The sequence below is a fragment of the Corynebacterium sp. KPL1818 genome, from assembly GCF_000478135.1.
Classification (GTDB): Bacteria; Actinomycetota; Actinomycetes; order Mycobacteriales; family Mycobacteriaceae; genus Corynebacterium; species Corynebacterium accolens.
The window spans coordinates 226,450-283,455 of sequence record NZ_KI515760.1; the positions used below are offsets into that span (position 1 = coordinate 226,450).

At 60.3% G+C, this 57,006-nt stretch carries 50 protein-coding genes and 1 pseudogene (1 of these 51 only partly in view); 30 read left to right on the forward strand and 21 right to left on the reverse strand.

All coding sequences use genetic code 11. The annotated features are described in order from the left end of the window. A protein-coding gene (locus tag HMPREF1261_RS10645) for an amino acid permease (RefSeq protein WP_005280106.1) crosses the window boundary here: on the reverse strand, window positions 1-627 show its 5' portion. Its footprint begins 732 nt before the window's first position; the window shows 627 of its 1,359 coding nt (coding positions 1-627); it begins with the start codon at window positions 625-627; the stop codon falls past the left edge of the window. A gap of 88 nt (window positions 628-715) precedes the next feature. Between HMPREF1261_RS10645 and dapE the strand changes: the two genes are divergently transcribed. The 7 genes from dapE to HMPREF1261_RS10675 are packed head-to-tail and all read left to right on the forward strand — an operon-like array spanning window position 716 to window position 5,484. Further along, window positions 716-1,804: a succinyl-diaminopimelate desuccinylase gene (dapE, locus tag HMPREF1261_RS10650; protein ID WP_023030944.1), complete on the forward strand. Its 1,089-nt coding sequence runs from the start codon at window positions 716-718 to the stop codon at window positions 1,802-1,804. A gap of 2 nt (window positions 1,805-1,806) precedes the next feature. Then, entirely contained in the window at window positions 1,807-2,571 is a 765-nt protein-coding gene (locus HMPREF1261_RS10655; RefSeq protein WP_023030945.1) for a TIGR00730 family Rossman fold protein, read from the forward strand. A gap of 14 nt (window positions 2,572-2,585) precedes the next feature. Further along, complete coding sequence (gene folP / locus HMPREF1261_RS10660) at window positions 2,586-3,398, forward strand: dihydropteroate synthase (RefSeq protein WP_023017734.1); 813 nt, start codon at window positions 2,586-2,588, stop codon at window positions 3,396-3,398. Beyond that, entirely contained in the window at window positions 3,395-4,117 is a 723-nt protein-coding gene (locus HMPREF1261_RS10665; protein ID WP_023030946.1) for a glucosyl-3-phosphoglycerate synthase, read from the forward strand. The genes folP and HMPREF1261_RS10665 overlap by 4 nt, the downstream gene beginning before the upstream one ends. Window positions 4,118-4,120: 3 nt before the next feature. After that, entirely contained in the window at window positions 4,121-4,426 is a 306-nt protein-coding gene (locus tag HMPREF1261_RS10670; protein WP_023030947.1) for a DivIVA domain-containing protein, read from the forward strand. 11 nt (window positions 4,427-4,437) lie between these two features. Then, window positions 4,438-4,605, forward strand: a complete 168-nt coding sequence (locus tag HMPREF1261_RS12565; RefSeq protein WP_005280113.1) for a DUF3117 domain-containing protein — start codon at window positions 4,438-4,440, stop codon at window positions 4,603-4,605. Window positions 4,606-4,614: 9 nt separating this feature from the next. Continuing rightward, on the forward strand, window positions 4,615-5,484 hold the full coding sequence (locus HMPREF1261_RS10675) for a methyltransferase domain-containing protein (protein WP_023028629.1): 870 nt from the start codon (window positions 4,615-4,617) through the stop codon (window positions 5,482-5,484). 543 nt (window positions 5,485-6,027) lie between these two features. Here the strand turns inward: HMPREF1261_RS10675 and HMPREF1261_RS10680 are convergent. Further along, the gene (locus HMPREF1261_RS10680) at window positions 6,028-7,470 is read right to left on the reverse strand and encodes a GH32 C-terminal domain-containing protein (RefSeq protein ID WP_023030948.1); all 1,443 of its coding nucleotides are present in this window, start codon (window positions 7,468-7,470) and stop codon (window positions 6,028-6,030) included. Between the two features lie 190 nt (window positions 7,471-7,660). Next, entirely contained in the window at window positions 7,661-8,308 is a 648-nt protein-coding gene (locus HMPREF1261_RS10685) for an O-methyltransferase (protein ID WP_023030949.1), read from the reverse strand. A gap of 151 nt (window positions 8,309-8,459) precedes the next feature. Here HMPREF1261_RS10685 and sigE point away from each other — a divergent pair, with 151 nt between their 5' ends. The 3 genes from sigE (at window position 8,460) to HMPREF1261_RS10700 (ending at window position 10,177) form a co-directional block, all read left to right on the forward strand. After that, window positions 8,460-9,089, forward strand: coding sequence for an RNA polymerase sigma factor SigE (gene sigE, locus HMPREF1261_RS10690; RefSeq protein WP_051142546.1), 630 nt, complete (start codon window positions 8,460-8,462; stop codon window positions 9,087-9,089). A 65-nt stretch (window positions 9,090-9,154) separates the two neighbouring features. After that, window positions 9,155-9,631 carry an anti-sigma factor gene (locus tag HMPREF1261_RS10695; protein ID WP_005282266.1) on the forward strand — a complete coding sequence of 159 codons (477 nt, stop codon included), beginning with the start codon at window positions 9,155-9,157 and terminating at the stop codon, window positions 9,629-9,631. 21 nt (window positions 9,632-9,652) lie between these two features. Beyond that, complete coding sequence (locus HMPREF1261_RS10700) at window positions 9,653-10,177, forward strand: twin-arginine translocase TatA/TatE family subunit (protein ID WP_005282270.1); 525 nt, start codon at window positions 9,653-9,655, stop codon at window positions 10,175-10,177. Between the two features lie 12 nt (window positions 10,178-10,189). Here the strand turns inward: HMPREF1261_RS10700 and HMPREF1261_RS10705 are convergent, their stop codons facing one another. After that, window positions 10,190-11,320 (reverse strand): Mrp/NBP35 family ATP-binding protein, encoded by a 1,131-nt coding sequence (locus HMPREF1261_RS10705; protein ID WP_005282272.1) that lies wholly within the window; start codon window positions 11,318-11,320, stop codon window positions 10,190-10,192. 102 nt (window positions 11,321-11,422) lie between these two features. On the opposite strand from HMPREF1261_RS10705, the gene HMPREF1261_RS10710 reads away from it, so the two are divergent. Continuing rightward, on the forward strand, window positions 11,423-12,163 hold the full coding sequence (locus HMPREF1261_RS10710; RefSeq protein WP_023030953.1) for a hypothetical protein: 741 nt from the start codon (window positions 11,423-11,425) through the stop codon (window positions 12,161-12,163). 544 nt (window positions 12,164-12,707) lie between these two features. On the opposite strand, the gene HMPREF1261_RS10715 is transcribed toward HMPREF1261_RS10710, so the two are convergent. Beyond that, complete coding sequence (locus tag HMPREF1261_RS10715) at window positions 12,708-16,481, reverse strand: multifunctional oxoglutarate decarboxylase/oxoglutarate dehydrogenase thiamine pyrophosphate-binding subunit/dihydrolipoyllysine-residue succinyltransferase subunit (RefSeq protein WP_034658367.1); 3,774 nt, start codon at window positions 16,479-16,481, stop codon at window positions 12,708-12,710. Between the two features lie 145 nt (window positions 16,482-16,626). Then, a complete protein-coding gene (locus HMPREF1261_RS10720) occupies window positions 16,627-17,364 on the reverse strand; it encodes a hypothetical protein (RefSeq protein ID WP_050749146.1) in 738 nt (245 codons plus the stop codon). A 146-nt stretch (window positions 17,365-17,510) separates the two neighbouring features. Between HMPREF1261_RS10720 and HMPREF1261_RS10725 the strand changes: the two genes are divergently transcribed. Both HMPREF1261_RS10725 and HMPREF1261_RS10735 read left to right on the forward strand, forming a co-directional pair. Next, window positions 17,511-19,214, forward strand: coding sequence for a carboxylesterase/lipase family protein (locus HMPREF1261_RS10725; RefSeq protein WP_023030955.1), 1,704 nt, complete (start codon window positions 17,511-17,513; stop codon window positions 19,212-19,214). An 81-nt stretch (window positions 19,215-19,295) separates the two neighbouring features. Next, on the forward strand, window positions 19,296-20,150 hold the full coding sequence (locus tag HMPREF1261_RS10735) for a hypothetical protein (protein WP_023030956.1): 855 nt from the start codon (window positions 19,296-19,298) through the stop codon (window positions 20,148-20,150). Between the two features lie 3 nt (window positions 20,151-20,153). Here HMPREF1261_RS10735 and HMPREF1261_RS10740 read toward each other — a convergent pair whose 3' ends face one another. Next, window positions 20,154-20,666, reverse strand: a complete 513-nt coding sequence (locus HMPREF1261_RS10740; RefSeq protein ID WP_023030957.1) for a hypothetical protein — start codon at window positions 20,664-20,666, stop codon at window positions 20,154-20,156. A 112-nt stretch (window positions 20,667-20,778) separates the two neighbouring features. Between HMPREF1261_RS10740 and HMPREF1261_RS10745 the strand changes: the two genes are divergently transcribed. Further along, window positions 20,779-22,014 carry an MFS transporter gene (locus HMPREF1261_RS10745; RefSeq protein WP_023028641.1) on the forward strand — a complete coding sequence of 412 codons (1,236 nt, stop codon included), beginning with the start codon at window positions 20,779-20,781 and terminating at the stop codon, window positions 22,012-22,014. A gap of 39 nt (window positions 22,015-22,053) precedes the next feature. Then, window positions 22,054-22,281, forward strand: coding sequence for a hypothetical protein (locus tag HMPREF1261_RS10750; protein ID WP_034658371.1), 228 nt, complete (start codon window positions 22,054-22,056; stop codon window positions 22,279-22,281). Here HMPREF1261_RS10750 and HMPREF1261_RS10755 read toward each other — a convergent pair. The 3 genes and pseudogenes from HMPREF1261_RS10755 to HMPREF1261_RS10765 form a co-directional block, all read right to left on the reverse strand. Then, window positions 22,278-23,570, reverse strand: a complete 1,293-nt coding sequence (locus tag HMPREF1261_RS10755; protein WP_023030958.1) for an Nramp family divalent metal transporter — start codon at window positions 23,568-23,570, stop codon at window positions 22,278-22,280. The two genes, HMPREF1261_RS10750 and HMPREF1261_RS10755, sit on opposite strands and share 4 nt — an antisense overlap. A 93-nt stretch (window positions 23,571-23,663) precedes the next feature. After that, window positions 23,664-26,785, reverse strand: a pseudogene (locus HMPREF1261_RS13295) (DUF3427 domain-containing protein). Window positions 26,786-26,797: 12 nt separating this feature from the next. Further along, complete coding sequence (locus tag HMPREF1261_RS10765; RefSeq protein WP_023030961.1) at window positions 26,798-27,184, reverse strand: (deoxy)nucleoside triphosphate pyrophosphohydrolase; 387 nt, start codon at window positions 27,182-27,184, stop codon at window positions 26,798-26,800. Between the two features lie 127 nt (window positions 27,185-27,311). Between HMPREF1261_RS10765 and HMPREF1261_RS10770 the strand changes: the two genes are divergently transcribed. Beyond that, the gene (locus tag HMPREF1261_RS10770) at window positions 27,312-28,658 is read left to right on the forward strand and encodes a YjiH family protein (protein ID WP_023030962.1); all 1,347 of its coding nucleotides are present in this window, start codon (window positions 27,312-27,314) and stop codon (window positions 28,656-28,658) included. Between the two features lie 3 nt (window positions 28,659-28,661). Here the strand turns inward: HMPREF1261_RS10770 and hutG are convergent, their stop codons facing one another. Then, window positions 28,662-29,600, reverse strand: a complete 939-nt coding sequence (gene hutG, locus HMPREF1261_RS10775; RefSeq protein ID WP_023017750.1) for a formimidoylglutamase — start codon at window positions 29,598-29,600, stop codon at window positions 28,662-28,664. 62 nt (window positions 29,601-29,662) lie between these two features. Here hutG and HMPREF1261_RS10780 point away from each other — a divergent pair, with 62 nt between their 5' ends. Together HMPREF1261_RS10780 and hutH are read left to right on the forward strand one after the other, a co-directional pair. Next, window positions 29,663-30,406 (forward strand): IclR family transcriptional regulator, encoded by a 744-nt coding sequence (locus HMPREF1261_RS10780; protein WP_023030963.1) that lies wholly within the window; start codon window positions 29,663-29,665, stop codon window positions 30,404-30,406. Between the two features lie 74 nt (window positions 30,407-30,480). Then, entirely contained in the window at window positions 30,481-32,031 is a 1,551-nt protein-coding gene (gene hutH, locus HMPREF1261_RS10785) for a histidine ammonia-lyase (RefSeq protein ID WP_023030964.1), read from the forward strand. Here the strand turns inward: hutH and HMPREF1261_RS10790 are convergent. Then, window positions 32,012-32,821 (reverse strand): SGNH/GDSL hydrolase family protein, encoded by an 810-nt coding sequence (locus tag HMPREF1261_RS10790; RefSeq protein ID WP_232208013.1) that lies wholly within the window; start codon window positions 32,819-32,821, stop codon window positions 32,012-32,014. The two genes, hutH and HMPREF1261_RS10790, sit on opposite strands and share 20 nt — an antisense overlap. 181 nt (window positions 32,822-33,002) lie before the next feature. Here HMPREF1261_RS10790 and HMPREF1261_RS10795 point away from each other — a divergent pair, with 181 nt between their 5' ends. The 4 genes from HMPREF1261_RS10795 to HMPREF1261_RS10810 all read left to right on the forward strand — a co-directional run bounded on the left by HMPREF1261_RS10795 (window position 33,003) and on the right by HMPREF1261_RS10810 (window position 39,153). Beyond that, window positions 33,003-34,679 carry a urocanate hydratase gene (locus tag HMPREF1261_RS10795; protein ID WP_023026308.1) on the forward strand — a complete coding sequence of 559 codons (1,677 nt, stop codon included), beginning with the start codon at window positions 33,003-33,005 and terminating at the stop codon, window positions 34,677-34,679. Beyond that, entirely contained in the window at window positions 34,680-35,849 is a 1,170-nt protein-coding gene (gene hutI / locus HMPREF1261_RS10800; protein WP_023030965.1) for an imidazolonepropionase, read from the forward strand. Between the two features lie 46 nt (window positions 35,850-35,895). Beyond that, window positions 35,896-37,767 (forward strand): DEAD/DEAH box helicase, encoded by a 1,872-nt coding sequence (locus HMPREF1261_RS10805; RefSeq protein ID WP_023017755.1) that lies wholly within the window; start codon window positions 35,896-35,898, stop codon window positions 37,765-37,767. A gap of 147 nt (window positions 37,768-37,914) precedes the next feature. Beyond that, the gene (locus HMPREF1261_RS10810) at window positions 37,915-39,153 is read left to right on the forward strand and encodes an HNH endonuclease signature motif containing protein (protein WP_023030966.1); all 1,239 of its coding nucleotides are present in this window, start codon (window positions 37,915-37,917) and stop codon (window positions 39,151-39,153) included. Between the two features lie 8 nt (window positions 39,154-39,161). Here the strand turns inward: HMPREF1261_RS10810 and HMPREF1261_RS10815 are convergent, their stop codons facing one another. The 3 genes from HMPREF1261_RS10815 to putP are packed head-to-tail and all read right to left on the reverse strand — an operon-like array spanning window position 39,162 to window position 41,834. Then, the gene (locus HMPREF1261_RS10815; protein ID WP_005280147.1) at window positions 39,162-39,605 is read right to left on the reverse strand and encodes a hypothetical protein; all 444 of its coding nucleotides are present in this window, start codon (window positions 39,603-39,605) and stop codon (window positions 39,162-39,164) included. Window positions 39,606-39,661: 56 nt separating this feature from the next. Beyond that, complete coding sequence (locus HMPREF1261_RS10820) at window positions 39,662-40,228, reverse strand: HNH endonuclease family protein (RefSeq protein ID WP_023026312.1); 567 nt, start codon at window positions 40,226-40,228, stop codon at window positions 39,662-39,664. A 34-nt stretch (window positions 40,229-40,262) separates the two neighbouring features. Then, window positions 40,263-41,834, reverse strand: a complete 1,572-nt coding sequence (gene putP / locus HMPREF1261_RS10825; RefSeq protein WP_023030967.1) for a sodium/proline symporter PutP — start codon at window positions 41,832-41,834, stop codon at window positions 40,263-40,265. A gap of 168 nt (window positions 41,835-42,002) precedes the next feature. On the opposite strand from putP, the gene HMPREF1261_RS10830 reads away from it, so the two are divergent. The 7 genes from HMPREF1261_RS10830 (at window position 42,003) to HMPREF1261_RS10860 (ending at window position 50,665) form a co-directional block, all read left to right on the forward strand. Then, window positions 42,003-45,032, forward strand: a complete 3,030-nt coding sequence (locus HMPREF1261_RS10830) for a DEAD/DEAH box helicase (RefSeq protein ID WP_023030968.1) — start codon at window positions 42,003-42,005, stop codon at window positions 45,030-45,032. Window positions 45,033-45,036: 4 nt separating this feature from the next. Next, a complete protein-coding gene (locus tag HMPREF1261_RS10835; protein WP_023030969.1) occupies window positions 45,037-45,858 on the forward strand; it encodes an SWIM zinc finger family protein in 822 nt (273 codons plus the stop codon). A gap of 2 nt (window positions 45,859-45,860) precedes the next feature. Then, on the forward strand, window positions 45,861-46,976 hold the full coding sequence (locus tag HMPREF1261_RS10840) for an exonuclease SbcCD subunit D (RefSeq protein WP_023030970.1): 1,116 nt from the start codon (window positions 45,861-45,863) through the stop codon (window positions 46,974-46,976). 5 nt (window positions 46,977-46,981) lie between these two features. After that, a complete protein-coding gene (locus HMPREF1261_RS10845) occupies window positions 46,982-49,570 on the forward strand; it encodes an AAA family ATPase (RefSeq protein ID WP_023030971.1) in 2,589 nt (862 codons plus the stop codon). Window positions 49,571-49,575: 5 nt separating this feature from the next. Then, window positions 49,576-50,082 carry a MarR family winged helix-turn-helix transcriptional regulator gene (locus HMPREF1261_RS10850; protein ID WP_023030972.1) on the forward strand — a complete coding sequence of 169 codons (507 nt, stop codon included), beginning with the start codon at window positions 49,576-49,578 and terminating at the stop codon, window positions 50,080-50,082. After that, a complete protein-coding gene (locus HMPREF1261_RS10855) occupies window positions 50,069-50,389 on the forward strand; it encodes a hypothetical protein (RefSeq protein WP_023030973.1) in 321 nt (106 codons plus the stop codon). Before HMPREF1261_RS10850 ends, HMPREF1261_RS10855 begins: the two co-directional genes overlap by 14 nt. A 72-nt stretch (window positions 50,390-50,461) precedes the next feature. After that, complete coding sequence (locus HMPREF1261_RS10860) at window positions 50,462-50,665, forward strand: hypothetical protein (protein ID WP_023030974.1); 204 nt, start codon at window positions 50,462-50,464, stop codon at window positions 50,663-50,665. Window positions 50,666-50,721: 56 nt separating this feature from the next. On the opposite strand, the gene HMPREF1261_RS10865 is transcribed toward HMPREF1261_RS10860, so the two are convergent. Both HMPREF1261_RS10865 and HMPREF1261_RS10870 read right to left on the reverse strand, forming a co-directional pair. Further along, window positions 50,722-51,891, reverse strand: coding sequence for an ABC transporter permease (locus HMPREF1261_RS10865; protein ID WP_023030975.1), 1,170 nt, complete (start codon window positions 51,889-51,891; stop codon window positions 50,722-50,724). Between the two features lie 3 nt (window positions 51,892-51,894). Beyond that, complete coding sequence (locus tag HMPREF1261_RS10870; protein ID WP_005282349.1) at window positions 51,895-52,794, reverse strand: ABC transporter ATP-binding protein; 900 nt, start codon at window positions 52,792-52,794, stop codon at window positions 51,895-51,897. Window positions 52,795-52,991: 197 nt separating this feature from the next. On the opposite strand from HMPREF1261_RS10870, the gene HMPREF1261_RS10875 reads away from it, so the two are divergent. Further along, window positions 52,992-53,441: a Panacea domain-containing protein gene (locus HMPREF1261_RS10875; RefSeq protein ID WP_023030976.1), complete on the forward strand. Its 450-nt coding sequence runs from the start codon at window positions 52,992-52,994 to the stop codon at window positions 53,439-53,441. A 516-nt stretch (window positions 53,442-53,957) separates the two neighbouring features. On the opposite strand, the gene HMPREF1261_RS12910 is transcribed toward HMPREF1261_RS10875, so the two are convergent. The 4 genes from HMPREF1261_RS12910 to HMPREF1261_RS10890 form a co-directional block, all read right to left on the reverse strand. Further along, complete coding sequence (locus HMPREF1261_RS12910; protein ID WP_023030978.1) at window positions 53,958-54,116, reverse strand: hypothetical protein; 159 nt, start codon at window positions 54,114-54,116, stop codon at window positions 53,958-53,960. A 209-nt stretch (window positions 54,117-54,325) separates the two neighbouring features. Beyond that, on the reverse strand, window positions 54,326-55,426 hold the full coding sequence (locus HMPREF1261_RS10885; protein ID WP_023030979.1) for a site-specific integrase: 1,101 nt from the start codon (window positions 55,424-55,426) through the stop codon (window positions 54,326-54,328). 104 nt (window positions 55,427-55,530) lie between these two features. Further along, window positions 55,531-55,662: a hypothetical protein gene (locus HMPREF1261_RS12780; protein ID WP_023030980.1), complete on the reverse strand. Its 132-nt coding sequence runs from the start codon at window positions 55,660-55,662 to the stop codon at window positions 55,531-55,533. Between the two features lie 82 nt (window positions 55,663-55,744). Next, window positions 55,745-56,937, reverse strand: a protein-coding gene (locus HMPREF1261_RS10890) for an IS3 family transposase (RefSeq protein WP_100067808.1) whose coding sequence is annotated in 2 segments (ribosomal slippage) — window positions 55,745-56,658 and window positions 56,658-56,937 — 1,194 coding nt in all. Because the reading frame shifts where the segments join, the coding sequence is not laid out codon by codon here. Window positions 56,938-57,006 lie beyond the last annotated feature (69 nt).

Below are 57,006 nucleotides of genomic sequence, written 5' to 3' on the forward strand. Positions count from 1 at the left end.
CTCGATTCCACCGAAGGCGAAGGCCACGGCCAGCAGGCCCGCGGCGAAGCCGGGCATGCCATTGGGTAGGAAGTTATCGGTGAAGTTGGTGCCGGCACGGGAGAGATCCATGCCGGGCAGGATGCCCAGTGCCATGAGGATGCCGATGACGAGGAAGGCGATGATGACGGCGACCTTGATGATGGCGAACCAGAACTCGAATTCACCAAAGCCGCGCACGGCGGCGAAATTCACCACGGCGAAAAACGCCACCGCGATAAGTGCGGGAATCCACGGGGCGATATCGAACCAACTGCCGATGATCGCGGCGGCGCCCGTGATTTCGGCACCCATGACCATGATGAGCATGAACCAGTAGATCCAGCCCATCGTAAAGCGCGCCCAGTGGCCGAAGGCCTGGCCGGCGTAGGTGGAAAAGGAACCCAGGGAGGGGCGGGCCGCGGCGATTTCCCCGAGCATCCACATGATGAGCGCGATGAGGACGCCGGCGACGGCATAAGAGATGAGCACCGAGGTGCCGGATATTTGGATTCCCAATCCGACGCCCAAGAAGAGACCGGCACCCACCGCGGAGCCAAGGCCCATCATGGTGAGGTGTCGCGATTTCAATTGTGTGGCTTCGGCCATAATTACCACCTTGTGAGAGGTTATTTTTTGCAGTGAAGTGAACATTACACAATGCAACGGACCCAGCGGGGCGCTACCATGGCGGCTTGTGACTTTAGATCTATATGCCGACCCCATTGAAGTGACCAAGGCGCTCGTCGATATCCCGAGCCCCTCCCACCACGAGGAGGCCATCGCGGATGCGGTGGAAGAAGCCCTGCGTGGTCTAGACGTGGAGGTCGCCCGCTTTGGCAATACCGTGTGTGCGCGCACGAACCGCGGGTTGGATTCCCGCGTGGTTCTTGCAGGCCACATCGATACCGTTCCATTGGCAGATAACGTACCGCATCGCATGGACACCGCCGAAGATGGCGCCGAGATCATGTTCGGCTGCGGCACCGTGGACATGAAATCCGGCATGGCGGTCTACCTCAACGCCTTTGCTCACCTGCATGAATCGGAAGAGCTCCAGCATGACCTGACCATCATTGCTTATGAGGGCGAAGAGGTATCCACTGAATTTAATGGGCTGGGCCATTTGCAAAAGGACCACCCCGAGTGGTTGCAGGGCGATTTCGCGCTCCTCGGCGAGCCCTCCGGCGCCATGGTCGAGGCCGGCTGCCAGGGCACGATTCGCCTGCGCGTGACGGCACATGGCACCCGCGCGCACTCGGCCCGCGCTTGGCTCGGCTCCAACGCCGCGCACAAGCTCGCCCCCGTCATGACGCGCATTGCGGACTACGAGCCGCGCGAGGTCACCATCGATGGCTGTACTTACCGCGAGGGCCTGAACATCGTCCACATGGAGGCTGGCGTGGCCACCAATACCCTGCCGGACGAGGCATGGATGTTCGTCAACTTCCGCTTCGCCCCGGATCGCAGCACGGAGGAGGCGCTGGAGTACATGAAGGGGGTCATCGGCAAGCATGAGGACGTCACCATAGAGATCGATGACATCGCCGGTGCCGCCCTGCCTGGCTTGGGGCAGCCTGCGGCACGCGCGCTTGTCGATGCCGTCGGTGGCAACGTCCGCGCCAAGTTCGGCTGGACCGATGTCTCGCGCTTTGCTGAGATGGGCATTCCGGCCGTGAATTTTGGCGCCGGCGATCCGGGCTTTGCGCATAAGAAGGACGAGCAGGTGCCCACGGCGCAAATCACCGAAGTTTCTACCGCTCTGTTTAATTACTTGAAGGGATAAAAATGACCCCTGACCACATGCGTACCCTGCGCGGCCCGCTCTTGCTGCGCAGCGAGGGAGAACAAGGCTCCACCTTTGACCAACGCCTGCTGGAATCCGGCGCGGACCACGAATGGCAGCATGCCGATCCGTGGCGCGTGCTGCGCATCCAAGGTGAATTCGTCGCCGGCTTCGATGCGCTGGCTAAGCTGCCTAAGGCAGTGACGGTTTTTGGTTCCGCGCGCACCAAGCCTGAGGATGCGAGCTATCAGATGGCCGAAGAACTCGGCCGCAAGCTCGCCGAGTGCGCCTACGCCGTCATCACTGGCGGCGGCCCCGGCATCATGGAGGCGGCGAATAAGGGCGCGCACGAGGGCGATGGTCTCTCGGTGGGACTCGGCATCGAATTGCCGCACGAGCAAGGCCTCAATAAGTACGTGGACCTCGGCCTGAACTTCCGCTACTTCTTCGCCCGCAAGACCATGTTCTTGAAGTACTCCCAGGCCTTCGTCTGCCTGCCCGGCGGCATGGGCACCATGGATGAATTCTTCGAGGTTCTCTGCATGGTTCAGACTGGCAAGGTCACCAACTATCCCATCGTACTCCTGGGCACCGAATACTGGTCTGGCCTGCTGGAATGGATGAAAAATACCCTTGCCGCCGGCGGGTACATCAACGAAGATGACCAAGAGCTTTTCCTGCTTACCGATGACCCCGATGAGGCCGTCGCCCACATCATCGAGCGCCACAAGGTGATGAGCGATAAGCGCATTAGGGAGCCGCGTTGAGCCTCGCGCGCGTGATGGCGATAGTCAATCGCACTCCGGATTCCTTTTATGACAAGGGGGCCACCTTTGACATGGACCCCGCCCTCAAGCGCTGCGATGAAGCCATTGCGGCGGGAGCCTCCATCATCGATATTGGCGGGGTCAAGGCCGGGCCGGGTGAGGAGGTGGATAGCGCGGAGGAAATCGACCGCGTCGTGCCCACCATCGCCCGCGTGCACGAGCGCCACCCAGAGGTACTCATTTCCGTCGACACTTGGCGCAGCGAGGTGGCCGAGGCCGCCATCGCCGCCGGGGCCGGGCTGGTCAATGACACGTGGGCCGGCTGGGATCCGCAGCTTATCGAGGTCGCCGGCCACCACCGCGTGGGCTACGTGTGCTCGCATACCGGCGGGATTACCCCGCGCACCCGCCCGCACCGCGTCCACTTTGATGACGTCGTCGCCGATGTCATTGCTGAGACCACCGCCCTGGCGGAAAAGGCCGCGGGGCTCGGCTGCCCGGAAGAGCTCACCTTCATCGATCCCACGCACGACTTTGGTAAAAACACCTATCACGGACTCGAACTCCTGCGACGCATCGACGAGATCGTCGCTACCGGCTGGCCCGTGCTCATGGCGCTTTCCAATAAGGACTTCGTGGGCGAGACCCTCGCGCGCGGGGTAGGAGACCGCGTTGCCGGAACGCTCGCCGCCACCGCTTGGGCCGCAGCGCACGGGGTGGCCGCCTTCCGCGTCCACGAGGTTGCTGAGACGGTCGACGTCATCCGCATGACCGCCGCCATCCAGGGCACGGCCGCACCCCTTGACACCACGCGCGGGCTCGCATGAGCGTTTCCGTCATCATCCCGGCGCTCAATGAGGAATCCACCGTGGCCGGCGTTATCCGCGCCTGCCTTGCCGATGACCCACTCGAAGTGCTCGTCATCGACGCCGACTCCACCGACGAGACCGCCGCAGTCGCGCGCGCCGCCGGCGCCGATGTGCGCAATTGGCTCGATATCCTGCCCGAACCGCCGCGCCCTGGCAAGGGCGAATCACTCTGGCGCGGGGTCGCCGCCGCGCGCGGTGACATCGTCGTCTTCATCGACGCCGACCTAGAATCCGCCGCGCCCGGCATGGTCACGGCGCTCGCGGCGCCCTTTGAGGATCCTGGAGTGAATATGGTCAAGGCCCGCTATCGCCGCAGCCTCAACGGCCAACCCACCGGCGGCGGACGCGTGACCGAATTGACCGCAAAGCCGCTCATCCGGCAATTCTTCCCGGAGCTAGCCCATATCGACCAACCCCTGGGCGGCGAGTACGCTCTTCGCCGCTCTGCCGCGCTAGAGGTGCCCTTCGTGGAGGGCTATGGGGTGGAAGCGGGGCTACTGGTGGACATCGGCAAGCGCGGCGGGCTGACAGAAGTCGACCTAGGCACCCGAGTCCACCGCAACCGGCCGCTTCATGAGCTCGCGCCGATGGCGGATATCGTGGCACGCACGCTGCTTTCGCGCGCTGGGGTGGGAGCGCCGATTGCTCAGCGCCCGCCACTGCTAGGTAGGATTTAAGCCATGCTGTCCTGGATTGTGCTCATCGTGGTGCTCATTGCGTTCATTGTGATCGGAACGTGGCTGTGGGGTTCGATTTTTGGGCCCGGGACCGTGATGGACCCGCCCGATGAGCCGCAGAAGGTGCTGGAAAATAACCGTGTCGCCGCAGCTCAAGGCCGTTTTGAGGATGTGCAATTCGAGGTCGTCCCGCGCGGGTACCGCCAGGATCAGGTTGATGATCTGCTCGCGCAGCTGGAGCAGGAATTGGAGGCCGCGCGGAAAAGCGGGCAAAAAGAGACTAAGCTGGAAAGAAACGAAGAAAGTTAAGGAGCCCTACTATGGCAGCAATGAAGCCACGTACCACTGGCGGCGAAATGGAAGCGGTGGTGGAATCCCGCAAGATCGTCATGCGCATCCCATCCGACGGCGGCGGGCGCATCGTTATCGAGCTGAACAAAGAAGAGGCCGCGGAGCTCGGTTCTTTGTTAACCGAGGTTTCTAGCTAGTCTGGATACATGCTTTCTCATATCGTCGACATTCTGGCCGATCCATCCGACGGCACGGCGCTTTCCGGCGCCGATGATTTTTCCCGCCTCGTTTCGGAGTCCGGCCATTCCTTTGATGTGGCCAAGCAAGGGTATGTGACCTTAGCGGCCGGTGCCGGCCTCAAGCACAAAGGCGATGACATGGACATGGTCAACGCCCGCGAAGCGTACCTAGCCACCGGCCATTTCGCGCCCTTCGTCGAGTCTGTGACCGGCGCGGTGCAAGACGCGCTCGATGCCAGCTCGCTGTCTGCCTCTACGCCCGCCTCGCTCCTCGAGGTCGGCGCCGGAACCGGCTACTATCTGGCCCACACGCTTGACTCCATCGACGGCGCGCGCGGCGTCGGCCTCGATATTTCTCCGCACGCGGCCAAGCACCTGGCCAAGTGCCACCCACGCGTGGGTGCCGTGGTTGCCGATGTCTGGCAGCAACTTCCCATCCGCGATGAATCCATCGATGCCATTTCCGTGGTCTTCGCCCCGCGCAACCCATCCGAATTCCAGCGCGTCCTCGCCCCCGGCGGCCAGGTCATCGTCCTGACCCCGGGTGCGGGGCACCTCGATGAGCTGCGCGAACCCCTCGGCATCCTCGGCGTAGAAGAGGGCAAGGTCGAGCGCATGTATGAGCAGGCGGAAGGCTACCTCGAGCAAGCGGCCGACCCCGTCGATATTTCCTTTCCCATTCACCTGGATAAAGCGGCCATCGCCGCACAGGTAGGAATGAGCCCGTCCGCCCGCCACATCAGCGCCGATGAGCTTGCCGAGCGCATGGCCGCCCTTCCTCCCACGCTGACGGTCACCGCCCGCGCCCGCCTAGACCGCCTCCGTGCCGTTTCTTAATCGCACACCTGCCTCGCGGCAACCTGTACCGCCCTTCGCGCTCACCAGCAGCGCGCGGGCGGTTCTTTTTCGCTTCCGGTGAGCGCGAAGGACGGGTGTGGAATCGGCCAGTCACCGTTGCCTCCCTTGGCGCTCACGGGGAGCTGCTTGCCGATGTCTCGACGCCTCACCCGTGAGCGCGAAGGGCTGGTGGCATCGGCAGGGCGGTGGCTGACGGAAAACGAGGATGCAGAATGCGGCTAAAGACGGCATCATTTGACCCGTGCGGTCGGTCCTGGGGTCAGATGGAAGGAATACCCGCCTTTCGCGCTCACGGCAAGCACATTCTGATGGCCGGAGTCGCTCGCCGGTGAGCGCGAAGGGCGGGGGTGGAATAGGCCAATCACCGTTGCCTCCCTTGGCGCTCACGGGGCGCTGCTTGCCGATGTTGCGACGCCTCGCCGGTGAGCGCGAAGGGCGGGGTGGCGACAGGCTGGGGCCGAAGGGCGGGTGGCGAGGGTCGGGGGGCAGAAAGGCGGGTGGCCGGGTAGGAGGGCTGCAGTATTAGAGCTTGGAGCCGGAGCGCTGCCAGTCTTGTTCGATGACTGCTTCGCCGGTGGTTTCGACATCCATGCCGGAGCAGCCGCCGTCGAAGTACACGCGGGAGGCCATGGCGATGAGGCCGCCGTCGACGAAGACCTCCACCGTGGAGCCGTCTTGGATGATGGTGAGGGTGTCGGAGTCGCCATCGGCAAGCGTGGCGGTGGCGGGAGCGGAATCGGCGAAGAAGTGATCGAAGGCCTTGTTCATGGAACGATCGAGGCTGATTTCCTCGCCGGAGTGGCAGATGGAGGCGGCGAGGTCGCCGTTGCCATCGCGAAGGGTGATGGTGACGCTGGAGCCGGTGGGAACCTCCATGACGCCGGTCCAGGAGCGCGCGTAATCCGAAAGCTTGACCGCTTCGGGCAGGCCGGTGGCCGGTGCCTGGTACAGGACGCCGCCCTCGAGCGTGACCTGGCGCGGCAGGGAGAGGGCATTCGACCAGCCCTCGGCATCCCAGGAGGCGTGCTGGGTGGCGTCGTCGCCGCGGCCGTTGCCGTTGAGCAGGCCGAGGATGACGGCGCGCTCGTAGCGGCTTTCTTCAGGAATCGTGCCTGCGGTGGCATTGGTATTGCGCGGGCGGGAGAAATCGTGGCCGAAGTCCACGCGGCGGAAACCGGAGACCACCGTGAAGGTGGTGTCTTCCAGCTGGCCCACGAGGTAGCCGGAGACATCGCGGCCGTCGCGCTCGAGGGTGACAAAGAGTACGTCGTAGATCTCTTCGTCGACTTCATCGCGCAGGCGCACGATGCGCGGGGAAACCACCGGAGGAATAGGGGAATTGGCAGGCACTTCGCCGTCGAGGAAGCCCGGGTCACCTTCGAAGGTAAGGCCGCCGCGCAGGGACCACGAGATGCCGTCGTGGCTTTCTAGAATGACTGGCTGCGGGGTGTCGGTGCGGCCAGAAAGTGCCAGCATGAGCCAGCCCTTGTGGCCGTCCTCGCGGTCATCGGTGGCCCAATCGGGAACAACGGAAGGCGAGCGGAACCGGGTGTGGTCGGTGGTATTGCCAGCCACCTCGCCAAAGCGCACGACGTTGGGGTCGAGGGCCGAGGAGTCATCGGAGACCTCGCAGACATCGTCGATGCCGGAATAGCGCGCGAGGCGAATGGAGGTGCCGGTCGCGGTCACGGAGGTGAAATAGAGGTTGATAGCGTCCTCACCTTGGGCCACGGAACCCGCGCGGAGGGCGAGCTCGCCGCCGACGGGCGCGAGGACGTCATCGCAGTCCAGCCAGTTAAACGGAGCTTCCTCCGAGTACGTGTGCCCCCAGCGAGCCGGGGCATCGGGAGTGGGGCGGTACTGGTAGAACATGTGCCACGTATCGCCATCGCGAAGGACGCCGGCGGGCGCGTCTAGGATGCCGGCATCGGGGATGAAGTGGAGTTCGGGGCGGTGAGTCGTCACGGCATTCCTCTCTTAAATCAGGTGCGGGTTACAAGCTTGGGTTGGGGTGGCAGCCACGCCGGGGAGGAAACTCGTTGACCTGCCACGCGGTGCTTTCGCGAACTTTTTGGGGCAGTGTCCGGCTGTCATGTACACCCAGAATACGGATATCTTTTAGCGCGTGCAGGGGCCCTTGCTTGCCGATGCCCCCTTAAAGCTTCGTCACCAATGTCAGCCCCGAACCCAGTGGGAGCCGGGTCACGGTGGCGCCCTCGAGCTCGCGGAGGTATTCATCGGCCTCGCGCGCGGCGGCGGTATCGCGGTCGGTGCGGGAGGTGTCGGCGACGGTGCCATCGAGAAGCGCATTGGCAAGCACCAGCGTGCCGTGTTGGTGCAGCAGGGGCCAGGCCGCCTTGATGAGGGCGGGGAGGTCGAGGGCGGCGACGTCCGCGTAAATGACCTGGTAGGCCTCAGTAGCCAGGCGCCCGAGCACGTCGAGGGGGCGCGAGGGAAGGAAGCGGCCGCGGGTGGGGGCGTAGCCGGCCTCGCGGAAGGCGGCCTTGGCGCTGCGCTGGTGCTCGGCTTCTGGGTCGATGCACGTGAGGATGCCGTTATCCGGCATGCCCGCGAACAGGTAGAGACCCACGACGGAGGCGGCGGGGGTAATCGCCACGGCCTGGGGGCGGTCTACCACACCGGAAGACGTCGCCGTCAGCGTGGTGAGAAGCTGGCCGGTGGATTCATCCGGGACGGGCAGGCCGTATTCCTCGGCGTGGTTGCGGGCGCCGCGGAGAGCCGCCGAAGGCTCACTGGTGGAATCGATATAGGAGCGCAGTGCGTCATATGCGGTAGTAGTCACGAATAAAACAATAGGTAAAGTTGCGCGCAAGGGTGGCAAAAACGCGCCTAGCCAGCGAAATTGTGGTCTGTGGGAAGTATGTGACGGACTCACAGGATATTATCAGCGCAGTGGCTGGAGTTTCCGCGCCGAGTATAGAAAAATGACACCCATGACAGAAACGAAGCGCGATGCCGAGTCCGTTGCCTCCACCGATCCGAACGTGGGGTTGACCGGTACCGCGGCGTTCGATGCTGGGGAAGCCACGATGCCTTCGTGGGCCGAATTGGTGGCAGAGCACGCCGATGGCGTGTACCGCTTGGCCTACCGTTTATCCGGTGACCAGCAGGATGCCGAGGATCTCACCCAAGAGACCTTCATGCGTGTCTTCCGCTCCTTGGATAAGTACCAACCGGGTACCTTTGGCGGCTGGCTGCACCGCATCACCACGAACCTCTTTTTGGATATGGTGCGTCACCGTTCCAAGATCCGTATGGAGTCCCTGCCTGAGGATTACGAGCGGGTGCCGGGGACGGATATGACCCCGGAGCAGGCCTATACCGTGGCCAACTTGGACCCCGTGCTGCAGTCCGCGCTGGATAGCTTGGCGCCGGATTTCCGCGTTGCCGTGGTTCTGTGTGATATCGAAGGCATGAGCTATGACGAAATCGCCGAAACCCTTGGCGTGAAAATGGGCACGGTGCGCTCGCGCATCCACCGCGGCCGCTCCCAACTGCGCGCGGCGCTGGAAAAAGAGGCACAGACCAATGCGGAAGCGCGCATCTTGCTGCGCACGCGCTAGAATCGAATCATTACCTCCCCTGCCACGCGGCAGGGGGACTTCAGTGTGAGTAATCCGTCTGTGGAATGAACGTGAGGAGGGTGTCGATGGACTCAGTGCGAGGACGCCGCACCCTCTCCGGGCTCAGCGTGCGGGGAGAGTTCACCCCCGCGCAGGCGAAGGCTCGGGATAAGGCAAAGGCGCGGGCGCGGCGCAGCGATTCCATCGGCCACCTTGGCCCAGAGGCCGTCGTCGCCTTCGTAGACGGGGAGATGGAGCCCAAAGCCATGCACCGCGTGCGCATCCATCTAGTCCACTGCGCGGAGTGCCGCGCCGACGTGCACCACCAGCGTCACGCCTCCGAGTGGGTGCGTCACTGCAGCGATGATTCCGCGGTGAAGGCCCCGCAGTCCTTATTGGCCAAGCTGGCGGGAATGGCTACGGAGGGTGTGGCCCCGGGCCCCGATGCGTCGACCCCGGCGCACCGGCCGGAGCAGGATTTCCTGGATAAAGTCGAGACGGTGGTACGCGCGATTAAACACAATCAGCGCGGGCAGAACTAAACGGAGGGCGAGGATTTAACCGTGTTTTCTTCCATTGGCTGGCCCGAGATTATTGTCATTGTCCTCCTCGGCATCGTCATCATCGGCCCGGAGCGCATGCCGGAGGTCATCAAGGACGTGCGCGCGGCCATCTACGCCGCCCGCAAGGCCATCAATAACGCGAAGGCTGAGCTCAACGGTGAGATGGGGTCCATCTCCGCGGAATTCGACGATATCCGCGGCCCGCTCAACCAAGCAGCGCAGTGGACGCGGCTAGGCCCCAAGGGTGCTATTACCAAGGCGCTTTTCGATGGCGATGATTCCGCCTGGGACGACTTCAACCCCAAGAAGATGGCCGAAGACATCAAATCCGGCACCGCGCCGAAAGAGCCCGAACAGCGCGCGCAGGACAACAATGGCCCCGCCCGGCCCAGCTTTAACTACGCCGAGGTATACGGCGACACCACCCAGCAGCCGGCGCAGCGGCCGCCCCAGCAACAACAAAAGCCGCAGCGCGGTGGGGAAGATTCCACCGGCGGCGGCTCTGAGTGGAGCGACGTTACCTAATACAACGCGCTCTTAGTTCACGCCCAGGTTGAGGCTCTTGCCCACGAGGGAATCGGAGCGAATGGCGAGCTTATCAGCAACCGCCCTGATTTCCTTGGCGGCAGGGGAGTCGGGTGCCTCGAGCACGATGGGCGTGCCGGCATCGCTATTCGAGCGCAGGGCCGGATCCAGCGGCACGGAGGCCAGCAGCGGAACCTCGTGGCCCAGGATGACGCCGAGGCGGTCTGCGACGATTTGGCCGCCGCCTTCACCAAAGACGTCCATGGTGGAGCCATCCGGCATGACCATGGCGCTCATGTTCTCAATCACGCCGGCCACGCGTTGGCGCGTTTGTTGGGAGATGGATCCGGCGCGCTCGGCCACCTCGGCTGCGGCGGCCTGCGGCGTGGTGACGATGAGCAGCTCCGCATTCGGGATGAGCTGCGCAACGGACAGCGCCACATCGCCGGTACCCGGAGGCAGGTCGAGGAGGAGGACATCGAGATCGCCCCAGAAGACGTCCGCCAAGAACTGCTGCAGCGCGCGGTGGAGCATGGGCCCGCGCCAGACGACGGGCGCGTTACCCTCCACAAACTGCCCAATCGAGATGTGCTTAATGCCGTGAGAGATGGGCGGCAGCAGCATTTCATCATCAAGCACGGTGGGGCCATCGGTCGAGCCGAGCAGGCTGGGCACGGAGTGGCCGTAAATATCGGCATCGACAATGCCCACCTTCAGGCCCTTATCCGCCAGCGCTGCGGCCAGGTTGACGGTCATCGAGGACTTGCCGACGCCACCCTTTCCCGACGCCACCGCAAAGACACGGGTCGTCGAATCGGGCTTCGCAAAAGGAATCTCGGGCTCGGCCTGGCCGCCGCGCAGCTTCTGTTTCAGCTCGCGGCGCTGCTCATCGCTCATCGCGTCCATGGTCACGGTAACCTTGCCAACGCCGTCGATATCCTCGACCGCGGCGCGGGTATTGGTCTCGATGGTGGACTTCATGGGGCAGCCCGCGATGGTCAGGTAGATGCCAACGGTGACATCGTTTCCTTCGATATCGACCGATTTCACCATATTCAGTTCGGTGATGGGGCGGCCGATTTCTGGATCCTGTACGTGGGAAAGAGCCTCGCGTACGGCTGATTCGGTAATAGAGCTAGACATAACTCTTGCCATCTTAGTCACGGCGCTACCTCAGGTAAACACGCCCGCGCGGTAGACTCAGCGAGAAGCCACTGCATTTAGTGAAGGAGAACGTCTAACACCATGCGCATGTTCGCCCGTCCTGCCCTTGCCTGTGCAGGCGCTGTACTCAGCGCCACGTTGCTGGCAGGGTGCGCTGACCACGTTGTTACCGAGCCCTCCGCAGAGGCTAGTGACCGCAAGTCCGTAGACATCGTGGTCGACCCAGATGACACCGACCAAGTGGTGCTGGGCGAGATTTACCGCCAAACGCTCGCGCGGGCAGGGCGCGAGGCCACCGTGCTCAAAGAGGACAAATACCAGTCCCACGGAGACAAAGGCCGCAGCCTCAATCCAGAAGGCAACTTCTATGTTGGCTGTACGGGCGATTTCCTTAACTTTCTAAACCCCAGCGAGGCCCGCGACATCTCGCAAGATTATAAGAAGGCCGAAGAAGACACTCAGCCTGGCGGGGAAGACTTCCTCGCCCGCACCCATATTGCGTTGATGTCCTCTCTGCCCACGGATCTTGCCACCGTAGAGCCCTCCGGAGCCTACGGTTGCGAGGACGCGGAGCCGGAACTGCCCGAAAACTTCGTGGTGGTTTATCAGAAGGGGCTTTTCGACCGTGAGGAAGAAATCGCCTTTGCTTCCCTCACCAAGTTCATCACGCAAAAAGACCTCTCCGACTTAGCCGAAGACGCCGAGGAAAAGGGCAGCGTGGAAAAGGCCGTCCGCGAATGGATGCAATCCTCAGGCGGCGACATCGTAGACGGCGAGGGCGATTCCGCGTCCACCGGCGGTTCCGACCTGACGAGCTCCTAGCCCGCGCTTCAATCACGCCTCACCCCGGCGCGCCCCTTGGCACCTACACTCGCCCTTCGCGCTCACCGGCAGCCGGCCTTCGGCGTGCGATCGCCTCTCCCCGTGACCGCGAGGGGTGGGTGAATTCGAGGCTGAGTACGGTACCCTCCCTTCGCGCTCACGGGCGTTGCTCGCCGACGCCCCAACTCTTTCCCGGTGAGCGCGAGGGGCAGGTAGTGCGGCGAGCGGACGTCGTGGCCTGGCCGAACCTGGGCTGCGATACCTGCACCGCGCCCTTCGCGCTCACCGGCAGCTGACCTTCAGCGTGCGATTGCCCTCCCCGTGAGCGGCAAGGGCGGGTGGCTTCGCGCCTAGCTGCCGTATTCTCCCTTGGCACTCACGGGCGTTGCTCGCCGACGCCCCAACTCTTTCCCGGTGAGCGCGAAGGGCGGGTAGGCGTCTGGCGGAAGGCGAAGACGCATGAAAATGCCCCAGTGAGGAAATAACCTCACTGGGGCATTTAGCGCCGCAGCGCGCTAGGTGCCTTTTCGGCGGTTACACGTGGTTAAACGTCGAAGGCCTCTTCAAGCAGGTTCTTCTGCTCAATCTGGTGTACCTTGGCGTTACCCGTAGCCGTAGAGGACTGGGCGCGGCGGGAGACGCGGACCATTTCCGGCATATCCGGAATGAGGTCGCGCAGGTGCTCGTTGTAGAACGGCCATGGGCCCTGGTTGGCGGGCTCGTCCTGTACGAACCGGACCTGGGTGGCGTTCGGGTACATCTCGAATGCCTCGCTCAGGCGGTTGAACGGAATCGGGTGGAGCATTTCCACGCGGACGATGGCGATGTCATCGCGGCCGTCGGCCTCGCGCTTCTTCTCCAGGTCCCAGTAGAGCTTGCCGGAGACCAGCATGATGGTCTTGACCTTGTCCGTGTCGCCGACCTTCTTGTTGTTGACGTCCACGAAGTGGGGGTCATTGATAACGGAGCGGAACTTCTTGACCTCGGTGAACTCCTCAACGGAGGAGGTGGCGGCCTTGTTACGCAGCATGGACTTCGGGGTGAAGACGACCAGCGGGCGCTTCATCTCGCCCAAAGCCTGACGGCGCAGCAGGTGGAAGTGGTTAGCCGGGGTGGACGGCTGAGCCACGGTCATGGAACCTTCCGCACACAGCTGCAGGTAGCGCTCGATGCGGGCGGAGGAGTGGTCCGGGCCCTGGCCTTCGTAGCCGTGCGGCAGGAGGAGAACCAGGCTGGACAACTGGCCCCACTTGGCCTCACCGGAAGAGAGGTACTCATCGATGATGGTCTGGGCACCGTTGGCGAAGTCACCGAACTGAGCCTCCCATGCCACAAGGGCGTCGGGGTTACCCACGGTGTAGCCGTATTCGAAGCCCATGCCGGCGAACTCGGTCAGCGCGGAGTTATAGACCATGAACTTGCCGCCATTGTCCTTGGACACTGCCAGGGAGTTGAGCGGGTTGTATTCGTTGCTATTGCGGGGGTCGAAGGTCACGGCGTGGCGCTGGGTAAAGGTACCGCGGCGGGAATCCTCGCCGGCCAGGCGCACGACTTTGCCCTGGTTAGCCAGGGAACCGAAGGCGAGCAGCTCGCCCCAGCCCCAGTCGATGCCGCCTTCGCGGACAGACTTCGCACGGTCCTTGGCCACCTTGGCCACGCGCTTGTGGTACTCGAAGTCCTCGGGTGGGTTGCCGTAGGCATCGCCAAGCTCGGCCATCTCTTCTGCGGTGATGGAGGTATCCAGGCCGCGGGTGAGCTCCTGCGAGGAGGTAATACCGGTCTGTTCCTTGGGGCCAGCCTTCTCGGCTTCCTTGTGCTCGGTGAACACGGACTCCATCTGGTCGTGGAAGTCGCGTGCGGCTGCCTCGGCGTCCTCGGCAGACAGGTCGCCACGGCCGATGAGCTCGTTGGTGTAGTGCTCGCGCACCGGCTCGTGGTTCTCGATGACCGAGTACAGCTGCGGCTGGGTCATGGATGGGTCATCGGCCTCGTTGTGGCCGCGCAGGCGGTAGACCACGAGGTCAATGAAGACGTCCTTGCCAAACTGGCGGCGGTATTCGGCGGCCATCTGGCCTACCCAGACAACGGCCTCTGGGTCATCACCATTGACGTGGAAGACCGGGCAGTCAAAGCCCTTGGCCAGGTCGGTGACGTAGTGGGTGGAACGGCCGGAATCCGGGGTGGTGGTAAAGCCCACCTGGTTGTTGACCACGATGTGGACGGTACCGCCGTTGGTAAAGCCGCGCAGCTGGGACAGGTTGATGGTCTCCTGCACAACGCCGAGGCCGGTGAAGGATGCATCGCCGTGGAGCATGACGGGGACCACGGAGTAGCCGTCCTTGCCCTTGTCCAAGATGTCTTGCTTGGCGCGGGCGATGCCCTCCATGACTGGGTCGACGGCCTCGAGGTGCGACGGGTTGGCGGCAAGGGTGACCTTGATTTCGCCATCGCCGAACATCTGCAGGTGCTCGCCCTCGGAACCCAAGTGGTACTTCACGTCACCGGAGCCGCCGAGCTGGCCGCCCTTGTAGTTGCCGTCGAACTCGCCGAAGATATCTGCCAGCGGCTTGCCGACGATATTGAACAGCACGTTCAAGCGGCCGCGGTGCGGCATGCCCATGACGACCTCGTCGAGGCCCTGGCCCGCAGCGGTGTCGATGATGGAATCCAGCAGCGGGATGAGGGTCTCAGCACCCTCGAGGGAGAAGCGCTTTTGGCCCACGTACTTGGTTTGCAGGAAGTTCTCGAATGCCTCGGCGGCGTTGACCTTCTGCAGGATGTACTTCTGCTCGGCGTTGGTCGGCTTTGGCATGCCGGCCTCGAGGCGGTCCTGCATCCAGCTGCGCTCGTCGCGGTCCAGGATGTGGGTGTATTCGGAACCGACCTTCAGGGTATAAGCAGCGCGCAGGCGGGAGAGTACCTCGCGCAAGGTCATCTGTTCCTTGCCGCCAAAGCCACCGACGTTGAAGACGCGGTCTAGATCCCAGATGGTCAGGCCGTGCGTAGCGATGTCGAGGTCGCGGTGATCCGGGCTAGGCAGGCCAGGCTGGGACCAGCCGAGGGGGTTGACATCGGCAAGCAAGTGCCCGCGGGAGCGGTAGGACTCGATGAGCTGCATGACGCGGGTGTTCTTGTCCACGCCGGAGTTGGGGATGTCCTGTGCCCAACGGAAGGGCTCATAAGGAACGCCCATGGACTCGAAGAGCTCGTCCCAGAAGGCATCATCAACAATGAGCTGGCCGATGGTGCGCAGGAACTCGCCAGACTCTGCACCCTGGATAACGCGGTGGTCATAGGTGGAGGTCAGCGTAACCAGACGGCCGACGCCCAAGTCAGCCAGGCGGTCAGCGGAGGCGCCAGCGAATTCTGCCGGGTAATCCATGGAACCAACGCCGATAATGGAGCCTGCGCCCTTGGTCAGGCGGGCAATGGAGTGGCGGGTGCCGATGCCGCCCGGGTTGGTCAGGTTAATGGTGACCCCGGAGAAGTCATCCATAGTGAGCTTGTTCTTACGGGAACGGGTAACGATGTCCTCGTAAGCCTCAATGAACTCAGCGAAGGACTTGGTCTCGCACTCCTTGATGGCGGCGACCACGAGGGCGCGGGAGCCGTCCTTCTGCGGGAGGTCAATGGCCAGGCCCAAGTTGATGTGCTCAGGCTGGACGACGAAGGGCTTGCCGTCCTTTTCCTCGTAGCGCACGTTCATACCAGGGTGCAGCTGCACGGCCTTGACCATGGCGTAGCCAATAATATGGGTAAAGGAGATCTTGCCACCGCGGGTGCGCTTCAGGTGGTCATTGATCATGGAACGGTTTTCCCACATGAGCTTGACCGGCATATCGCGCACGGTGGTAGCGGTAGGAATCTCGAGGGATTCTTCCATGTTCTTAGCAATCGCCTTGAACATGCCCTTGAGCTGGCGCTCGTCGCCGCCCTTATAATCTTCTAGGTTATCCAGCGGAGACTGTGCATTCTTGCCCGCAGAATGCTTAGCCTTCGCGGACTTTTCCTTGGCCTTAGATACAGACTCTTTCACGTTGGTATCGCGCGCCTCTTGCTTGCGGGCGGTGGTAGTGCCTTCGGTCTTCTTGGCCGAGGACTTAGACTCTGCCTGCGCCTTCTGTGGCTGTGGCTTAGATGCTTGAGAAGGAGCCTCAGCTTCTGGCTGCGCCTTGGGCGCGCCGTTTGCTTCGAAATAGTCGCGCCACTCCTTGTCTACGGAGCTAGGATCCTTGGAGTACTGCTGGAACTGCTCGTCTATCAGCCACGCATTCGGGCCGAAGATGCTCGATGTGCTCACGGCAGGTATTCGCCTCATTTCTCTGCTTTAAAATGGTCGTTTATTCGACTTTAGTTCGGACTTTGCACGAGCGCATATCTCACCCGCCAAAGTGTCTGCCTATATGATACGGGCCAATCCCTCACCTTCACTATGTTAGGGGTAGCGAATTCGCTCTAAACGATCATCGAATCCCCGCCTTTGTGTGGGAAAGAGGGGAGAGCTGCTGGCGGGCGTGTTCGATGACCTGATTGGCCAGCTTGCGATTGGCCTTCGTGCCAATGACCGCCCCGATACCCATGGGCATGAGTTTGCCCACCCAGGCCCACTTCATGCGCTTGGTGATCTGCTTGGTAAATACCTTGGTCAACCGGCCATTGATGCCAGATAGCGTGGGCCCGGAAAAGCGGGAGAGGGAGGCCACGGAACGCGCCCCCGTGACCGTGCCGAGGTCACCGACAAAGGTATCGACCACCGCAGAGCCCTTCGAGCCCGTCAATACCACCAGCACTAGGGCGCGGCGGCGCTCGGGCGAGGAGATGTCATCGCCGCGCAAGTACGCTGACGCCAGGATGTACCACGCGGCGGCTTCAAGAAAGACCACGGATTCCGCACCGATGGTGGCCGCACCCGTAAAGAGCCCGATGCCGGGCACGGATGCGGAGGCACCGGCGGCCGCGCCCGTGCCAGTAGTGATATTGATGAAGTGCTTGTTAATAAAGCCCTGCAACTCCTGGTCAGTGGCATCCGGGTGGTGCTTCTTTAGGTTCTTGACGTATTTGGAAATAACACCAGATTGCACGGATACCGCGCGGTCCAGGGAGCTCAGCAGCGCCCTAGTAAACCGCCCGCTGTGCTCCGGATCGATGTCATACGTGTCGCTAGCTGCTTTATCCGGGGTGGACTTTTTAAATATGGACATGCCTTTTCCCACACCAATCCTTAAGTTCGTTGGGGCAATGGTATTAATTGAATTTTTACCTAGCATAGCCCTGACCTTGAAATAAGGTGGGCGCGCATGTGCGATTCGGATCGCCACCGGCGTGCAACCTACCTAAGGTAGGGAGTATGCCTTACCCGCAGGAAAATCAACGTGACACTGGGGACTTTTATTCCGAAGAGTCCACCGCTGCCGCGCGCTTGCGGGCCATGCGCGCACACGAGCGCGCCCGTAAGGCCCACGAACAGGCACAAAATGCCTACGCGGATGAACTCACCGTGCGCACGACCTCCGGCTGGGTACGCGGGGTCATCGAAGAAGACCTGCGAGTAGATCGCCCCATTAGCGCCGGGCCAGTGCGCACGTGGCGCGGCATTCCCTTCGGCGCCTCCACGGCCGGCGAGAACCGCTTCCGCGCCCCGCGCCCGGCACCTCGCTGGAACGGCGTGCGCGATTGCAGCCAATTCGGGCCGATCGCCCCACAGCCCACATACTCCTGGACCGACCGCATCGTCGGCTCCGAGGATTGCCTGTACCTCGACATCGTGCGCCCCCGCACAGAGGAAAAGCTGCCCGTCGTGGTGTATCTGCACGGCGGCAGCTTCATCATGGGCTCGTCCCACATGCTCATGCTGCGCGGGTTTGAGCTCGCCACCCGCATGAACGTGGTCTACGTATCCATCAACTTCCGCCTCAACGCCCTGGGATATCTCGATCTGCGCAGCCTCGGCGGCGAGTGCAGCGCCAACCCCGCCGTGGCGGATCAGATTCTGGCCCTTAACTGGGTCCGCGACAATATCGCTGCCTTTGGCGGCGACCCAGACTCGGTCACCCTCATGGGCGAATCCGCCGGCGGCGCCGCAGTCCTTGCGCTGATGACCAGCCCTCCGGCTGAAGGGCTTTTCCACCGCGCCATTGCCCAATCCCCACCGATTGCGTTGGTGCACTCCCGTGCCCAATCCACCTTGTGGGCCCGCGAACTTGCACGCCGAGTGGGCCTGCCGCGCCGGGTGAGCGTGGATGACCTGCGCCAGGAGGACTGCGCGGATGTGGTGCGCTCCGGCCAATCCATGATGTGGCGCGCCGGCGAGCTACTGCACTTAAACTCCTGCTACGCGCCCACGGTGGACGGCGAGCTTCTGCCCGAGCACCCCATCACCGCCTTTGAGCAGGGCCACCAGCACAAAATCCCGCTACTGATAGGCACGAATTCGGACGAAGCCAGCTTTGGCAAATTCCTCTTTCAGCGCCAAAGCGCCCGAGAGCGCGCCGCCCTGCGGCTCTTGGCCTCCTACGATCCCCACCACGCCCCCGAGGTCGTCGCCGCCTACCGCGGTGCGGTCCGCAGGGAGGATTTTGCGCACTTGCTTGCCGATGCCCTCTTCTGGGCACCCTCCACCCGCATCGCCAGCGCCCACTCTGAAGTGGCCGATACCTGGATGTACCGCTTCGACTTCGCCTCTGCCGTCTTGAAGTGGCTGGGTTTAGGTGCCATGCACTCGATGGAGTTGGGCAATGTCTTTGGCGATCCCCAATCCTCGCGCGCCTCCCTGTTAACCGGCTGGGGCTCGCGCGCTGAGATGGAGGAATTGACTTCCACCATGCAGGATCACTGGGCCGCGTTCATCCATGGCGGCAGCCCGAAGGCGCAGTGGCCGCGCTATGAGGGCGGTGAGCGCGCGACCATGATCTTTGATGAACAGGCCTATATCGTGCACGCCCCCAACGATGGGCGCCGCAAGGCGTGGGAGGATTACCACATGGTGGAATGGGGAAGTGGCCGCCCAGAGCTGGTGCGCTCCCTTGGTTTCCAACCACACCGGAGGGATTAGCGGTAGAATCCAGAGTGACCGCGGGCGGCGTCTTGCCCACCGCGGGGACCTCTGCTTCCGAAGGATGGATTTTTCACCACCATGAGCTTTTTCGAAGATATCGCTTCCGCATTGGACGCCGAGGGCATCGAGTCCCGCGTCAACGAAGACGTCATGTTCGTTCCAATCACCTCTGATTTGGAAATCCAGTTTGTTGAAATCGATCCTCTCTTGCCTGCCGCCAACGTGTACATCGCTGCGGCGGATGTGGATGAAGACGATGAAGAATTCGAGGCCGTCTTGGTCTCCGTTGCCTTTTCCGTCGAAGACGCCGTAGAAGCCGTCTCCCGCCACATCGCCACCGACCAGGTTGTTACCGTCCTGCGTGACCTCCTGGAAGGTACCGATGAGCGCATCGCGGAATTGGAGTTCGACCAGGATGAACTCAACCCGCACCTGGTGGTTGCAGAAGTAGGCAACGATTCTGAGCTGCGTGTATTAGTAGAAACCATCGACGGCGTGCCCTCTGCCATCGTGCGCTTCTTGGCCTTCGACTTCGATGAAGAAGACATGGAAGAGCTCGAGGATGAGGCTGTCACGGAGATGTGGCAGGTGGACGAGGAAGACGAGGACCTCGATGAGAACGAGCGCCTTGCCCTCTTTGGCAACACCGATTCTGATGACATCCCCATCGTGGAAGTCCCCGCTGAGGCCCTGGAACTGGGCACCTACACCGATTTCGACCGCCTCTTTGACGTGCTCGGATTGGTCTCGGAACAGGCCCTTGATTGGGAGGCCCAGCTCGTCAACTTTGATGAGGACGACTTTGAGGAACCAGACGTCTACGACATCTTCGGCGAGGATACCGATGACGACGATGACGAGGACCTTGAGTTCTTCGACACCTTCACCGAAGACGACGACGCTGACGCTGACGACGAGGGCGACAACAACTAAGCCCTAAGCCGCTTGCTGGAATCCCGCGAAAAGGGATTCCGGCGAGTGCACGGGCTTAAAGGCACTATCCACGAGCCATACGTAGGTGGCATTCGGTCCGCGGGAGATCTCGTGGACGGCGCCAGCTAATTCGGCAGGAACAAGCGTGCGGACCCACCCTTCCGCCGTGGCGGGATCGACAACCTGCCCAAAGTTATCGGTGATGCGAATGGTGATGAGGTAGGCGGGGATGCGGCTTTCGCCGAACCCGCGGATCCGTGCCTTCACTCGTGCTCCCACGCGGTGGCGGGTAATGCTCATGCTGTAGTCCGCGCCGCCTGGCGTGGCTGGCAACTGCTTGATGGGCGGGCGCCACGTCGGGGTGGGACGAGCCAAGGACCGCGGGTGGTGCATGATGGCGGAAATTGAGCTGACGGTCTCATAGTGGTGATAGGCCAAGTCGGCGGCGATTTCCGTCGCCGTGGCGCCGGGTTGGCTGGATACTGTGTGCGAAAAGTTCTTATCTACGTTGTGCATGGCACTCACTCTAAACCGCATGGCCGACACGAGTTCGAACAATGCAAACACATGTTCGAAAAAGTAGCTTAAATAGCTTTCAGACCTTCAAAGACATAAGGTTGCACGTGCTATGAAGAGTGCTAATGCCGAACCGGCGCCCTACGAAAAGCCCAAGGTGCCGCGGGAAATCTGGGTAATGGTAACGGCGGCGTTCATTATCGCCTTAGGTTATGGCCTTATCGCACCGCTTTTGCCGCAGTTCGTGGTCAGCTTCGATGTTTCGATGGCCGCCGCCGGCCTGGTGGTCTCCATCTTCGCCGCCTCCCGGCTGATCTTCGCGCCCGTGTCTGGTTCGTTGGTGGACCGCGTCGGCTCGCGCCGCGTCTACTTGGTGGGCCTGATGACCGTGGCCGTGACCACGGGATTGGTCGCCATTGCTCAGGAGTATTGGCACATCGTGGTGCTGCGCGCCCTGGCAGGTCTTGGCTCGACCATGTTTACCGTCTCCGCGATGGGCCTTATCGTGCGCCTGTCTCCACCGTCGATTCGCGGTAAGTGCTCCGCCACCTATGCCACGGCATTCCTGCTGGGCAATGTCGCCGGCCCTGTCCTCGGCGCCAGCCTGTCCTTCCTGGGCTTCCGCTGGCCATTTTTCATCTACGGCATCGGCGTGATGCTCGCTGCTTTCGTTGTCTGGTGGCAGATGCCGCGGGTCAACCACTCCCAAACCACCACCTCGGAACTGCCGCCCATGCGCCTGCAGGAAGCTTGGAGCGATACTGCCTTCCGCGCGGTGCTGACCTCCAACTTCGCCCACGGGTGGATCAATATGGGCGTACGCGTGTCCGTCCTGCCGCTTTTCGCCGCCGCGATTTTCCATAATGGCGCCGCAGCCTCGGGCCTAGCCCTCGCAGCCTTCGCCGCAGGCAATGCGATCATCCTTCAATTCTCCGGCCGGTGGTCCGATCTCCATGGCCGCAAGCCGCTTATCTTGATTGGCTTGGTCGGCTCCGCCATCTTCATGGTGCTCATGGGACTGGCCACCAGCGTGTGGTTCCTCTTGCTCGTATCCGCGCTTGCGGGTGCAGCATCGGGCCTTATCAATCCTTCCCAGACCGCCGCGGTGGCAGACATCGTGGGCAACGAGCGCTCCGGCGGCAAGGTATTGTCCGCCTTCCAAATGGCAGGAGACTTCGGCCAGATCGTGGGACCCATGCTCATTGGGCTGCTTGCCGATGTCTATGGCTTCCCCACAGCCTTCACCGTCTGCGGTGCCATTGCCATTTTCGGCATCATTGCCTGGCTCTTCGGGCGTGAGCCGCGCGAAGAGTCCAAGGTGGAAGTAGAACGCATGCCGAAAAAATAGTTGACGGCAACCGCTCTGCGCCGGCTAAGTTATGCGCGTGTGGATGACTTAAACGCGCGCTTTCTTGATGCAGTCAATAACGCCTTGATTATTTGGGTACGGCTGCATAATTCAGACATATTTGTGGGCCGTGCCTGGTGGATCGAAGAAAATACTTGGGTACTCCGCCGCCTCGAGGATGGTACGCGCCGGCACATCCTGCCCCGAGAGGTGGAGCACTTAAGGGTGATCGGCGCGTACCTTGAAGACTACGAGCAACAAGGCTAGAAGAGCCCTGCGACCTGGGACACGCACAGGTAGACAAAGGCCGCGGAAATGATGCCCATCAGGGTGTTGATGAACCAGCCATTGCGCCATTCCTTCGGGGTGTGCTTGGTATTAAGCAGTACCAAGAGCGTAAGTCCCAGGAAGGGCATGAAAAATGCGCCCAAGACGCCGTAGCCAATGATTAACCCGGTGGGCTTGCCCAGCAGTAGGAGAAGCATTGGTGGGAAGGTCAACCAGATGAGGTAAGCGCGGTAGTACTTACCGCCCGTGCTGGTGCTGGGGTGGCCTTGTGGGAGGTTCTTCAGGTGACCAACGTAGTCCGCAAACATGAGGGATACACCGTTCCACACACCCAAGCAGGAAGAGAATGCGGCTGAGAAGAATCCCACGATGAACCACTTAGAAATAAAGGTTCCGTAGCGGGCCTCCAGCACGTCCGCCATGTCTACCAAACCCTGGTCGTTATCGGAGACAGCGACATTTGCGCTATACAAAAGCTCGGCACCAAGGACCAGCGTAGCCAGGACGAAGATACCGGTGACGGCATAAGCCACCGAGTTATCCATGCGCATGACCTTCATCCACTTGGGCGTGAACCATTTCTTCTCACGCAGCCAGTAACCGTAGGCAGCAAGGGTAATGGTGCCACCGACACCGCCGGCGATGGAGAGCACGTAGACGAAAGAACCATCCGGGATGGTGGGGACGAGTCCGCGCAGAATCTCTGGCAAATTAGGCGCGGTAATTGCGGCGATGCCCACCACGGTGACGAACATGATGCCAACTAATACGGCGGCAAGCTTTTCAAAGAGCTGGTATTGACCCAACCACGTAAGCGCAAAGCACAATACGCCGGTCAGGATGGCCCACATGGTCAAGCTAGTACCGGGAAAGAGCGCACTCAATGCCAAGCCGGTGCCGGACATGGCGGCTGCGCCATATACCAATCCCCAGATGACGATGTAGGGCGCGAAGTACCACGAGGTCCAGCGTCCTAGCTCCCGCCAGCCGTGGAACATGGTGTTTCCAGTGGCCAAGCTATAGCGGCCGACGCCTTCCACCAGCACGATTTTCATAATCGTACCGACGATGACGGCCCACAACAGTGCGTAACCGTAGCGCTGGCCGGCAATCATGGTTGCCACTAGGTCAGCGGCACCGACGCCGGTGGCTGCGGCGACCAAACCCGGACCTACGAGGGTCCATTTCACCTTTGCTTGTGGCTCAGAGTTCTGTGTCTGTTGGCCTTCGGCGGATGTTGCGCCGTTGTGGTTTTCTGATTGGCTCATGACACTTCCTTAAGTGGCTGTGGTGCGAATCACTTAAGAGAAATGTATCACTCTTGACGGGTAAAATGCAGCCCAATTATTCAATCACGCGTGCTAAGCGACGGTCCGACCAGCAGCGTACAGCGCCTTTGGCATGGTTCTTTGCAGCTTCCATTGGAATTGAATGGGCTTTTCACCGTGGTGGGAAACATAATCCACAGCACCCAAAAATGTATAGGCGCTCGCGGTGCCCACAGAGTTCTTCTTAGTAAAGCGAGAGGCGATAAGGATCTTCCCACCGAGCTCATCATGCTGAATATATCGGCGTGCGGCCTTCGATTTTAAGGTTGTAGTAGATTGCGATTCCCAGTGGAGAAGTTCTGGTGAAATCGGGTAATCACGGTAATTGGTGGTGGCGCTCACTTGATCGTCTTTTTGGAAGGTCACCAAGAACAAGTCCATGTTCATCTCGGGGAAATATTTCACTCCCTCGCGCGGAAGGCTGACCAGCTTTTCTAGTTCGCCTGTTTGCAAAGCACCGACTAACTCTGCCAGGGAGTAATCGGCGTGGGTTTCCAAAACGGTGTCCTCGCTTGGCTGCGGGATAATGCGCGAAGCATCGTTTTGTAGACGCATGACCTGTTCGAGCTCCCAAATAACTCGCGGGTGCTCTCGCAATATCCCCAGCGCTTGGTCAAAAGAAGACGGGCTGGGTGCATTGGAATTAGCCCAAAAGCCCAAGACCAGCATTCGTGCGAAGGCTTGATCAGTGGGCGTCATATCGCCGAATTGCGAAGTGGCGGATTTTAGGATTCGAAGATAAGCCTCAATGCGTGTCGCATCATTGACGTGGAGGAAAACTTTAATCCGGTTGAGTAAGAAGCTTTCCATCTCATCGTCACGTGGCTCGAGGAGGCCTTCCTCGCGCAGTAGGCGGGTCCAGGAGTATTTGTTGGGGCGGTAAATATCCTCCAACTCGAGGTTTGCCTCCTCGAGGAAATCTTTGAGATCGGTAGTTCGCAATTCCGCTACCAGCGCACGCACTTTCCGCAAATTGCTCCGTGCCGTCTTCTTTACGTTGTTGAGGACCTGTTCCGTCGTCGACTCATCGAATTGGATATGCGTTCCCGGCGGCGTGGTGGGAAAGCCCTGCTCTATCTCGGTAAGCAGGCGTTTTCCGCGTTTTCTCGTTAACGCATTGAATTTGCGCTCAAAATCGTATTCAACATGCTGTTGGCCAATGAAATCGAATACGGTACAAGAATCCTTTCCGGGAGCAAGGCGAAGACCGCGGCCAAGTTGCTGTAGGAAGATAACCGGGCTTTGGGTTGGCCGGAGCAAGAGCAGTGTATTGACCGCTGGGATGTCGACGCCCTCATTGAAAATATCAACGGAAAAGAGGGCCTTGATGGCGCCGCTTTCGAGTTGTTGAATGGCTTCTGCGCGTTCAGAAGAAGTTAATTTGCTCGTCACGGCCTGGGCTGGAATTCCAAAGTGCTGAAATTGCTGGGCCATATGCTCTGCGTGGGCAATGGAGACGCAAAAGCCGATTGCCTTCATTTCAGATAGATCGAAAATCCGTTTATCCAGTTCATTAAGAATAAAGCGAGTCCGTTTTCACCAGACTTGATATAAAACTCTGACAACTCGTTGGTGTTGTAATCTTTCTTTCCCCTGTTCCACGTAAGTGAAGAAAGATCCGTACCGTCTGCAATTCCGTAATAATGCATGGGAACCAAAAGTTGCAGGCGCAAAGCATCCCAGAGGCGTAGTTCATGGGCAATACGGTAGTCAAAGCACTGTTGGACATTTTTGCCATCGCCGCGCTCAGGCGTTGCGGTCAGCCCAAGTAATTCGTCTGGTTCAAAATGACTAAGAAGCGCGTTATACGTTGGAGCTTCTGCATGGTGGAATTCGTCGATGACCACGACATCGAATTGATCTGGCGCGAGCTTTTCTAAGCGAGTGGAATTGAGCGACTGAACGCTCGCAAATACAAAGTCCCAGCGCCGGGGCTCGGTGCCATCGACAAGCAGCTCGCCAAAGTCGGCATCCTTAAGCACCTCGCGGTACGTACGCCGCGCTTGGTGAAGAATTTCCTTGCGGTGTGCCACGAAGAGTAAGCGTGGGCGACGCTTCCACTGCCGGCAAAGATTGAGGTAATCCAGGGCAGCTACGACGGTCTTGCCGGTGCCTGTCGCCGCAACGAGTAGGTTTTTGTGGCGATCCTTTACCTCACGTTCGGACCGCAGCGCCTCGAGCATCTCTTCTTGATAAGGATAGGGAGTAACTTCCAGGCCAGAAAGTTCTAATTGGCGCAATGCTTGTGGGGACTCCGTGCCTTTTGCAATGCGCAGGGATTCCTGCAGGCGATCCATATCCCTGGCGGGGTCAAAAGTCTTGAAGTGGCTATCGTGCCAGTAGCTGTCAAAGGTCTTTATGAATTTTTCGATGACCTCAGGCGTCGCCGTAGCAGAGCCGCGCACGTTCCATTCCCAGCCATCGATAAGAGCAGACCTCGAAAGGTTCGAGCTTCCAATAAAAGCGGTGTCGAAGCCAGAATTCCGTCGGAATAGCCATGCTTTGGCATGCAGGCGTGTGGATTTATGCTCATAGCAAATCTTCACATCGGCGCGATATTTTTCTACCAGGCGTTTAAGGGCCGCCGCATCGGAAGCCCCACAGTAAGTAGAGGTCAATAGGCGGAATGGAATCTGGTTGTCGCGCAGGAACTGCAATTGCTGGTCAAGGACACTGATTCCGGAGCTCTTGATAAAGGCGCACAACAAGTCGACGGAATCGGCTGTCTTTATCTCCCGCTCAACCTCGCTGGTTAGGCTGGCCTCGCCCTGGGCATTAGTAAAAAGCGCGCTCTTAGTCAGCGATACATCCGGAAGCAGCGGAGGTTCGGCTAAAGAAGTGTTGTAGACGGCGTAGAGGAGTTGCTCGGTATCAATATCTTCGTCCTCGCCAAGTAACCCAGCGATTGTATTGATAAGGGCTACTCGGTCTGCTGAAGATTTAAGCCCCATGAGGCGTTGCTCTAGTAAATCGCCGATGTGTTGAGACATGGCCGAGGTATAGCGCCCGCGAGCGCTATCATCTGTGCCGTTTCCTACCCCGAATCCCGCCGATGGGTGTCGACTTTGCGTTTCCTCCATTCGCTCACGAATGCGCGAGGTCACCGGGGTTTCATAAACGCCGAAGGGGAGCGAGGAATCCAAGGAATGACTCATAGCTACAAGATTCTAAGGGCAAAGCTTTTCCACGGCTGGAATATCCGCTGGCGCCCAAGTCAGCTCCATTGCTTCTGCGGGGGTAACCCATCTGGTTGCGTCATGATCGCTGAGGCGAAGCTCGCCGCTGATGAGCGTGCAATAAAAGGTGGTTAGTTCGATGGTGGCAAAGTCGTAGTCGTAGGTCGTTGTCGTGAGTTTGTTGCCAACGCGGGCGGTGAGGTTGAGTTCCTCGCGAATTTCGCGGGCTAAAGCCTGTTCGGGTGATTCTCCCGGTTCGATTTTTCCGCCTGGAAATTCCCAATGTCCTTCTAGGGGTTTTCCGGGCTTCTTGCGGCAGGCGAGGAATCGGTTGCCATCGTGAAAGACGGCACCGACGACGCGGATGGGGTTAGACATAGTTCCATTGTGCCTTGAGCCAGGAAACGCTAGACATCAAGATGTAATTTAGCTAACATATTCCCAATGTTCGCGTCAGGCTGTCGCGCGGGCTTGATCATCATGCAAGCTTGAGGGGCGGTCTATCGTGACATCTACTAATTCAGTTAATTCCTCCACCCAGAGCCATGACGGGGAAGTCCCGCGGCCTGAGGGACGGTGGAAACTCTTTGTTTATAGCGCCATTGGCGCGTTCGTGTTCTTCTTTCCTGTGACATATAAGGAAAAGAACTCCATTCCTTTGGACCACATGGTCACCATCGTGCGCGATAGCATTCCGGCGGTGGTGCCGTGGCTTATCTTTGCGCTCGCCGTGTATGGAACGGTGCGTAGCTTTAGTACGGGGGCGTTTAAGGAAAGCGCGCTGCAGGCGGTCTTTGCGGTCCTCAATATCGCCGGTGCCATCATTTCCTTCCTCATGGTTATTGACGCGCTGCCGTGGGTATTAGGTGATGAAGATTTGGTTCCCTTCTTGTGGAACTCCATTGCCACGCCGGTGGGGCTTATCGTGCCCATCGGCGGTACCTTCCTGGCATTTCTCATCGGGTTTGGCCTCTTGGAATTTGTTGGGGTGCTGATGCAACCCATCATGCGCCCGCTGTGGACGACACCGGGGCGCTCCGCTATCGATGCGGTGGCATCCTTCGTGGGTTCGTATTCGCTGGGCATTTTGGTCACGGACCGCGTCTATCAAAAGGGCGGTTATACCGGCAGGGAAGCTGCCGTTATTGCCACGGGGTTTTCCACGGTATCGGCGGCGTTTATGGTCATCGTGGCCAAGCAGCTGGATTTGATGAATATCTGGGGCACCTACTTTGCCGTCACGCTGCTGGTGACGTTCCTGGTTACGGCCATTACCGTGCGCATCCCGCCGCTGCGGACGATCCCGGATGAATATTGCGCGGGTGTAGAGCCAGACCCGGAAAAGCCGGTAGAAGGATCGCGGTTTAAGAATGCGTGGCGCGAGGCGATGCTGGCTTTGCAGCGCGCGCCGTCGCTGCCACAGGCCATTTGGGATAACCTGCGCGACGGCGTGCGCATGGCCGCGGCCATCGTCCCGTCCATTATGTCGGTGGGCCTTATTGGCTTGCTGCTTGCGCGGTTTACCCCGATCTTTGAATGGATTGGGTACCTGTTTTACCCCTTTGCTTGGATTGTGCAGCTGCCGGAGCCGGAACTCGGCGGCAAGGCCGCGGCGATGGGCATCGCGGAGATGTTCCTACCCGCCACCGCTGTAGCAGGCAGCGATTCCATGGTGCTGAAATTCGTCATCGGGGTCGTGGCGGTGTCTGCCATCATCTTCTTCTCCGCCCTGGTGCCGTGCATTTTGGCCACCAAGATTCCGGTGAAGCTATCCCACCTGGTCATCATCTGGTTTGAGCGCGTTGCTCTCACCATCGTGATTGCGACCCCGATTGCGCACCTCCTGTTCTGAGTCTTACTGCCCGCTTACCGCAGTGAGGTGAGCGTTAACGATGTCATCGATAAGCCGCGCCGCTGCCTTGGCGGTGCGGTTGTCTATGTCGAAGGTGGGGTTGAGCTCGACGACATCGACAAGCGCGAGCTTGCCCGTCGCCGCGATCGCGACCGCCAGGGCGCGGATGCGCTCGTAGGCAACGCCGAGGCTAGCCGGGGCGGATACACCCGGCGCGGTGGAGGCGGGAAGCACGTCCAAGTCGATGGAGAGGTGGACCTTGTCCGCAGCGGCGGTGGCCTGGGTGGCGAGCGCGCCGCATTCGGCCGGGGTGAGGTTCACCAGCTCCTCATCCAGGGTGTAGTTAACGCCGAGCTTATCGGCATCGTTGAAGAGCACCGCGGTGTTATTGGGGCGGGAAATACCGAAGACGGTGTAGTCAAAGTCATCGGTGAGCTGGGAAATCTGGGTAAAGGGCGTGCCGGAGGTGGCGTGGTCCGCGTGGCGGAGATCGAAGTGGGCGTCCAAGTTGATGATCGGGGTGGCACCGCGCGCGCGGAACAGGCCACGGTGGGAGCCGAAGGCGGTTTCGTGCCCGCCGCCCAAGATAATCGGCAGGGTAGCGCTGCGGACGAGTTCTTCGACCTTGTCAGATAGGGCCTCGTGTGCGCCGTCGAGATCATCGCCTTGGGTGGTGATGGTTCCGGCATCGGCAAGCGCGTGGCCGTGGTGAACCGCGAGGGAGCCAAGGGCTGTGCGCAGGGCGGCGGGGCCGGCGGCGGCACCTTGGCGGCCGCCGTTGCGCAGCACGCCCTCATCGGAGGCAAAGCCCAGCAGGGTCACGGGCGCGGATTCGGCCTGGTTGATGACGCTATGCCAGCGCGCGTGCTCGGCGCCGGGGCCATCGGAGCGGCCGGACCACTCGGGGGCGGGAGTAAAAAGTGGGGCTGATTCGGTATTCATAGTGCCGATACTAGAAGCGTGCGGTGAATTTGTCTGTCAATGGCGGAATATAATTGGACGTTGTGAGTGCTAACCGAGTCCCCGCCGCGCGCCATGCCCTAGACATCCTCAAGCTGCTATCTACTATCGATGTCCCGATTTCCGCCGCCCGCATCCAAGGCGAGCTCGGCCTGCCGCGCTCGACCACGTACCACCTGCTCGCGGAAATGGTCGATGCCGGGTTCGTTGCCCACCTGCCGGAGCACAAGACCTACGGCCTGGGGCTGGCCGCGTACTCGATGGCCTCTGCGTATGTAACCCAGCAACCGCTGGTACGCATGGCTACGCGCGATCTGGAGGAATGCGCACGGCTCGTTGGTGGATCCGGGCACCTTTCGCGCATGGCAGGCTCGGAGATTTTATACCTGCAGGAGGTCCGCGCGCCGGGCGCTACCTCGTTGGTGACGGAGGTGGGGGTGCGCCTGCAGGCGCATAAGACGGCCTCGGGCAGGGTGATGCTGGCACACCTGCCGGAATGGGAGGTCAAGGCCGCCTTCGATACCGCGGGCGGGGAGAATTTTGGTCTCCTGAAAAATCAGCGGGACCGGGCCCGTGCGCGCGGGTGGGATCAGGAGGTGGAAGAAATCTCGCGGGGGCAGGCCTCGGTGGCGGTGCCCATCCTGGACCACCTGGAGCGGCCTGCGGCGGCCATTGCGGTGACCTATCCCGTGTCCACGCCGGGCGATAGGGTGGAGGCGCTCATCGCGGCGCTGGGCCAGGCCGCGGAGAAAGTCGCGGGAAAAATGTATCGCCAGCGCGAAAAGTGAGGTAGCATGCGGGCTAGCGCGTTAGGCTGTGACGTGAGCTATATTTTGCTGCCCTAAAGACACTAGGAGTCATCATGCCTAATGCATACCCATCCACCGTTACCGTCGGCGTCGGAGCGCTGACCATTGAGGAAGTCGCGGCCGTTGCCCGTTACGGCGCCACGGTAGAAATCTCCGCCGAGGCCCTGGACGAGGTCGCCTCCACGCGCGACCGAGTCGAAGAACTGGCCCAGGATCCCACGCCGGTCTACGGAATCTCCACCGGTTTCGGCGCGCTAGCCCGCCGTCACATTCCAGAAGAGATGCGCGCGCAGCTGCAGCTATCCTTGGTGCGCTCCCACGCGGCCGGCACCGGCCCTGAGGTGGAAGAAGAAGTCATTCGCGCGCTCATGCTGCTGCGCCTATCTACCCTGTGCACCGGCCGTACCGGCGTGCGCCCAGTGGTGGTAGAGACCTACGCCAAGGCACTTAACGCCGGCATCGTGCCGGTGGTGCGCGAATACGGTTCCTTGGGCTGTTCCGGCGACTTGGCTCCGCTGGCCCACTGCGCCCTAGCGCTCTTGGGCGAGGGCGAGGTGCGCGTGGGCGGCGAGCTCAAGGACGCCGGCGAGGCCCTTGCCGCCGCCGGCATCGAGCCGCTGGAGCTGCGCGAAAAGGAGGGCCTTGCCCTTATCAACGGCACCGATGGCATGCTTGGCCAGCTCTGCCTGGCCATCACTGACCTGCGCGCGGCCGCCAAGACCGCCGATATCGCCACCGCCATGACGGTAGAAGGTCTGCTTGGCACGCTCGTTGTCTTTGCCGATGACCTCCAGCAGCTGCGCCCGCACCCGGGCCAGGCTGATTCTGCCGCCAATATCCGCCAGGTGGCGGACGGCTCCGAGATCCTCGCCGCGGCGCTGGAGGAGTTCAAGAAGAACCAGGTCCAGGACGCCTACTCGGTGCGTTGCGCGCCGCAGGTGGCCGGCGGTTTCCGCGATACCTTGGCGCACACCGCGCAGGTAGCAGAGCGCGAGCTCGCCGCCGCCGTGGATAACCCGGTGGTGGCCAAGGACGGCCGCGTGGTCTCCAACGGCAACTTCCACGGCGCCCCGGTGGCCTATGCGCTCGATTTCCTCTCCATCGTCACCGCGGATCTGGCGTCCATCTCTGAGCGCCGCACCGACCGCTTCCTGGATCCGGCCCGCAACCGCGGCTTGAATGCCTTTCTTGCCGATGACCCCGGTGTCGACTCCGGCCACATGATCGCCCAATACGCACAGGCAGGCATCGTCAGCGAATTAAAGCGCCTGGCCACCCCGGCCTCGGCCGATTCCATTCCTTCTTCTGCCATGCAGGAAGACCACGTGTCCATGGGCTGGTCCGCCGCCCGCAAGCTGCGCAAGGCCGTTGATGGCCTGCAGCGCGTGCTCGCCGTGGAGATCCTCACCGCGGCGCGCGCCATCGACATGCGCGAAGGAACGCCCGCTGGCGGCACCGGCGCGGTCATTGCCGCCCTGCGCGAGACCGTTCCTGGTCCCGGCACCGACCGCTACCTATCGCCGGAAATCGAGGAGACCGTGCGCTTGGTCAAGTCTGGCGCGCTGATCGATGCCGTCGAGGCCGCTACGAGCGAGCTGCGCTAACCGCCTGCGCCATCGCCGCTTGGCCCGCGTGGGTGGGATGCATGGGGAAGGAGTCAGTGTCCTGCCCCGTAAAGTCCACCCATGGCTCATCTGAGCAGGCGGAATGTTGCGCGGCATCGTCTGGCAGCACATAGGTGGCGCCGTTGCGCTCGGCGGCCTCGCGCACTGTTTGATTGATGCGCTGGATGGTATCTGCCAACCACTCCCGGTCTGTGGCCGGGATTTTTTCTATGAAGGGGCAAGTCTCGCCGGGATTGATGAGGGGGATATAGCCGGTGGCAATGACCTTCGCATCAGGCGAGCGGTGGGCGATTTCCCCGTAGACCTTGTCCAGGCGTTGGGGCAGATCGTGTAGCTCCAGTTCTATCTGCGGGCCCGATTCGTCTTGGCATATATCGTCCGTTGCGCATTGGGTCAGGCGCACAAAGCTGGCATCGTTGCCGCCGATGCTCAAGGAGACAAGGGACGTATCCGGGGCAAGCGCGTCCACCTGGGCGGGGTGCTCGCCCGCGGAGGATAAAACATCCAGCGTGCTCGCGCCCTGGCAGGCGACGTTGCGGAAAGAGCTCGTGGTGATCTCCTGAGCGGCGAGTTCTGGATAGGAATCTTGTGCGCGTGCGCAGGAATCGGGCGGATCGAGCGGGAGCGTCGTCGAGCCCATCGCCGCGTAGGAATCCCCGAGGGCCACATAGTTTTCTGGGTCTTCTGTGGCTTCTTGGACTTCTTGTGGCTGCGAGGAGCATCCTGCCAGCAGGCAGGCGGCGGCAAGGGCGGGCAATACGTGGCGCATGACTGCCATCGTAGCCGCAGAGTCTGAAATGCCAGACAGTTGGTGACTGTGCAAGCTCTAAATACGTTGTGCATCACACTAAATTGATATCTGTGACGCTCGCCAAGCCCCCGGGAGACAGCCCCGGGAAACCGGCCTTGGGGTAGGGCACGGCGTCGATAAGCACAAGCGAAAGGAAGCCATGTCTGAACCACGCGAAGTCCGCGCACCCCGCGGCACCGAACTCAACGCAAAATCCTGGCAAACCGAAGCGCCACTGCGCATGCTGATGAATAACCTCGACCCAGAGGTGGCAGAGCGCCCCGAGGACCTCGTGGTCTACGGCGGCACCGGCCGCGCAGCACGTAGCTGGGAGGCCTTCGATGCCATTGTGGAATCGCTGAAAGACCTGGAAAGCGATGAAACCCTCCTCGTCCAATCCGGCAAGCCGGTGGGCATTTGGAAGACCAATGAATGGGCACCGCGCGTGCTCATCGCCAACTCCAACCTGGTGGGCGACTGGGCTAACTGGGAGCACTTCCGCAAGCTCGAGGACGAGGGCCTGATGATGTACGGCCAGATGACGGCCGGTTCCTGGATCTACATCGCCACCCAGGGCATCCTCCAAGGCACCTACGAGACCTTCGCGGCCGTGGCCAAGAAGCGCTTCGAGGGCAGCCTGGCCGGCACCCTGACCCTGACCGGTGGGTGCGGCGGCATGGGCGGTGCCCAACCGCTCGCCGTGACGCTCAACGGGGGAGCGGTGCTCATCGTGGACGTGGACGAGCACCGCCTCCGCCGCCGCCAGCACAAGCGCTACCTCGATGAAGTGGTCACCGACCTGGACGAGGCCCTGCGCTTGGTCCTCGATGCCAAGGAAAATAAGAAGGCCCTCTCCGTGGGCTTGGTAGGCAATGCCGCCGAGGTCTTCCCCGAGGTGCTGCGCCGCCAGCGCGCCGGGGAGTTCAAGGTAGACATCGTCACCGACCAGACCTCCGCGCACGACCCACTGTCCTACCTGCCTACCGAAATCACCGTGGATGACTGGCAGTCCGAGGCCAAGGCCGATCCCACGACCTTTACCAAAAAGGCTCGCGAATCCATGGCCGCACAGGTCCAGGCGATGGTGGAATTCCAGGACGAGGGCGCTGAGGTCTTTGATTACGGCAACTCCATCCGCGATGAGGCGCGCCACGCCGGCTACCAGCGCGCATTCGAGTTCCCCGGCTTCGTTCCCGCCTATATCCGTCCGCTCTTCTGCGAGGGAATGGGCCCGTTCCGTTGGGCAGCGCTGTCCGGCGACCCCGAAGACATCAAGGTCACCGACCAAGCCCTGAAGGAGCTGTTCCCAGAGAACGAGCACCTGCATAACTGGCTGGACGCCGCCGAGGAATACGTCGAGTTCGAAGGCCTGCCCGCCCGCATCTGCTGGCTCGGCTACAACGAGCGCCACAAGGCCGGCCTGCTCTTCAATGACTTGGTGCGCGAGGGCAAGATCAAGGCCCCCATCGTCATCGGCCGTGACCACCTCGATTCCGGCTCGGTTGCCTCCCCGTACCGCGAGACCGAAGCCATGCTCGATGGCACCGACGCCGTCGCTGACTGGCCGCTGCTTAACGCCATGACCGCCGTATCTTCCGGCGCGACCTGGGTCTCGCTCCACCACGGCGGTGGAGTGGGCATGGGCCGCTCCATCCACGCCGGCCAGGTCACGGTTGCCGATGGCACCGATCTCGCTGCCGCCAAGCTGCGCGCCGTGCTGACCAATGACCCAGGCATGGGCGTTATCCGCCACGTCGATGCCGGGTACTCTCGCGCAGAGGAAGTAGCCAAGGAGCGCGGCGTTCGCGTTCCCATGGAATTTAAGGCAAGGGATTAAATGAGCACACTTTTTACCGGAATTTCTGAACTCCGCACGGTCAGCGAGCACGGCACGCTTAACGATGCCGCCCTCATCGCCGACCACGGCACCATCGCCTGGATCGGCTCCGCCTCCCAGGCGCCCGCCGCTGATGACCAGGTGGACTTGGGCGGGCGCGCCGTCCTGCCCGGTTGGGTGGATTCGCACACCCACATGGTCTTCGACGGCGACCGCTCCGCCGAGTTTGAGGCCCGCATGTCCGGCGGTTCCTACGAAGCAGGCGGCATCGCGGTGACCATGGACGCCACCCGGGAGGCGGGCGCGGAGCGCTTGGATAAGCTCGTCGCCGAGCGCGTGGCCGCCGGCCGCCGCGGTGGCACCACCACCTTCGAGACCAAGACCGGCTACGGCCTCAACACGGACTCCGAGGTGGAAGCCGCGCGCGTGGCATCCCAGCACGTCGACGACGTGACCTTCCTGGGCGCCCACCTCGTGCCGCCGGGAGCGGATGCGGAAGACTACCTCGATGAGGTCGTCGGCTCGATGCTGGACGGCGTTGCCGAATACGTCCAGTGGATCGACGTCTTCTGCGAGCGCGGCGCGTTCAATGAAGAGCAGTCGCGCCGGGTTTTAGAAGCCGGTAAAAAGTTGGGCCTTGGCCTGCGCGTGCACGGCAACCAGCTTGGCGAGGGCCCGGGGGTTAGCCTCGCGGTCGATCTCGGCGCCGCCTCGGTGGACCATGTGAATTACCTGAGCGATAGTGACATCGAAAAGCTCGCCGCATCCGAGACCGTGGCCACCATGCTCCCGGCCTGCGATCTCTCCACGCGCGAGCCCTTAGCGCCTGGCCGTGCGCTTCTCGATGCCGGCGCCACCCTCGCCATCGCCTCCAACCTCAACCCAGGTACCTCCTATACCTCGTCGATGAACTACTGCGTGACCACGGCCGTCCTGCAGCAGCACCTATCCGTCGACGAGGCCATCCACGCCGCCACTACCGGCGGTGCCACGGCGTTGCGCCGCCATAATGTGGGCAACGGACTCGACCCGCAGGGCCGCCCCGCGAAGGGCACCCTGGTGGAAGGAGCTGCCGCTGACCTGCACGTACTCGATGCTCCCAGCGCGGTGCACTTGGCCTACCGGCCGGGCATGCCGCTGAGCTACCGCACGTTCGTGGCGGGGGTATAGCGAGGAATGGAGTTTGCCGCCGGTATCGCGTAGGGTTGGACGAGCAATGAGCATTACCGATAACGCCACCGGCGGCGTAAACGAGCCGGAAGATTTTAATAAGTCGGAATCTCAGGACAACTCGCAAGGTGTCAACCAGGACACCAGGGCTGCGAATACTTCTGAGGGCACCGGCGCTGAGTCCAAAGATTCGGCCAACGACAACTCCCAGGGGTTCGAGCACCTCGGCTTGCCAGATAAAATTCTGCAAGCCGTTGCGAAAGTAGGCTTCACCACGCCGTCCCCCATCCAAGCAGAAACCATCCCGATCCTGATGGAAGGCCGCGACGTCGTGGGCCTTGCACAGACCGGTACCGGCAAGACCGCAGCCTTTGCGCTGCCGGTCTTGTCCCAGCTTGATCCGCAGGCGCGCCACCCGCAGGCGCTCGTTCTCGCGCCTACCCGCGAGCTCGCCCTGCAGGTTGCAGACGCCTTCCAATCCTTCGCGGAAACCCTCAAAGGCATCGAGGTTCTTCCCATCTACGGTGGCCAGGCCTACGGCATCCAGCTGTCTGGTCTGCGCCGCGGTGCCCAGGTCATCGTGGGTACTCCGGGTCGCGTTATCGACCACCTGGAAAAGGGCTCGCTTGACCTGTCCCAGCTGCAGTTCCTCGTCCTCGATGAGGCCGATGAGATGCTGAACATGGGCTTCCAGGAAGACGTCGAGCGCATCCTGGAAAGCACCCCGGACCGCAAGCAGGTGGCGCTTTTCTCCGCCACCATGCCTAACGCCATCCGCCGTCTGTCCAAGCAGTACCTGCACAACCCGGCGGAAGTAACCGTTAAGTCCGAGCGTCGCACCAACGACAACATCAAGCAGCGCTTCTTGCTGATTCCGCACCGCGCAAAGATGGATGCCTTTACCCGCATCCTCGAAGTCATTACCTATGACGCCATCATCGTCTTCTGCCGCACCAAGCATGAGACCGAAGAGGTGGCCGAGGCCTTGCGCGATCGCGGTTACAGCGCTGCTGCCATTAACGGCGACATCGCCCAGGCGCAGCGCGAGCGCACCGTCGACCAGCTTAAGGATGGCCGCCTAGACATCCTCGTCGCTACCGACGTCGCCGCGCGTGGCCTCGACGTCGAGCGCATCACCCACGTGGTGAACTTCGACATCCCGAACGATACCGAGTCCTACGTGCACCGCATCGGCCGTACTGGCCGTGCCGGCCGCTCCGGCGAGGCAATCCTGTTCGTCACCCCGCGCGAGCGCCGCATGCTGCGCTCCATTGAGCGCGTAACCAACGCTCGCCTCGAAGAGATGGACCTGCCCTCCGTCGATGAGGTCAATGAGAAGCGCAAGGAAAAGTTTGCGCAGGCCATTACCCAGTCCATGGACAACAAGCAGGCCGATTTCTTCCGCAACTTGGTGCGCAAGTACTCGGAAGACAATGACGTCGCGATGGATGACATCGCCGCGGCCTTGGCCGTCATGCACCAGGGTGGCAAGAACTTCCTATTGGAAGACAAGCCTTTGCCCAAGCCAAAGAAGGACCGCCGCGATCGCGATGACCGCAAGCGCGACCGCGACTTCAAGGGCGGCGGCAAGAACCGCGGCGGTTCCAAGCGGCCGGATGGTGACTTTGAGACGTACAGGTTGGACGTCGGCAAGCGCCAGAATGTCCGCCCAGGTGCCATCGTCGGTGCTATCGCCAACGAAGGTGGCCTCTCCGCCAAGGACTTCGGGCGCATCACCATTGCGGTGGGGCACACGCTCGTGGACCTTCCGAAGAACATGGACCCGGCTGTGCTGGATCGCCTGAAGGATACCCGGATTTCTGGCCAGCTCATCAAGATTCAGAAGGATACCGGTCGCCCGCCTCGCCGTGATGGCGGCGGCGGTGGACGCAAACATGGTGGTCGCTTCCGCGACTAATTAAACCTCCAAAGGGCCTCTTTTTAGAGGCCCTTTTTTCATGCCCTGTGACCTGCGCTTTTACTATAAACGGGGGTAGCGTGTCGGGGCGGTTTTGTATGGTGTATGGCGAAAGCATGTTCTATTAAATCTCTCGAAAGAAAGTCCATGAATGCGCCATATTATGCCAATACCAATCCAGAAAATTCTACCTCCCGTGCAGCTACAGAGATTAGGAAGGCGGAATACCAGTTCTGGGAGAAGCTTCATCCTGGCTCAGATGACGATATCGAAATTATTAGCCAATCACTGTCTGATTTAACCGGGGCGCGTCAGTCCCGCATTAGAAATATTATTTTCGCCTTCGAGCGGCTAAAGGAGTTGCCGCGACTGCGGGCCCGGCAAGAACAGCATTTCCATTTAGATTTAGACCGACTCATTACGATTGACCAAACCCTAGCCAAACTCGGCGCCATTGATGCGGAGAAGAAATTCACTATCGATGACGCCCTGACCAACTACTTGACCCCAACCCGTCCCAATCAAAAGCTGCCCTCGCACCGCAATCTCCGCCGCAAGCTGCGCGAGCTCATCGTGCGCCTCGATCCCTCTATTGCCGCGCGGGATCCGCGCCGCAAGCAAGCCTATAGCGTTGAACCTACAGGCGGGGAGTGGGCCGCGGTTTGCCTGGACGTCGGGTTGGAAACCGCGGAGATAATCGACCGCAATATTCGGGATATCGCTACGGACAAGGACCTCACGATGGCTGAGGCCGCAGTGGAGCTGCTGACCGGAAAGGCTCAGGCAAAGGCCAAGGTCGTGTTGAATATGTATCGCTGCGACCTGCCGGATGCACCCGCGTTTGTACAGAACTTGGGCTGGGTATCCCCGGAGACCGCGGATGGCCTACAGGCTCGGGCGACTACGACTAGGGACATGGAGAAGGCCGGTCAGGCGGAGAGCCCTAACTATGTGACGCCGCCAGATATCCGGGCGTTTGTAGAGGGCTTGGATGGTACCTGCCGGTGGCCAGGCTGTACGCGGCCGGCGGTGGCGTCCCAGATGGACCATCGGCACGACTTTGCAGATGGTGGGCCGACCTCGGCAGCAAACCTCACCTGCTTATGCCAGCACCATCACAATATTAAGACCGATGGGAGGGCGTTTTATATCAAGGACCCGATAAGCGGGGACATCGTCTGGCTTTTTGATGACTCTACGTGGGTCTACGACTCCGCGAGCGGACCGCTGGCGCCGAAGAACCGCAGGTGGGCGCAGACGGTAGCGCAGGCCACGCAGAAGCGGCGGGAGAATGCGCACGCAGATGCGCAGCAACTAAAAGAAGAGCTCAGAGAGGAGTCCACGCATGAAAAAGGGGACAGCGATGACACTGTCCCCGGAGAGTAAATGGCTTCCTAGATGTACATCAGGATAAGGCAGATGATCCACAGGAGGTTGAAGACGCCGCCGAAAGCGGACAGGGACTTCTTGATGGAGCCCAGGTTGGCGGTATCGCCGGATTCTAGGGCTGCCTGCGCCGTGCGCTGCTTAGGGAGGATGAGGAAGAAGAGCAGGCACCACGCGATGATGGCCACGAGGATGGCGATGTGGAAGTTGACCTGGCTCTTGAAGGTTTCAATATCAGACAGGAACACTGCAAGGCCAAGGACCGGCACGAGGGCGGAAATGTAGCCGTAAGTATTGGTGATGTTGTGCAAGTTGCGGGCGGCGCCGAGGGCCGTCTTATCGCCCTGCGCTGCGCCCTGCAGCTGGGTCTGGTAGATGGAGGTGGAAATGCACACGGGGCCGAGCAAAACGATGGCCGCTGCCACGTGCAGGAAGATGAACAAAGTAGTCATGGAGGATGCCCTTCAGTTAAGAAAAGTTGCCTTGTTCACCCTAATCAATTTAACTGCTAGAAATCGAACCGACATTGCCTTCTCATTGCACGGACATCCGCGCGGGGCAACGGTAACTCGTACTTGCGCGCGATTTTTGCGAGGCGCCGCGAGTAATCGCAGCGGTTGGCGGGCGGTAACCACTCAGAGGGGAGGGAATCAGACTTTTCCTGATTGAGCTTCCGGCTGGTCGCCACCAAGTTGAGGGGATCGTTGGCAAAGCGGATCTTGGTGTCTTGGTCCCACTGTGCGGCACCCATGTCAAAGGCGGCAGAAAGTGGGAAGATGTGGTCGACCTCAATAGGGGAGGTGGCTGAAATCATCTCGCCCGCGTAGGGGTCATAGAGCGTGCCGGATTGCGGCCGGCAGTCTGCGAACGCCTCGCTGGCTTGGTTCTCCATGATGGCCTCACGCGTGGTGCATGCACCGTTGGGCTGCCAGCCGCCGAACTCGTCGCGGTCGTAGCCCTGCAATTCCGCGCGGGATGGAACGGTGGAGACATCAAAACGCGGAAAAGGCCACGCATACCATGCGATAACGAGAGCGGTTATGCATGATAGCGCGGCCAGGTAATAGGACTTCATGTCCTATTGGACTCCGCGAGGTGCGGGAAGGTTCCTACTTGTTATCGGAAACCTTTTCTGCTGCTTCCTCGAAGTCCAGGGAGTCGTCCTTCTCAACGAGCTTGGCAAGCTTCTCGGCTTCCTCGAACTCGTCCAAGACCTCCTGGTCTGGCTGCTTGGTAGCCAAGGTGACCAGAACGGTGACGATGAGTGCGGAGAAGAAGCCCGGAACCATCTCGTAGAGGGAATCGCCGAGCGGGGACATGCCCCAGCCGATGGCGACGACTGCACCGGTGACCATACCGGCGATTGCACCGGTTGCGTTGAGGCGCTTCCAGTACAGAGCCAGGATGACCAGCGGACCGAATGCGGAACCGAAACCAGCCCATGCGAAGCCGACTAGGCCAAGAATGGAGTCGGACGGGTTGATAGCCAGGAGTGCGGCGATAACCGCGATGGCCACAACGGCGGTACGGGACAGGTTAATCAGAACGCCCTCGGAAGGCTTGCGCTTTGCGATGATGAGGTAGAGGTCCTCAATCAGGGAAGAGGAAACCACGAGCATCTGGGAGGACATGGTGGACATGATCGCTGCCAAGACTGCGGTCAAGATGAAACCAGCAGGCAATGGGTGCATCATGGCCTGAGCCATATCCAAGAAGATGGTCTCGAAGTTCTCTTGGTCAGTGATGGTCTCGCCGAACTGGGTGAAGTACACGGTACCGGTAAGCGCAACGAAGATAGCACCGATGACGGAAAGACCCATCCAGGTGATGCCGTAGAAACGGCCCTGCTTGGCGTCGGAAGGCTTACGCAGCGCCATGAAGCGCACGATGATGTGCGGCTGACCAAAGTAGCCAAGGCCCCAAGCGGCGTTACCAACGATAACACCAGCGGAAACACCGGCGAAGAGAGAGAAGTAGTTATCGTTTGGCTCGAGTGCGCCGTCGGTAGCGTAGCTGTTTTCGGTAGCGAAGGAGAAGATCGCGCCGGCATCGTCAAGAGCGAAAAGCGCCATGATTGGCACGATCAGCAGGGCGACGAACATCAGCATGCCCTGCATAGCGTCGGTGTAGGACACTGCCAGGAAGCCACCGATGAAGGTGTAGAAAATGGTCACTGCGGCGATGACCAACATACCGGTGATGTAGTCGCCACCGAAGGTGGACTCGAAGTAACGACCACCGGAGACCATGCCGGAAGAGACGTAGAAGGTAAAGAAGAAGATAATGATAACTGCGGAGATAATACGCAGCATGCGCGACTTATCGCGCAGACGGTTCTCGAAGAAGGAGGGGACCGTAATGGAATCGCCCGCAACCTCCGAGTAAGCGCGCAGACGCGGCGCAATCCACTTCCAGTTTGCCCATGCACCGATAAGGAGGCCGATAGGCATCCACAGCTCGGAAAAACCGGAAAGGAAGAGCGCGCCAGGCAGACCCATAAGCAGCCAGCCGGACATATCGGATGCGCCGGCGGAGAGAGCAGCTACGAATGGGTGCAGGCCACGGCCGCCCAAAACATAATCGTCATATTCGTCGGTTTGTTTGTAGCTCCAGTAGCCAATGGCTGCCATTACGAGGAAGTACACAATCATCGCAATGACGTACCAAGTTGATTCTTGCACGTTTCACTCCTTGTAGTGATTTGTCGGACATACCTACGTTAACGGTGACTTAAGGTTCACCCAAGCTAAAATTCAGCTGTGGCATAGATCTCTGGTGATGTTTTTCACCGTTTAACAGCGTAAAGACGTGAATATAACGAGCTTGTAACAAAACTATACGGGGCTGCTATGCTGGCCGTTATGGCTTCTTACCTTGTGCATGGCCTTTGGCTGCCGGTCTCGGGGCTTGGTCTATGGATTGAGCAGGTAGAAGGACACAAGATTGTTATGCCTTCGGCCGTGCCGGAGGGGACGTTTCCGCAGGCAGTCGATGCCATCTTGGCTAAGAAATCCTTCCGGAACCGGGCGCGAGTATCACTGCGGACCCCAAAGGGTAAGGACGTCTCGCTCATGGTGCCCATGGCCATGTTTGCCCCGGAAGAAGCGGTAGAAGCCCTAGCCCAGCTGGAATACCTGGATCACCATCCACCGGCGTCGATTGCACCGGATCTGCACTGGCTCATCCACGCATATAGCGGCCTGAGCAAGTTTGTCCGCGCGGGCAGGGTGACGTTCCGGCTGGCGTACCAGGCCAACGAGTGGTTCCCCATGTGGCAGTTGGCCTCAGGTTTGGGCGAGCGCGGTTGGCTCGCAGAAATGATGGCCGCGGCACCCGGGATTCTCCATATAAACAATAGAGCCCTTTCGGATGACCTAGCGGATGAACTAACGCATTGGATTGCCAACCGGGAATTGCAGCCGCTGCTCAATGAACCTCGGCCCATGCCGTGGCACGACTTTGCCCGTGCACTTTTGACGACGTCTCCCATTCGCCGCGGCCGCGCGCAACTACTGCGCGGGCTCAATGAGTGGAAAAATTCCATTTACCAGGTGGAACTCCAGCTCGTCTACATCGTGGAGGAGCCGGAAGAACAGGATCCAGAAGACGCAGCGTGGCCGATTCGGGTGCGGGTGCGCTCTGGAACGGATTCGCCGCGGCCGGTGTTGGCGGATGAGTTGGATAGGGCGAGCATCGAGAAGCTGCGCGAAAACCACCGCAAGGCCCTGCGCGCGGCGCCGAGCCTGGGCCAGAGCACGCAAATGCCCCAGCCTGGCGACGGCGATTGGGATGTTTATCTGGATACGGAGCAGCTCACGCAGTTTATTGCGCACGAGGTACCCGAGCTGAAGAAGCGGGGCATTACCGTCATGCTGCCCAAATCGTGGGCGCAGATGGATACGAAGGCCAAGCTGGAAACTCGCGAGGCGCGGGATCCGGCGGAGGCCGCCACGAAGAAGCACATCGGCATGAATCAGCTCGTGGACTATAACTGGCGCATGTCCGTGGGCGATGTGGAGCTTACCGAATCCGAGATGAATGAGCTGGTCAATTCCAAGTCCGGCCTCATTCAGCTGCGCGGCAAGTGGGTCATGGCCGATACCCAGGTCGTATCCAAGGTTTCCTCTTATATGGAGGAGCTGGCGGATAAGTCCCGCGAACGCGCCAAGAAGGAGCTTGAGCAGCTGGCGGCCTCGGCGGAGATGGCCAAGAAGCTAGGTGAGCCGGGCTGGCAGCAGCTCATGGCGGAGGTTGAGCGTCGCCGAGCGGAGTTCAACGAGAAGAGCGAGCACCAGGTCACGGTGGCGGAGCTGCGGGAGCTGGCGCTCGAGTCGATGGCTCAGGAGCCCATCGAATTTACCGGCAGCACGTGGCATACCGCGTTGCTCGGCGGCATGGATACGGTCGCACCTAAGCGCGTGGACATCCCGGAGACCGTCCACGCGGAGCTGCGCGAGTATCAGCGCACGGGCGTGGACTGGCTGTATTGGATGTCGCGCAATAACATTGGCGCCGTGCTTGCCGATGACATGGGGCTCGGCAAAACACTCCAACTACTGTCCCTTTTGGCGGTGGAGAAACAGCGCGGAGAACAGACCGGGCCCACCTTGGTCGTCGCACCCACCTCCGTGGTGGGCAACTGGGCTCGCGAGGCCCGTCGCTTCGTGCCGGATTTTAAGGTCATGGTGCAACACGGCGCGGGGCGTCCGGGCGGGGAGAGGTTCCTCGAGGCCGCCGCGAAAGCCGATCTGGTCATTACGACGTACGGCACCGTCAGCCGGGATTTCAACCTCTTGGGTGAGGTGTCCTGGCAGCGCGTGGTCCTCGATGAGGCGCAGGTCATTAAGAACTCGGCCACGCGTTCCTCCAAGGCGGTGCGATCGCTGCCGTCTGAACACCGCGTGGCGCTAACCGGTACTCCGGTGGAAAACCGGCTGTCAGAGATGCGCTCCATCTTGGACTTTTGCAACCCAGGAATTTTGGGTACGGCGTCCTTCTTCCGCAATCACTTTGCCAAGGCCATCGAGCGCAATAATGATGAGGAGATGTCCGAGCGCCTGCGCGCGCTGACCGCACCTCTCATCCTGCGCCGCGTCAAGACCGATCCCAATATCATCGATGACCTGCCGGAAAAGTCCGAGCAGATTCTTACCGTATCCATGACCACCGAACAGGCCGCGCTGTACAAAGCGCTGGTCAATGAGGTGAAGAAGAGCTTGGAGGATGCTACGGGCATCAGCAAGCGCGGCATCGTCTTGGCCTCCCTGACCCGCATTAAGCAGATCTGCAATCACCCGGCGCATTACCTGGGGGATGATTCACCGGTGGTTATCAAGGGCAAGCACCGCTCGGGCAAGGTGAAGGAGCTGATGCGGATTGTCGATGCCGCCACCGAATCCGGCCAGCGCCTGCTGATCTTTACCCAGTACAAGGCCTTTGGTGATATCTTGCAGCCCTACCTGAGCGGGCAGCTGGGCCACGAGATTCCCTTCCTGCACGGCGGGGTGACCAAGAATAAACGCGACCAGATGGTGGAGGACTTCCAGGCCGATGATGGCCCACAGGCGATGATCCTTTCGCTCAAGGCGGGCGGCACGGGCCTCAACCTCACCGCGGCATCGATCGTGGTGCACATGGACCGTTGGTGGAACCCCGCGGTGGAAAACCAAGCCACGGACCGTGCCTTCCGCATTGGTCAGCGCCGCAACGTGCAGGTGTATAAGATGATTACCGCTGGCACGTTGGAAGAATCCATTCAAGACATTTTGGATGGAAAGACGCAGCTGGCTGGGGCCGTCGTCGGTGAAGGCGAAGGTTGGCTCACGGAACTGGAGCCGGACCAGCTGGCAGAGCTCATGAGTTACCGGGGAAAGGAGTAAGCGGATGGCCGTTAAGGGCGATGACAATGTCATCTACGCAAACTTTGGTACCCGCAAGCGCGTGAGCACCCCGGATGAGGTCAACCATGTTGACCGCAGCGGGCGGCTGCTGTCCAAGACCGCCGCCCGGATTTCTTCTTTTACCAGCCATGATGCGGACCGGGGGCGGATTACCCGCGGGCGCCAGTACGCAGAAGGCGGTCACGTCGTGGGATTGGAGATCCGCAACGGTGCCATCCATGGGCGCGTGGCCGGTTCCCAGAATGAGCCGTTTTCCGTACTCATCCAGCTGCCGTACCGCGATAATGACGATATCGCGGCACTCGCCGGGCAATTCGCGCGCACGCCCAATTCCGTAGCGAATGCGCGCAAGGGCCTGCTGTCTGAGGACGCGCTGGATACCCTTTTTGCCAGCGAGGCCGAAGAACTGCGGCTTTCCTGCACCTGCCCGGATTCCGCCTATGCCTGCAAGCACATCGTGGCGGTGGGAGATAGGCTCGCCACCCGCGCGGATGCGGATCCCGCCGTGATTTTCAATATGCGCGGGTTAGACTTTGCGCGCCTTGAAAAGGCCGTCATGGAGCAATCGCAGCAGGTCTCCCGCGAAAGCTTTGGGGCCAGTGATTTATCCGCGGAAGAAAAGAACGATGTGTTCTGGAATGGCCGCGAGATGCCCAAGCTGCCGCAGCCCAAGGTGGCCCCAGCATTGGAAGATTCCGATCCAGACCTTTTGCGCAAAGCCCTGCGGGCCGTATCGCATACCAATATTGATCTCTTGCGCGCCGTGTCCGACATCGAAGACCTCTACTACCACTTAACGCACTGATTATGACTGCAACGACCTTTATCCACACGTCCGACTTCCAGCTGGGCATGACCCGCTGGTTCTTGAAGGGGGAGGCACAAGGTCGTTTCAACGATGACCGCGAGTCCGCCATCGTGCACCTAGGCCAGCTCGCGGAGGAGGTTGGCGCGGAGTTCATCGTCGTCGCCGGCGATGTATTTGAGCACAATGCGCTCTCCCGGGAGATCTTGGCCCGCGCCACCGAGATGTTTAAGCGCCTGCCGGTACCGGTGTATGTGCTGCCCGGAAACCACGATCCGTTGGTTGCGGACTCGGTATTTTATCGCACCAGCGCCGACAACGTGCACGTCATCGCGGATTCTGAGCCCATCGAGGTGGGCAAGGGCGTGGAAGTGGTCGGGGCGCCATACCTGTCCAAGCGCGCCAACCACGATTTGGTGCGCCAGGCCTTAGAACCGCTCGATTCCACGGAAGGAATTCGGATTGCCGTGGGCCATGGCCAGGTGGATTCGCGTACTAGCGGGGGAGATGCCGATACCATCGACTTGGAATTCGTCGAACAGTGCTTGGAGCGCGGGGTGATTGATTACTTGGCGCTGGGCGATACCCACTCGACGGCCAGCCTGGGCACAACCGGGCGCGTCTGGTTCTCCGGCAGCCCGGAGACCACGGACTTTAAGGAGTGCTCCACCGGTGGTGGCGAGGCTGATTCCGGGAATGCGCTGGTGGTAAGGATTGAGGGGGAAGACATAGACATCGATAAGCGCAGCATCGGGTGCTGGACGTTTGAGGCCCTCGATGCCTCCGTCAATTCCACCGAGGACGTCGAGCGCTTCCTGCGCAGTCTGGAGGAGTACCCGGATAAGGTGCGCACGGCGGTTAAATACAGCCTGCAGGGGACCCTCGGCATTGCGGCGCACGCCCGGCTCCAGCGTGGGCTGGATGAGTTGGAGGCGGTCTTTGCCTCGCTGCGCCCGCGCGAGCGGACCATGGACCTGTTCCTGGAGCCTAGCGAAGATGAACTAGCCAACCTGGACATTTCCGGCTATGCTGCCGACGCCCTGCAGGAGCTGCTGGATAACCGCGATGATCCGGTGGCCCGCGACGCCGCCAACCTGCTATTTCGCCTGGAGGGATAAACCACATGCGCATACACAGCTTAGAGATTAAAAACGTCCGCGGCATCGAGCATCTGGTGTTGGATGACCTTCCAGAAACCGGGGTGGTGGTCATTCACGGCGAGAACGAGGCCGGTAAATCTACCATCGTGGAGGCCCTCGATGTGGTGCTGACTGAAAAGCACACGGCGCGCCCCAGCGGTATCCGGGATCTGCAGCCGGTGGGCAAGGACGTATCGCCTGAGGTCATTGCGGATATTTCCGTGGGGGAGTACCGCTTTCGCATTGCCAAGCGATGGTTGCAGAAGAAGTACTGTGAGCTGGCCATCTCGTCCCCGCGCCACGCACAATATACAGGCCGCCAGGCCGATGACGAGCTGGAACGGATCTTAAGCGAGAACATGGATCGCCAGCTTCTCGATGTCCTCTTTATGCGCCAGGATGACTCCAATGACGCCATCTCTGCGGTGGGCATCCCGTCGCTGACGCAGGCCCTCGAGCAGCAGTCCGGCCTGGCGGAGGACGAGGTATCTGGCGATGATTCTCAGCTTTTGGGCAAGGTGGATAAGGAATATAAGCGCTACTACACCGAAAAGACGGGCAAGGCGGCTGGCGAATACAAAAAGGCCCAGGAGACTCGGGAGCGTGCCGAGCAGGAATTGGAGAAAGCTTCCGCTGCGGTGCGCGGGCTCGATTCCGTGGTGGAGCGCTACGAGCATCTGGAACGCCAGCAAGAAGAGGCCGAAGCGCAGCTTCCCGCGGCGCGCAAGGACCTCGCCGAGAAGCAGGCCGCCGCGGACGAGGCCGTGAAGGCCCAGCACCAGGTGGATGCGCACAAGGCCGAGCTCACCCGCGCCAAGGAGGATTTCCAACGCGCGAAGGATGCACAAACCCAGCGCCGGGAGATGGTCGAGGCGCTCGAGGCCGCTGGCACCGCAAAGTCGAGCGCCGCGGATAAACTTGCGACCGCCCGCGAGAAGGCCGCGGAGGAAAACGAGAATAAAGAGGCGGTGGAAAAGAAGCTGGCCACCGCCAAAGAGGACTACGCCACCGCGCGCACAACGCTCAAGCAGGCGCGAGCGTATCAGGACAAGGAGACCTTTCAGCGCTTGGATAAGCGCCTGCTCAAGGTGGAGGTCTTGGCACGTGGCGTGGAGAAGGCCCAGGCGGAGATCGCCCAGCGCGGGCGCGAGATGACCGCCGCGGATGTCGAGGAACTCCGCAAGGCGGATGCCGATCTGTCACTGGCTAAGCGCCTGCACGACGCCACCGCCGCCAAGGTGGAATTTTCCGGTCCGGAGGGCGCGGAGATTGGGGTGGATGGGACGCAGGTGGACATCGGCAAGCAGCCCGCAATTGAGCTTGTCGATGGCCGCGAGATCACCATCGGCGATATCACCGCCCGCTTCGTGGCCGGCGCGTACTCTTCCGATAAGACCCAGCGCGAGGTGGACCAGGCCGAGGCGCGCCTGCAGGAGCTTTTCGATGCCACCGGTGTCGAGTCCATCGCCGCCGCCGAAGCCCTGCACAAGACGCACTCCGAGCAGAATGCCGGAGTGGATGCGGCAACGCGCAAGCTCGAGGGCGAGCTGGGACCGGATGATTTGGGCGAACTGCGCGCCCAACATGCGGCGCTGAAGGAGAAGGTCGCCGGGCTCGATGAAGCCCCAGCCATGGACCTATCCGCTGCAGAAGAAGCTGAGGAAGAGGCGCGCGAGCTTGTCGATGCCCTCGACCGCGAGCTTATTCCCTTCCGCGATAGCCGCATCGCCCACGACGTGGTGCGCTTGGAGGCCGAGCTCGCTGCCGCTACCGAGAAGGCCGAACGTGCCGAGCGCGAGTTGGCCGAGGCGCGGGAGAAAACCTCCGATGCCGGCCTAGAAGAAGAGGCAGAGCGGTTGGGTGCGCTGGTGGAAAGGCTGCAGGAGCAGCTTTCTGAGATGGAGGCCGTGGACCTGGCTACCGCCCAGAGCCTGGTGGAGGGCGCGCAATCGCACCTGGACTACCTGCAGAACCAGGTGCAAGATGCCAAGGTGGAGCTGGGCAAGCTGTCTAGCGAGATTAATTATCACTCCGGCGCGGCAGAGCGCGAGCAGCAGGCGCAAGCCGAAGCAGAGATGGCGCAGGCGGTGCTAGAAAGCGTGGAAAAGCGCGCACTGGCGGCGCGCTACCTGCGTGAGTTGCTGCTCAAGCACCGCGATGCCGCGCGCCAGCGCTATGCCGAGCCTTTCGTGGCGGCGCTCGCCCAACTGTCCCGCACCATTTACGGCGGGGATATCAGCTTTGAATTGGCAGACGATCTCTCCGTTACCGCGCGCACCCGCGATAATGAAACGGTGGCCATGACCAGCCTGTCTGGCGGCGCGCGCGAGCAGCTGGCCATCCTTACCCGCTTTGCTATCGCGCGCTTGGTGGCAGGGGAGGAAACCGTGCCGGTCATCGTCGATGACGCGCTGGGCTCCACCGACGCCCACCGCCTGCAACTGATGTCCACTTTGTTCTCACAGGTGGGCCGCGAGAACCAGGTTTTGGTCTTTACCTGCATGCCGCAGCGCTATTCCCGAGTGCCTGGGCGCAGCGAGCGCGACATCGCCACGCTGAAGGAGGTAATCTAGTCGTTATGTCTGAACAAACCCGCTGGTTAAACGATGATGAACAGGAGCTATGGCGCCTATTACTGGCCGCGACCCGCAAGATAGATAGGGGCATGGACGAGACACTTAAGGCTGGCGGGGAGATCTCCGTCTCCGAATTCGCGGTCCTGGTATCCCTCTCGGAAGCACCAGATCAGCACCTGCGCCTGCGCGACTTGTGCACGGAGCTCGCCTGGGATCGCTCGCGCGCCTCCCACCAGGTCACCCGCATGGAAAAGCGCGGGCTCTTGGTTAAAGAAAAGACCACCGATGATGGCCGCGGGGTCAACGTGTACATCACGGAGACTGGGCTTCACCATCTCGAGCGCGCGGCCCCCGAACACGTGGAATCCGTCCGCCGCTTGGTCTTCGATCATCTCCACGAGGATGACGTTCCTGCGCTCAAGCGCTTTTTCCATGGGGTATTGCAGGTCAATAATATCCCCGGCTATTCGGGATTCGTCCCGGATTCTTTATTGAATGGAGGAAAATAACACCGCCATGATGGGACAAGAACTTTTCGAGCACCCGAAAAAGCAGCATAAAACATATGGCTTAACGGCTTTGGGCGAGCTGGGCCAGCGCATTGGTGATCCGGAAGCTTTTGCTGAGGACCGTGCCGATGCCGATCAGATTGCCGCGATGGAGGAAGCCTTGGAAGCCTACCCCGAGTCCGCGTTGACCTTTGATGAGGATGCCGATGCCTGGATCGTGGGCGCGGAAGAGGATATCGAGAAAATGCTCACAGACCGCGAGGCATTCCTTGAGGCTTTATTAAATGATGAAGATCCGGGGATCTAATGTCACCACGGAGACCATAAACTGTTAAGATACTTTTAGTTAATCTTCGGTGAAGCGAGAGGTTTTATCATTATGAACGAGCGCGAGGCTCAAGAACAACGCGAGGCGGCGGCCCGCCAGCAATCCGAGGGCTGGGTTTCCGTTTTTGTCCAGTGGATTCCCTGCATGCTGCTGTCCGTAGTGCTGCTCGGCGCCATGTTCTTTGGCATGTACTACATCGAGCACGGCACCTTGGATATCACCCAGCCGATCATCAACGAATTCATCGTTGAGTAATTCTGCGCAATAGAAAAATCCGGCCTCCCTTTGAAAGTGGGAGGCCGGATTTATTTTTATTTCTTGAGCACCTGGCGCCAAGTCATCTTCTTGCCGTTATTCAAGATGGCGCGGCGGTAGATGCGCGCGACAACGATGAGAATGAGCGCGGTAACTACAGCGAGGACCGCATAGCTTCCCGCCAAGCCCAGCCAGCTCATATTGCCGCCAGCAACTTGGAGGGGAGCGACCAACATAGAGACCGGCGGCACCCAGCCCATGACCTGCATCCAAGTGGCATCCAAGTTGGTCCAGCCAAACATGGGGACATACATGGTGGCAAAGACGATGAGCAGGATGGGCATCTGCGTCGATTGCAGATCCTCGGTGCGCTGCACCATGGAGCCGGCTGCGGCATAGAGGCTGCCGAAGAATAAGAGACCGAGGATTTCCCCGACGAGCAGGGCAGCGATTAGACCATAGTCGAGCTGGATTTCGCTTGCTGCTCCAGTAAATGCCAGGGAAGCCACGCCGCCGGCCAAGATGAGGAAGGTGCCGAGCAGCCCGATAATGGTATTGCCAATGACCTTGCCTGCCAAGAAATCCACCGGGCGCACCGTGGAAAGGATGATTTCGACCACGCGCGAAGACTTCTCTTCTGTAACGCGGCCACCGATGAGCCCTGCGAAGGTCATGATGGAAAAGACCACCACGATGGCGGCGATAAGGACGATGGCAACATTGCCCATCTGTTCTTCGGAGGCCTCATCTGTTTCCAGATCTACCGCGGTCACTTCGGCTGATGGGGTGGCGGCGGCAAGCTCTTGGGGATCAATATTCAGCGTATCTAGTGCCTCTGCCTGCGCCTGCGCCGCAACCACTTGATTGACCGTGGTGGAGATCGTGGTGGAGACGGTGCCGTTGGCCAAAAGCTCCCACCCCTCGTCGTTGGCGGGCACGAGGGCGGCGTCGACGTCGCCGTCATCGATAAGCTGCACCGCGCTATCCCGGTCATCTGCGGCCTGCGTCTCCAGCCCGGAATCAGCGAATGCGTCTGCCTCCATGCCCACCACGGCGACGGAGTCTGGTTCATCGTCACCACCGGACAGCAAGTCAATGATGATGGGGGTGGCGATGGCACCAATGATAAGCAGCAGCATCATGATGACAACGGATTTGGTCTTGAGGGCAACCGCCATTTCGCGCTTGGCGACGGTCCCTATGGTCTTCATTGCCGAATACTGCATGGGCTAGGCCTCCTCGGTGGTGGTGCTGGTGACGACGTCTTGGAAAAGCTCGGTAAGGTCAGGGACCTTGAGGCCGAAGGAGTGGACGGGGCCAGCGGCCATGGCAGCGCGCAAGATGGCTTGGTCATCGGTGCCATCATCGGCCTCGAGCACCACGCCCTGGTCAGTTTCCTCCACGAGGTGGGTGCCCTCCGGGTACCAACCGCGAGCAGGGGTTTCCACCGCATAGCGCGAGGCGCCTTGGGTGCGCAGCTCATCTACCGTGCCTTCTGCCACCATGCGGCCTTGCGTGACGATGCCCACGTGATCGCACAGGCGCTGCACCAAGTCCAGTTGGTGGGAGGAAAAGATGACCGGCACACCGCGGGCGGCGCGCTCGCGCAGCATGTCAGACATGACATTGACCGCAACGGGGTCCAAGCCGGAAAAGGGCTCATCCAGAATCAACATATCGGGGTCATGGATGAGGGAGGCGGCTAGCTGCACTCGCTGCTGGTTGCCCAAGGACAAGTCATCGAGCTTGTCGTCCTGGCGCTCTCCCAGCCCTAGCTGTTCCAGCAGCTCCGAGCCGGATTTCTGGGCGGCCTGCTTGTTCATGCCGTGCAGGGTGCCCAGGAACGTCAGCTGGCTAAGCAGCGGTTCCTTGCCGTAGAGCCCGCGCTCTTCTGGCATATAGCCAATGCGGCGGCGGTTATCGTCATTAATGGGGGAGCCATCGAAATAAACTTCGCCGGAGTCTTTCGCGAGCACGCCCAGTGCGATGCGCATGGTGGTGGACTTGCCCGCCCCATTGGAACCGACGAAGCCGAAGATTTCGCCCTCCTGCACGCTAAAGGTCATATCCCGCAGCGCGCGGACGCTGCCGAAAGATTTATTGAGATGGTCGATTTCTAAGGTGGGCAAGGGGTATCCTCCATGGCGCGCCTATACTGCATAACTTTCGTGGTTCTAGATACCTTAGTATTTCATAAACCTAACAGTTTGGCTATGGAATCCATTGAAAGCCAGGTTGCATGGGTCAAGCCCCCACCGAGTAGGTAGGAATAGAAAGTGCTCTCCACGTGCTGTAGCGTTTAAAACAAGCAGGAAGGAGGTGCACAATGAAGCAATACACTGCTCATCAAATCGCAGAATGGCTCGTAGCTTGGGCTGAAGAAACCGAAGAAGCCGAGCTCACACCGCTGAAAATTCAAAAGCTTCTTTACTACGCAAAGGGCCTTTACATGCGAGCCTCCGGAGGGGTGCCGCTCTTCAATGAACGGATGGAAGCATGGGCCCACGGACCTGTCGTTGTAGACATCTACCGCGAACTTAAAAAGTACGGTAAGAGCCCGATCGACCCCGATACTTTTATTTCTGATGACTTCAATTGGGATGATTATCGGCCTGTAGAAGATACCCTGATTGACGTATGGAATAAGTATGGCCCCTATTCGGCGTGGGCTTTACGTAATAAAACCCACACGGAGTCACCTTGGAAGAAAAACTTCGTTGAAGAAAAACGGGGGCTTGAGATTTCTGATGTCGACCTCAAAGAATACTTCAACTAGGTATGGCAAAGAAGAGTAAGAGACGTGGCACGCGCCCGGTTTCGAAGAATCACAGTGGTGCAGATACAGGCGTCTTGAGCGCCATACGAGCGGCATCGAACGAATACCCGCTCCTGTCCACTAGGTTTCTGCAGAGTGGATGGGGATTCGGGCAAATGACCGATAGGATGCGCCGCGAGTTCCTCGACAAATGGCACAAACGCTCACTAATTTCTTGGAGAGATCTCGTTAATCACCACAGGCACGGGCTCGGCTCGGAATTTATCCCAAAAAAAGAAATCAAAGCTCAAATCCCTAGGCAGTTCCAAGAGCTAACCAAATTCCGCGTGTTCCGGCACCAAGAGAACCTTCCATTCGTTGGCTGGAAAGACGGTGGAATTTTCTACGTTCTATAGATAGAGACTAAGTATGGGGATCTTTACTCACATTAAAGCGGGTCCCGCGACACCTGCCACGCGCTGGCCCTAGCCCCGTCTCACAATTTTCGCTCGGCTTTTGCGTCCGTGATTCGCGGGCTTATTTTTTCCACACTTTCTTGTAGGTGGCACAGCCAAGTGTAGCCACCGCCATACCGGTGAGAATGGTGCTGGAGGTAGTGAACCCGTTGATGACGTTGATGATCAAAGATATGGCTAGTAGGGCCAGGGCGATGAAGTAGAGAGTTCGTGTGGTCATGGGTTTATCCTTCCGTTTAGAGTTGGAGGGGTAGCCCGGAGGTTCAGGATGGTAAGGGCTTCCTGAACCTCCGGTGGCTACTTAATCCGCAAACGGGGCGTATATTGAAACCCTCTCGCTGGAAAAAGCGAGAGGGCTAAAAGTTTTGTGTCCCCGACAGGGATCGAACCTGCGAATAATACCCCATTTAACCAGCGTAAACACGCACTCTAAGACCCCAGCCGCTGCAATCCCACGACACCAGAAATCTTTTCATCAACCGCACACCGCACTGCCTCTAAATCTTCATCAAACAACTCCGCGTACGTATCAAGCGTCATCGCCGCTGAAGCATGACCCAACTGCCGCTGCACAGCTTTCACATTCGCACCCGCCGACACCATTAACCCCGCCGCTACGTGCCTAAGCCCATGCGGCGTTATGCGTGGAAAAGTTGCATCCTCCGCCATGCACCGGTGCACTGCCCGGTCAAACCAATCACCATGAGATGGGACCCTCATAGGCGACCCATCAGCCCGAGCCCACACGAACTCTTCTGGCCCACGCCCCTCAATCACCGGAATCACAAGGCGCATCACCACATCAGGAACGGCAACACTCCGCCTCTCATGCGTTTTAGGCGTGCCAATAGACACGTCACTACCCACAGTGACCGCTGAGCGCTCAATATTAAACCGCCCGCGCAACACGTTCACGTCCTGCACCTGAAGCCCAGCAAGCTCACCCCACCTAAGCCCAACAGTCCCCAGCACCCACACAATCTCGCTATGGCGCGCACACGCTCCTGCAAGTTGCGCTAACTGCTCTGCTGTCAAATACACCTTCACAGCCTTACCTTTGCGTGGTAGTTTCACGCCGCGGGCCGGGTTTTCGCGTATAGCTTTGTCCATGACCGCCAGGTCAAGCACCTTCGCCAGTACGGCGTGAGCCTGCCTAACCGTGGAACCAGACTTGCCCATGGTGGATACCCATTCTTGTACCGTAGACGGCTTAATAGCTGATACAGGCACGTCACCCCACGTAGGTAGTATGTAGCGGCGCCACAAACCCTTAGTCTCGTGCAGCGTTTTAGGCTTAAGGTGCGTTTGCATGGTTAGCCAACGCTCCCCAATTTCGTGGACTTTTACCTTGCCGGCGTTGGGGTCTATCCAGTCTTGCTGGTGTATGGATACGGCGTTTGTGTCAGCCCATGCTTGGGCTTCGTTTTTCGTGCGGAATCCTTGCTTTGTTCGGTTCTTCCCGTCAGGGCTACGGTATTGCACACGCCATGCCCGGCCCCGCGCTGTCTTGTATGGTTTAATGCTTGCCATTAGACTATTCCTCGTGTCCTTTTTTCTTGCTTACACAAAGTGACACAGCCGCCTTGCCCAACCCACCCGCCACGGCAAGGCGGCCCCTTTTTTATGCCACGAATTTACATATTGGCGATGCCATTTTCGGCAAATACTCGCTGGCGAATTTCATCATTCTTACGCGCATACGCCTTGTTGATAAGGAATGCGTCAATGAGCGCCCACACGCCCAAACCGCCAAGGGTGAGGGTCATGCCGATGGCGTAGCCGGTGTTGCCCAGGTAGTAGCGGTGGCCACGGGCCTGACCCCCGGAAAGTGGACACGTCGGGGGTTAGCTATGCTGCTCTAGTCAGTGTAGCTGAATTCTCGGCTTCAAAGACGTCAGGAGCTGAAAGATTGCACCAGGAGTGCCGTCGGCGTGTGTTGTAGCGCATGCACCACCGGAAGACTTCTTGGCGGCAGGAGATCGGATTGTCAAAGACTTTCCTGTCACGCAAGATTTCCCGCTTGAGCGTGGCGTTAAACGATTCTGCTAGGGCGTTATCAGCACTCGTTCCTACCGCTCCCATAGACTGGCGCACACCCAACGACGAGCAATAGTTCCTAAAGGCTTGTGAGGTGTACACGCTGCCGTGATCAGAATGGAAAATTGCCCCTTTAAGGCTTCCGCGGACTTTCCTGGCATGGGACAAAGCTTCGATAACCAGTGATACCCGCATGTGATCGGCGAGTGCATGTCCGACAAGTTTGCGCGAGTAGACGTCGATGACCGTGGCCAGGTACATGTTCTTGCCGCCCTTACACGGCAGGTACGTAATGTCGCCTACATAGACGTGGTTTGGCCTGTCAGCTGTGAATCTGCGGCCTACTAGATCTGGCATGACGCGGTGACCAGGCTTACGCCTGGTAGTGACGCATCGGCGGCGTTTGGTAAAGCCTTTAAGTCCCATGGATTTCATGATTCGTGCGACTTTCTTGTGATTTATCGGGCCAAAGCTCGTATCGGCTTTAAGGCTTGCAGCGATGCGTTTAGCACCATAAAGCCCGTATTCATCATCGAAGATGGTCTTGATTCTTGCACCAATAAGAGCATCCGAACACGTCTTTAACCTGCGTTCTTCGCGGGTTTGCACCCATTTGTAGAACGAGGAGCGATTGAGCTTTAACACCTGGCACATCCGCTTAACCGAGAATTCGGTTCGGTGGTCATAGACAAACTGGAAGCGGATCACCAGTGAGTCTCTTCGGCAAAATATTTCGCGGCCTTGCGCAGGATGTCACGTTCTTCGCGCAGCTTTGCGTTCTCTTTTTCTAACTGGCGGATCCGTTCGGAATCATTCGCTGCTTGGACCTTGTCGCGCATGCTTTTTGTGCGGGCACGTTTGCCGGTGCCGTACTTCTTGATCCAAGAATGCAGCGAGGCACGGTTGATACCGAGCTCTGCTGATGCTGAGTTCAGTGAGAGGTCCTCATTGTTTTCGTAGAGGGCCACGGCATCGCGTTTGAACTGTTCGGAGTACCTGGACATGGTGGTAGATTACCTTTCTTCCAGCCCGACTGGGCTGGATATCAGGTGTCCACCAAACAGGGGTCAGGT

Excerpts from the sequence above, each read along its gene's own strand:
- HMPREF1261_RS10655 (WP_023030945.1), top strand. The coding sequence starts at position 1,807 with ATGACCCCTGACCACATGCGTACCCTGCGCGGCCCGCTCTTGCTGCGC.
- folP (WP_023017734.1), top strand. The coding sequence starts at position 2,586 with ATGGCGATAGTCAATCGCACTCCGGATTCCTTTTATGACAAGGGGGCC.
- HMPREF1261_RS10665 (WP_023030946.1), top strand. The coding sequence starts at position 3,395 with ATGAGCGTTTCCGTCATCATCCCGGCGCTCAATGAGGAATCCACCGTG.
- HMPREF1261_RS10670 (WP_023030947.1), top strand. The coding sequence starts at position 4,121 with ATGCTGTCCTGGATTGTGCTCATCGTGGTGCTCATTGCGTTCATTGTG.
- HMPREF1261_RS12565 (WP_005280113.1), top strand. The coding sequence starts at position 4,438 with ATGGCAGCAATGAAGCCACGTACCACTGGCGGCGAAATGGAAGCGGTG.
- HMPREF1261_RS10675 (WP_023028629.1), top strand. The coding sequence starts at position 4,615 with ATGCTTTCTCATATCGTCGACATTCTGGCCGATCCATCCGACGGCACG.
- sigE (WP_051142546.1), top strand. The coding sequence starts at position 8,460 with ATGACAGAAACGAAGCGCGATGCCGAGTCCGTTGCCTCCACCGATCCG.
- HMPREF1261_RS10695 (WP_005282266.1), top strand. The coding sequence starts at position 9,155 with ATGAACGTGAGGAGGGTGTCGATGGACTCAGTGCGAGGACGCCGCACC.
- HMPREF1261_RS10705 (WP_005282272.1), bottom strand. The coding sequence starts at position 11,320 with ATGTCTAGCTCTATTACCGAATCAGCCGTACGCGAGGCTCTTTCCCAC.
- HMPREF1261_RS10710 (WP_023030953.1), top strand. The coding sequence starts at position 11,423 with ATGCGCATGTTCGCCCGTCCTGCCCTTGCCTGTGCAGGCGCTGTACTC.
- HMPREF1261_RS10715 (WP_034658367.1), bottom strand. The coding sequence starts at position 16,481 with ATGAGGCGAATACCTGCCGTGAGCACATCGAGCATCTTCGGCCCGAAT.
- HMPREF1261_RS10720 (WP_050749146.1), bottom strand. The coding sequence starts at position 17,364 with ATGTCCATATTTAAAAAGTCCACCCCGGATAAAGCAGCTAGCGACACG.
- HMPREF1261_RS10725 (WP_023030955.1), top strand. The coding sequence starts at position 17,511 with ATGCCTTACCCGCAGGAAAATCAACGTGACACTGGGGACTTTTATTCC.
- HMPREF1261_RS10735 (WP_023030956.1), top strand. The coding sequence starts at position 19,296 with ATGAGCTTTTTCGAAGATATCGCTTCCGCATTGGACGCCGAGGGCATC.
- HMPREF1261_RS10740 (WP_023030957.1), bottom strand. The coding sequence starts at position 20,666 with ATGCACAACGTAGATAAGAACTTTTCGCACACAGTATCCAGCCAACCC.
- HMPREF1261_RS10745 (WP_023028641.1), top strand. The coding sequence starts at position 20,779 with ATGAAGAGTGCTAATGCCGAACCGGCGCCCTACGAAAAGCCCAAGGTG.
- HMPREF1261_RS10755 (WP_023030958.1), bottom strand. The coding sequence starts at position 23,570 with ATGAGCCAATCAGAAAACCACAACGGCGCAACATCCGCCGAAGGCCAA.
- HMPREF1261_RS10765 (WP_023030961.1), bottom strand. The coding sequence starts at position 27,184 with ATGTCTAACCCCATCCGCGTCGTCGGTGCCGTCTTTCACGATGGCAAC.
- hutG (WP_023017750.1), bottom strand. The coding sequence starts at position 29,600 with ATGAATACCGAATCAGCCCCACTTTTTACTCCCGCCCCCGAGTGGTCC.
- hutH (WP_023030964.1), top strand. The coding sequence starts at position 30,481 with ATGCCTAATGCATACCCATCCACCGTTACCGTCGGCGTCGGAGCGCTG.
- HMPREF1261_RS10790 (WP_232208013.1), bottom strand. The coding sequence starts at position 32,821 with ATGCGCCACGTATTGCCCGCCCTTGCCGCCGCCTGCCTGCTGGCAGGA.
- HMPREF1261_RS10795 (WP_023026308.1), top strand. The coding sequence starts at position 33,003 with ATGTCTGAACCACGCGAAGTCCGCGCACCCCGCGGCACCGAACTCAAC.
- hutI (WP_023030965.1), top strand. The coding sequence starts at position 34,680 with ATGAGCACACTTTTTACCGGAATTTCTGAACTCCGCACGGTCAGCGAG.
- HMPREF1261_RS10805 (WP_023017755.1), top strand. The coding sequence starts at position 35,896 with ATGAGCATTACCGATAACGCCACCGGCGGCGTAAACGAGCCGGAAGAT.
- HMPREF1261_RS10810 (WP_023030966.1), top strand. The coding sequence starts at position 37,915 with ATGAATGCGCCATATTATGCCAATACCAATCCAGAAAATTCTACCTCC.
- HMPREF1261_RS10815 (WP_005280147.1), bottom strand. The coding sequence starts at position 39,605 with ATGACTACTTTGTTCATCTTCCTGCACGTGGCAGCGGCCATCGTTTTG.
- HMPREF1261_RS10820 (WP_023026312.1), bottom strand. The coding sequence starts at position 40,228 with ATGAAGTCCTATTACCTGGCCGCGCTATCATGCATAACCGCTCTCGTT.
- HMPREF1261_RS10830 (WP_023030968.1), top strand. The coding sequence starts at position 42,003 with ATGCTGGCCGTTATGGCTTCTTACCTTGTGCATGGCCTTTGGCTGCCG.
- HMPREF1261_RS10835 (WP_023030969.1), top strand. The coding sequence starts at position 45,037 with ATGGCCGTTAAGGGCGATGACAATGTCATCTACGCAAACTTTGGTACC.
- HMPREF1261_RS10840 (WP_023030970.1), top strand. The coding sequence starts at position 45,861 with ATGACTGCAACGACCTTTATCCACACGTCCGACTTCCAGCTGGGCATG.
- HMPREF1261_RS10845 (WP_023030971.1), top strand. The coding sequence starts at position 46,982 with ATGCGCATACACAGCTTAGAGATTAAAAACGTCCGCGGCATCGAGCAT.
- HMPREF1261_RS10850 (WP_023030972.1), top strand. The coding sequence starts at position 49,576 with ATGTCTGAACAAACCCGCTGGTTAAACGATGATGAACAGGAGCTATGG.
- HMPREF1261_RS10855 (WP_023030973.1), top strand. The coding sequence starts at position 50,069 with ATGGAGGAAAATAACACCGCCATGATGGGACAAGAACTTTTCGAGCAC.
- HMPREF1261_RS10860 (WP_023030974.1), top strand. The coding sequence starts at position 50,462 with ATGAACGAGCGCGAGGCTCAAGAACAACGCGAGGCGGCGGCCCGCCAG.
- HMPREF1261_RS10865 (WP_023030975.1), bottom strand. The coding sequence starts at position 51,891 with ATGCAGTATTCGGCAATGAAGACCATAGGGACCGTCGCCAAGCGCGAA.
- HMPREF1261_RS10875 (WP_023030976.1), top strand. The coding sequence starts at position 52,992 with ATGAAGCAATACACTGCTCATCAAATCGCAGAATGGCTCGTAGCTTGG.
- HMPREF1261_RS12910 (WP_023030978.1), bottom strand. The coding sequence starts at position 54,116 with ATGACCACACGAACTCTCTACTTCATCGCCCTGGCCCTACTAGCCATA.
- HMPREF1261_RS10885 (WP_023030979.1), bottom strand. The coding sequence starts at position 55,426 with ATGGCAAGCATTAAACCATACAAGACAGCGCGGGGCCGGGCATGGCGT.
- HMPREF1261_RS12780 (WP_023030980.1), bottom strand. The coding sequence starts at position 55,662 with ATGACCCTCACCCTTGGCGGTTTGGGCGTGTGGGCGCTCATTGACGCA.